Source organism: Robertmurraya dakarensis, from assembly GCF_900156875.1.
In the GTDB taxonomy this organism is placed as follows: Bacteria; Bacillota; Bacilli; order Bacillales; family Cytobacillaceae; genus Robertmurraya; species Robertmurraya dakarensis.
In genome coordinates, this window is sequence record NZ_LT707409.1 from 1,466,046 (window position 1) to 1,523,716 (window position 57,671).

Sequence of the window (57,671 nt, forward strand, 5' to 3'; positions counted from 1 at the left end):
ACCTTTCCTCTGCTGGATCCAATGCAAAGCGGTCTTCATCCCCGCTATGAGAACCTTTCCTCTGCTGGAACCAATGCTAAACGGTCTTCATCCTTGCTATGAGAACCTTTCCTCAACTGCATCCACTGCACAGCGGTCTTCATCAATCAATTATTATTCTTTCTTTATACTTCTTAAGGAGCTCTTTATACTGATTTAATACCTCTTCATATGGATGACCATCAGACTGATGCTTTTCTAACCAAATTTGAGTGAACTTTTCTGTTGCTGTTTTCCATTGCTGCTGTTCCTCTTCAGTTAATTCTACAAGTACCTCCTTTACCTTTCTGAATATTCTAATGTTGAAAAGATACTAATATCGTTCTCCTAAGTAAAATAAAAACTGCCGAGTTCCCCCGGCAGTCAAACAACCATTTGTTTTTCTTATACCCTATAAAAATACATTACTTGTACTCTGCTAACTTCTCTTTATACGCATCTAGTACTTCGTTGTATTGATACGAACCTGATGCATTTTCCTCTAGCCATTTTGCAGTAAACTCTTCTGTTACGTTTCTCCACTCCTGCAATTCTTCTTCCGTTAATTCGGCAATCGTACCGCCATTTGCGACAAACTCTTCATTAAATTTTTGTGTCTCTTCTTCATAAACTTGGCCAATTCGTTCAATAACTTCATTGCCAGCTTGGATCATTGCTTGCTGAATATTTTCAGGAAGCTTCTGCCAAACATTTTCATTGATGTTTATTCCTTGAACAACAGCCCCAATATGAGGAAACACGGCATATCTAAGCAGTTCGTCAGTTCCGGAGTTTTTAACAGCCATGCTATAATAGCTCGCAACATCAATCACTCCGCGATCTAATGCTTCATACACTTCAGCATGTGAAATCGTAACTGGAACAGCTCCAAAATACTCATACATTTTATTAGCAATCCCACCTGGAGTCTTAATTTTTAGCCCCTTCAAATCTGATGGCACACGTAGTTCCTTGCCTGTTGTCCACAGTTCATAATTCGGCGATACCTGCGCAACGAGCGGTCTTACGCCATTCTTTAAATAATCTGTTTCTACTAAAGTTGTATTTTCCTTTAGCAAATCATTAAATGCCTTTGTTCCTTGATCAGTATTTTCACTGAGGTTCGGAAGGCTTGCGATCATTTGGCTATATGGCATCGTGTCAGGATAATAATTTGCTGGGTAAATACTTAAATCCGTAACACCATCACCTGTTAACGTCATTAAATCACCAGCTTTTCCTAACTGTTCTGAAGGATAGTAGTCAAATTCTACTTGTCCATCTGTTAATTCAGTCACTCTATTCATCCATGGCTCAGTAAAATCCGTATAAATCGGAGATGTTCCAGGGAAATATGTAGCGAATTTCAGCTTGATTTTTTCAGCACTATCCGTGCCTCCGCCAGCATTACTATCACTAGTGCCGCTTGAAGAGCTAGAACCACATCCTGCGAGGACAAGTGTCAATATCGCAAAGAACATTGTAAATAAATAAAACTTATTCTTTTTCACAGAAATACCCCTTTCATATGTCGCAAAGAGTATGATTCATGTTGCTTAAATGCATGCTATTACTATGAACATTCTCTTGCCGCAACGATTAGATCCTATTGACTTAAAATTTCCTCTAAACGATACAACCAAAGCTTTATCGTATGCTTTTTTATAAAACGATCTATCACCCGCTTCCATTCTTAACCGTTTAACATGAAGATTCATAGAAATAATATAAAGCGCTTTCAAATAATAGAATTAAGAGATAGTTTTTGCATCCCGTGCAACAACAGAAAGAGTGTTCTCTATCCTTTAATTAATAAAGGTTCCACTTGAACCCTCATTTCTGCTGGTTTAGATCTATTTCTTCTCGATAAACGGTATGTTGTACCACTAATTGAATTGTATAGTTCTTTCAATGTATAGTCAATTCATAATTGTTTAAAAAGTTCCTAAATTAACTATTTTCGATTATTTAACTGCTCTTTTTAAAAAATTCAAATCTTCAGTTATACACTGCGCAATCTCTTTAATAGCTACAATAAAGTTGTTAATAATCTCATCGTTCACTCTTACTAACGGGGCGGAAACTGATACACCTGCCACGACTTCATTCCGTGCATTAAAGATAGGTGCACTGACAGAACAAACTCCAGGAACACGTTCACTATAACTAATTGAATAACCTCTGTATCTAATGTCCTGCAGCTCTTTCCGAAGTTTCACCTTATCTAAAATCGTTTGATCTGTTACTGCTTCAAGCTCATTTTCACGAAGATAATCCTCGATCTGATTTTGATCAAGATAAGCTAAAAGCAGTTTTGCAGAAGCACCCGCATGAAGAGGGGAAGTGTGACCAATATGCGAAATCGCTAACAATACCTGTTCCGCTTGTTCTAATGCAATACATTTTCTTTGATTGTTTTCAATCACATTTAAATAGACATTCTCACCCAAACGGTCACGCAACTTTCTCAAGTAAGGCTTCGCCGTGGATATCAAGTGAGAATGCTCTTCTACCAAATTCCCCAAATAGTAAAGTTCCATCCCTAGTTTATAAGTTTTTCTTTTATTATCTTTTTCTAGGAATCCATGACTAACTAGTGTACTTAAAATTCTTTGTAGGCTCGATTTAGACAGACCGAGCTTATGGTGAAGCTCAGCAAGAGATAATTCTTTTTCATCATTGGAAAAGGACTTCAACACTCGAATGGCACGACTGATCGTCTGCATTGAATAATCTTCACTCATATCCCATGAACACTCCCCATTTTTTTGACCACTTCAGTACTGAATAGACTTCGTAACTCTTTTAAACAGAAAACTTATCAATTTATGGATCTTTCTGCATTTTGCCAAAATGGTTTCCTTAACGTCTTTTTATCAAGCTTGCCATACGGGGTAAGCGGGAATTCCTGTACAAACTTAATTTCTTTTGGACATTTATATTTTGCAAGATTTTGCTTGCAGTACTGAAGAATTGCCTCTTCTGATGGTAGATTAGAAGAATCTGCGATAACAAACGCAATAACTTGCTCTCCCCAATCGGAGTGAGGGATTCCAATTACAGCAACCTGGCGAACGCCCGGAACTTGCTGAATTACATTCTCCACTTCCGTACTATAAACGTTCATACCACCTGAAATAATCATATCGTTCTTACGATCCATGATATAGACATACCCTTCTTCATCCACTTTCCCCATATCACCAGTATGCAGCCAGCCATTTATGATCGTTTCAGCTGTTTTTTCAGGCAGCTGATGATATCGCTCCATCACAAATGGAGATTTAACAGTTATTTCACCTTGCTCACCGGTATTTACCTCTTCGCCGTCTTCATTTACAATTCTGACCTCAGACATAATAGATGGCTTACCGCAGCTTCTCAATCTATGAACCTTACAAACATCAAGGCTATGGTCCTCTTTCTTTAATCGCGTAATAAAATTAGGGCATTCGGTCTGTCCGTAAAACTGAAAGAACACAGGACCGAAAACTTCCAATCCTTGTTTGAGCCTATCCTCCATAATTGGTGCAGCGGCGTAACTCATCATTTTTAAACTATGGGATGAAACATCTATCTGCTTCTCCTCAATCGTATCGAGAAGGCGATAAATCATCGTTGGGACCATAAACGTTATTGTAATTTGTTTCTCCAAGATGGCATTGATTGCCTGGATGGGGTCAAATTTATCGTAGATGAAGTGGGTTGCTCCTTTTAAAATACCTGTTTGGATAAACCTCCCACCACTATGAGGCAGTGGTGTCATCACAAGAATTTTGTCATCGCTGACAATCTCAAGTTCAATAAGATGACAATATAAAGACATCACCAATTTTTTCTGTGTTTGGACAATCCCTTTCGAAAGTCCTGTTGTACCTCCAGAATACGTAATCGTCGCAGTATTAGATGGTTTTACATCTACAATTGGTGTGGTATCACTTTTGCCTGTTAAAAATTCCTTCCAGCTTATAAACCCATCTGGCACATCTTCCGTTAGACCGACAACAATTTGTAAAGAAGGTATCTGTTCTCGGATCTTTTCAACAATGGAATAAAATTCAGGACCTACAATCGCTGCTTTCGATTGCGAATTTTCCAGCATATATTTGATTTCAGTTTCACCTAACATATTGTTGAGAGGTACCTTCACTGCCCCGCTTTTCATAATTGCGATGTCAGTCACGACATATTCCATACAATTTGACATAATCATCGCCACTGGATCCTCAACACTAATTCCCTTCGCAAGAAAACCATGCGCGAGCTGGTTTGCCAGCTTATTAAGCTCTTCATACGTCAATTCTTCATTTTTAAATGAAATCGCTATTTTATCATGATTATCAGCTAATGCCTTATTAAATAAATCTTTTAGGACAAGCTCAGACATTTTCATCCCCCTCTATTATTTTCACCTCAAATAATCAACTAGACTTAATGATCCCCGCTAGTAGAATACTCAATTCGTTTTTCGAGTGAAGACCGATAAGGTTCCTCCCATTCCATCACCTGAAGAAGAATATTAAAAAAGCTTTTCGGATGAACAAATACTTCAGTCTTTACCCCTTCTGTCACTTCCGGTCCAATCAACTTAAGCCCTTTTTTTCGAAGCTCCTCCGCGGTCTCTTTTAAATTTGTAACGGACAAAGCGACGTGATGAATTCCTTCCCCACGTTTTTCAAGATATCTCTTCATATCCCCATCGCCAACAGGAGTTTCCAAACCTACTAATGTCTCTCCAAGCAGATAGTAAGCAGCTTTAACAGCTAACCCTTCCATTACTACCTCCTTTATATACTTCGCATCAAACATAGCTTCAAACTTCTTTTTTGCATCTTCCAGATCATGAACAGCAATTGCCACATGATCATAGTCTTTAAAATTAAACATAATGATTCTCTCCTTCTATTCTATTTTTGTTTTTGATATCCGCCACTTACAGCGCTTCTCCTTTTCCGCCATCAATGTTAATCGATGTTCCTGTTATATAAGACGCGGCGTCTGATACTAAGAAACCAATCGTATTCGCAGCTTCCTCCGCATTTCCAATTCTGCCTAGTGGGATTTTATGTGCCGGCATTTGCGAGAACTCCTCCCATGTTAAATGGCTAAAGTCTTTTTTCCATTTCCGTTCGATTTGTTCACTTTTAATCAGACCAATACACACCGTATTCACACGAATATTGTATTTTCCTAAATCCTTGCTCATGGCATTTGTTAGGGTCATACCTGCCATTCTGCTGACTGATGTAGGCAGTGACGATGCTGGTGCAGTTTTAGCAATGGTTGCCGTAACATTAACTATGACGCCGCTGTGTTTATTTTTCATATAAGGAAGAACAGCATTAGAACAATTAATTGCAGCAAACAGTTTTAAATCTAGATCTTTTCTCCACATTTCTTCATTAATAGAATCAAATGGCTGTGCAGCAGATTGTCCAGCATTATTAATTAAAATATCCACCCCGCCAAAATGAGCAGCAGCTTCCTTCACAAAATTCTCGCAATCTTGTTTTAACGTTACATCCTTTGATGAATAGAAAATGTCCTGCCCTGTTTCCTCTTTAATTAGCGCTGCGGCATCTTTTAACTTATGGACGTCTCGCCCGCATATAGCAACTTTTGCTCCCTCTTTCGTTAATAAAAGTGCCGTAGCGAGCCCAATTCCTTTACTTCCCCCCGTAATAAGAGCTACTTTTCCATTTAAATTTAATTCCATCTCAATTTCCTCCTTCAAGATTTATTGAACAGCCTTTTCAACTTCCATTTTTAACTTTTTAAAATAAAAGACATAAACGATGGATGCAAAAATCATTAAAGCGAATATGACCAAGTAAATATTTCTGTACATGACTGCAGCCGGAAAACCATCCTGGGCAGTGATTAAAATACCAGATATCGTAACTCCGATTGCTCCCCCAACAAACTGGATCAACTGAAGGATCCCCATTCCGGCACCGATTTTATCCCTATGTAAGATCCGTGTTACTTCATTAGAGATACTTGTATTTAATGCTGCAAAACCGATACTTGCGAACATATATGTAGTGAGAATATAGTATGGAGAAATCGTTGATAGATAGGCAAATAAGCACGCAGCAATGATCAGAAAAAATTGCCCAAAGAAGGTAACTGGCGGTGTTCCATATCGGTCTATTAATCTGCCAATAACCTGGCCAGCCAGCATAGCTAAAATCGCTCCTGGGAAGATGATCATCCCGACTTCAACAGGCTCTTTATTAAATACATGTGAAAGGATAATCGGCATTAAAAATAAGTTTGAAAAATTTAAAAAGAAAGCTAAAAATCCAATTAATAGCAGCTTCAAGTATTGGCCATGTTTAAACAGGTCAGGCTGAATAAACGGTACATCCTTCTTATTAAGATATATCCACCACACCACAGACAGGATGATTGTTATGAAAAGAATGCTGTATGAAAAAGTAGATAAATAGAGGAGTATACCTGTCACACTGACAGCTGTAAGCACTGCCCCAACTAAATCAAATTGTCCTTTCTTAACTTCTTCTTTTGGCATGAGAACATTAAAAAAAGGAATAAGCAAAACGACAAGCAGCGTAACAGCAAAAAGAAAATTCCAGCCTAAGTACTGCGTGACGATTCCACCTATAACAGGTCCAAGTCCAAACCCTAATGAAGCACCAGAAGCAATAATTGCCATTGCTTTTCCACGTCTAGCCAAGGGAATAAAACGTCCTGCAACAATCATCCCTAAGCCCGGTACAGCACCAGCCCCGATGGCCTGAAGAATCCGGCTGCTTAACAGTACAATAAAATTTGTCGAGAAAAATCCTAATAAGGAAGCTAAACCAAGCACTGTCAAACCACCTAACAATAACCGCGAAATCGGTAAATAGTCGGAAAGTCTGCTAAATGTCAATGTTGAAATAGCAAATGCGATTGAGTATCCCGATACAATCCATGCTGCCGTCGAAGAACTTAATGATAAATCTGTTAAAATTGAGGGTAACGCTACATTAAACATCGTTGTATTCATAACAACAAACCAGGTTGTAAGCCCCCACAAGTAGACGATCTTATTCTCTTGAATTGGTACCCTGCTATCATTATTAGCAGTAGGTAAAAAAGTAGATGGCATTTTAACCACACCTAATCTTTCATTTTTTGTATGTAAAAAATAATTTTGCATCTGAAATTATTTTTTATATTTAAAATATTCTAATAATTTAATTCAAAAAATTACTTTGAGATAAAGTGTCTCTTCTAAAAGAACTCATCCATCTCAAAGATAAAATAGATTTTCTATATCATTTTTAAAACATAAATTTTTTTCTCTAAAATATTATTGATACTTCTTTAAGTTTTCTTTATAAGCGTTCAACACTTCTTCATATGGATGGCCATCTGATTTATGATCTTCTAACCATTTTTTTGTAAATTCATCATAAGCTTTAATCCACTGTGCATCTTCTTCTTCTGTTAATTCTACAATTGTACCTTGTTTAGCAAATTCCTCATTAAATGCTTTTGTATCAGCATCATATTTTTCTCCAGAAGATTTAACCATTTCTTGGCCAGCTTCCATCATCGCCTTTTGAATATCTTCAGGTAAACCTTGCCATACATTTTCATTAATAACGATACCATGAATTGCCGTACCTAAATGCGGGAACATTGCATAATCTAAAAGTTCAATCGTTCCTGAAGCTTCTACTGCAACACTTGAATAGCTTGCTGCTTCAATTACTCCCTTTTCTAATGCTTCATATGTCTCCGGGTGCGCTACTGAAACTGGAGTAGCTCCTAATTCTTGATACACTTCATTAGCAATGCCGCCTGGAGTCCGAATTTTCAGACCCTTAACATCTTCTGGTACCCTTATTTCCTTGGAAGAAGTCCAAATTTCATAAGCAGGTGATACGTTTGTCATGATAGGACGGATCCCATTTTTTAAATAATCGGTTTCTAGTAGAGCCTCATTTTCCTGTATAAGGTCATTATATGCTAGAGTTCCCTGAACAGAAGTACTACTTAAGTTCGGAAAGCCTGCAAGCACATTGCTTAACGGCATATTATCAGGAAAGTAGTTAGCTGGAAACACGCCAATATCTGTTACTTTATAATTTTAAGTACCATCACCTCCCCCAATGTTCAAGATTTTTACTATTCTAGTACCTTGAATTACATATTATTTGGAAGATATAATGCGATTTCTGGGAAAATAACCAAAATTAAGATGGTTAACAAGAGTATTCCAACGAAAGGCAAGGAGCCAAGGAACACTTTATGAACCGGAATACCAGAATATTTACTTGTAATGAATAGATTAATCCCTACAGGCGGCGTTACTAGACCAATTTCAAGTAAAAGTACTACGACAACACCAAACCAGATTTCATCAAAACCTAAACCAGTAACGATTGGGAAAATTAATGGCAAGGTTAAGATTAATGAACCAATCAAATCCATAAATAAACCAAGTATTAGGTAGAATACAATAATTAACGCAAGGATCGCCCATTTTGATAATCCGCTTTCAGAGATAGCCAGCATAATACTTTGACCTGTCCCTGTTAAGGTAAAGAAATAAGCAAAGATATAACCACCGATAACAATGGTAAAGATCATCGCAGTTTGATGAGTTGTGTCGACAAGAGACTTGATAACATCCTTGAAGCTTAGTCTCTTCATCGCTAAACCGATCACAAGAGCACCTAAGGCACCAAAGGCAGCCGCTTCTGTAGAAGTACCAATCCCTTGGTAGATTACAATCATGACAATTACAACTAAAATTACCATCGGCCAAATCGTCTTTAATGAAGCGAATCTTTCCAACCATGTGGATTTATCAATTTTGCTATCCAATTTGATCGAAGAAATAATGATGAACGCAGATAACAAAAGAGCTAATAGAATACCAGGAAAAACTCCGGCAATTAGTAACTTTCCAATTGATGTTTCCGTTTGAACTGCGTAAAGGATTAATGGAACACTTGGTGGAATCATAACCGCTAATGTTCCCGTTGAAGATGCAACTAGACCAGCAGCAAAAGAATCCTTATATCGAGCTCGAATCATTTCTGGAACACAAATTTTCGACATGATCGATGTAGCCGCAATACTTGATCCGGATAGTGCACCAAAACCAGCACTTGCGAAAACGGTCGAAATCCCAACACCGCCTGGCACATGCCCAATCCACTTTAATACCGCGTCATATAAATCTTTAGCAATATTACTTTTTGAAATAAAGTTAGCCATCAAGATAAACAAAGGGATCGTTGTTAATGTAAAACTATTTACACTTCTGTAGGCTGTTGAGGATAGTATCCCTGTAAATGTATCAGGTCCACCAACCAAATAGATTCCGATTGAACCAACAGCAATGAGGGTAAACCCAATTGGCATTCCTATAAATAAAAGTACTAATAATAAAACGACAATTCCTAATGCTAACATAACTTCCCTCCTATGAATCTACTACTGTTTATTTTATACAGGCATGTTGATATCTTCGTCATCTACAGGCTTCATGATTGTGCTTGGAGCAATAAGCTTCGGAAATAGGATGGCAACACATTCTATTATAAGTCTTAATCCAATCATCAAGAGTCCTACAGAGATAATAAATAATGCGGGAGCTAAGGGATAATCCAACACACCAACTGATTTAATATTTTGCTCAAGATATTCAAGGCCTTCTTGTAAATTTAAGTAAGCAATGAATAAAAAGAATGGAGCTGCAAGAATGTTTGTAATGAATTTCGTTACCTTTTTCATTTTCTCAGAGAATTTTTCTTCTAAAAATGTAACTCTTACATGCTCATCATGCTTTTGTGTCTGGCTAATCGCTAAATAAACAAGCAGGACCATTAAATACTCACCTGTTAACTCAATTGTCCCTTGTATCGGACTATTGAAGAAGTACCGCAGTGTAACGTCCAGAAAGATCCACACCATCATTACAAACAAAGTAAACGATGCAATTATAGACATCACCTTGTCAATGCCATCAAAAAGACCAACTATTTTTTTCATTTCAATTTTCACCTCTTCGCTAAATTTTCAATTGCATTTTTTGAGTCATTTTGTTTTCTGCAACTAGATTGAAAGCGCTTTTATAAATTTGTTTTAAATAAGCTAGAATCTAGTATCAGATAAACTTTTTTAACTCATTGTTTTTATATTTGTAAATTTTGAAAATTACACTTATACCGATAGCCGGTTTTATGTACCACTTTTTATTCATATTAGAAGATTAGCATGTTTTATATATTATTGTCAAACAATTTTTAAAAATTTATATATTTGAAATTATCTATTATTGATATAATATTAAAAAATCGAATCATGGTTTTAATTTTATCAAAAACATCATAAAATCAACACTTTCAAAGAAGAAAACTTTAATAGAAAGATAATGATTCCTATACTAATATAGAGAAATGAAAAAGACAGTAACAATTATCTTTATCGTTACTGTCAAAAAATGAAGTAAACCAAATTTTTTATTTAGTTTAATAGTCTTATTTAAATTTAGGTTTTCTTTTTTCGATTACAGCATTAACGCCTTCTTGATAGTCTTCCAGCTCTGTTGCAATTCCCATAGCGGACGAGATCATATCATAATGTGTACGCAAATCTAGGTTCAACCCTTGATATACTGCTCTCTTCGTAAAACGCATTGCTACCTGAGGTCCAGCAGCTAATTTCTCTACATACTGATCCACAAACTCCTGTAATTGATCATCCGCAACGACATGTGTCACCAGCCCCATATCTTTTGCTTCTTGGGCAGTTAGGACAGTACGATTCCACAATAATTCCAACGCTCTATCAGTGCCTACGAATCTTGGTAAAAACCATGCAGCCCCGTCACCAGGAACAATTCCTACATTGAGATAGCTTTCAGAAATTTTCGTATTTTCAGCTGCAATACGAATGTCACATGCCAAAGTCATATCAAACCCAGCTCCAAAGGCAATACCATGCAGTGATGCCACTACAGGAATATCAATTTCCTGAAGCAATAAAGGAATTCTTTGAACTTTTTTCCATAGAGAATTTTTTCTAGCTAACGCCGTAGAGGATAAATCTTTCTCTCCATCACTCTGAAGGAATCCTTCTCCTTTCGCCATTGCCTTAATGTCACCGCCAGAGCAAAAGCCGCGTCCATTCCCTGAAACTACAAGGACACGAATATCGTCTGAATCACGGACTGTTTCTAATGCATCAATCCATAAATCAATCATTTCTAAACTGAATGCGTTTATGCTGTCAGGACGATTAAGCACAATTCGTGCAATCTGATTTTCAACTGTAAAAATTAAATCACTCATTTCACTTCCACCTCTTTTGAATAATTTTCTACACCTGTTATCAACGACCAAAGTCCGTCTTTATCTAAATTCAATAATTCATCTGTTACGACTTCTTCCCATTCCGATTCCGTACCAAATTCATCCCGCCAAGACCAAAGTCTGCGAGTGCTATGATGTAATGTATGCTCGTACGTAAATCCGATTGCCGCTAAAACTTGGTGGGCAATTGGGTTCCCTTTCCCAGCCGCTTCATTAACACGGATTTTTGCAAGTGCAATTTCCTTTGAGAATGGATCCTTTTCAAATGAATCAACAGCATAGCTTGCTGCTAGCCCTGCAGAAGCAGACTCCCCAGCTAAATGTGCAATATGATGCTGAATGGCTTGAAAACGGTGCAGCGGTCGGCCAAATTGATTTCTCTCATTCGTATGGTTAATCGTCACTTCTAAGATTTTCTCCAAGGCACCTGCCATTAGGACACTTTTTGTTAGAGCACCACTATAAAGAACCGTTTTTTCAAAATCATCTCTTCCAATAAATCTATTAACAGGATCATTAACAAAGACATGATCGAATATTACTTCATCTCTTGCTTCCCCAGCCATATTTTTACCTTGATTAATTTGTGCATCCTTTAGGTCAAGCAGAGAGAAGATCGTTCCATCTGATGTTTCTCCCAAAACGATCAGCTTGTCCGCATATCTTGCCCAAGGAACATTTTTGGCTTTACCAGTAACGACAAAACCCTCTCCATCTTTATTGAACTGAAACGGCTGCATATTTTTTTCGTATGCAACTGTTAAAATATCATTTCCTACAGGAATATCAAATTTAGCTAATAACCAATTCGCCATATACGTTTCTGCAAGGGGAATCGGTGCAGAGTATTTCCCTGCTAAGCGAAGGATGCTTAATGCGTCATCATAATCCCCGCCGCTTCCTCCTAATTCTTCAGGGACAGCAACAGTCAACATGCCATTTTCAGCCAGGCTATTCCATAAATCACCTGCCCAGACGCCTTTTTCCGATTCATTTACTGCTTCTTTTGTTGAATATTTTTCAAACATTTTTGAAGCTGACTCGATGATCATTTCTTTCATTTCACTCATTGTTGGATAACCCCCTTCGCAATGATTCCACGCAGGATTTCATTAGTGCCGCCGCGCAAAGTAAAGCCTGGCGACTGCAGAATGGATTGTGCTAAATATTTTTCAATAAGAGATTCAGAGTCCGTAGACGGAACAACTGAAACTAATAGTCTCGTAATCTCAGCAATCTCTTGTTCAAATTTCGTTCCCATATCCTTTACTAATGAAGCGATGATATTAGAAGGAACACCTTCTTCTAGCAGTTGGGCTATTCCCAAAGACATATTACGTAATGTCCACATTCTAGAAACTAATCGACTTACTTGCTTTAATCCATTTCGATCCTTATTTTCGACCAAAATGTTCGTCAATTCGTTTAAAAGAGGATATGTACTTAAGATTCGTTCAGGGCCACTTCTCTCATATGCTAATTCTGCCATCCCCTGTGCCCAGCCATTTCCGACTTCTCCTACTACCATTTCATCTGGAATGAAGACATCTTCAAAGAAAACTTCATTAAAATGATGTTCTCCCGTCATTAAATGAATCGGTCTAATCGTGACGCCCGGTGCCTTTAAATCAACAATTAACTGACTCATGCCTGCATGACGATTATTAGGATCTTGAGGTGATGTACGACATAGGACAATAGAATAGTGAGCAACATGTGCTCCACTCGTCCAAATTTTACTTCCATTTAAAACCCAGCCATTATCCACTTTAACTGCTCTTGTCTGGATATTTGCCAAATCTGAACCTGCATTCGGTTCACTCAACCCAATCGCAAAAAAACATTCACCTTTTGCAATTTTAGGCAAGAAAAATTGCTTTTGATCTTCTGTTCCAAACTTTAGGAATAGGGGACCTGATTGACGGTCTGCGATCCAATGCCCTGACACAGGTGCACCTGCTGCAAGCATTTCTTCCGTTACTACGTATCTCTCAACAGAGGAACGTTCTCCTCCTCCATATTTCTTCGGCCATGTCATCCCAATCCAGCCGCGTTCACCCATCTTTTTTGAAAATTCCGCTGAAAATCCACTTAACCAGCAATCACATTTTGGAACGATTGAACCATTTTCGATCTCTTCTTTTAAAAACTGCCTAATTTCTCTTCTTAATTCATCAGTTTCTTTAGGAAGTTCTACTACAGGTATTTGTAGCGCTTTCATTCCATGTCACCTCTTTACAATAAGTTAGCAAAACAAAAACTTTTACCGTTAAACGGTATATGATTCCTATAGTTAAAATAGTATCTTATTTAAACTATATAGTCAATTCGAAATTATCTGATAAATAAATAAAGCATAACACTATAACGACAATCTTGTTTCCTATTGTGTGCTAATACGACAACAGTCTTTTAATGTGCACAAAAAAGACAGCAGCACTCCTGCATACTGTCTTCTGTCTAACATCTTATTCTAAACAATAATCCTGGATGTTTTTACGAATTTCTTTCGTAATGCCAAACTCCTTCTGTATATATGTGTCAAAGTCTCCATATGTCGTATTAATGGCATCAAAAGCGGAGTGAAGATAATCTTCACGTAAAGGAAAGGAGTTTTTAAATGCATCTAATTCTTCTTTCGTAAAAAATGCTGAAGTTTTATCGAAGATTCTATTATGATAATCTTCTAATGCAATATTCGAAAGTAAGTAATCTTCTAGTGCCGTCTCATAGGGGACACCCAAAGTCATTAATATAATCATGGCTCCTACGCCCGTTCGATCCCTGCCACCAGTACAATGATGGACTAGCGGCAAGTTTTCTTCAGGATTTTTCAACCTTTCCATTAACCTTTTATATGATTGGTTTTGGATAGGCATTTCTCCATAAATTCTTAAAAATCTTTCCGCAGTAAATTGACTATAATACTCTTTGTCTCCATCTTCCTTAAAGATGTATGTAGTAATATTATCTTCTTCCATTACAGAGACCCTTTCATTAACCGCTTTTCCAATGACGGGATCCGGCTTTCGTTCCGCTTCCCCTCGTCTGCGGTAATCAAAGACGCATTTGAAATCGATGGATTCCAAGTATTTTTTATCTTCTTCCGTTAGACCTGTTAGTTCAGCTGCACGAAACAAAATTCCTCTTTTCACTTTGCGGCCGTCACTTGTCTTTAAACCGCCCATATCCCGAAAATTATGAACACCATTTAATGGCAATAAACATTCTTTTACTCGTTCTGTTGTCATTTCATCACTTCCTATTCTTTTAAATAATATAAATACGTGGTATTTCTATCTAGTATCTATAGGTATGCAAATTTTGTACAGTTATCTCTAAAATGGCATAGTCTCTTTTATTTAACGAGTCTATATAATGAAACTGGACATGGAATCTCCATGTCCAGGAAATGAACTATTCGGCGTCAGGAAGCGTAATTTCGCCTGTTTCAGGATCGAAGGAAATCTAGTCTGTTACTTGTACTAATTTTCCATCCTCTGCTTTTGTCATGAACATTTTTGTAATACCATAGTGGTTATTTTCGGAGAATGAGATACTCGTGTACATGGAATCTTCCCAGTTATCAAATGTATAAATCGCTTCATTAAATTTGTCCCAAGTCAGGTCTTCACCTGTTCTATCAAGAGCCTCCACTACCACTTGCGCAACGGCCCAGCCGCTTTGAGCAAAACCAGTAATCGGGTCACTTCCGTATTCCTTTTTGAAACGTTCTTTAAACAATTTAATTTTTTCATTACTATCATCATCAATACTTGCCATAACACCGCCGCTATATGTTCCATCCCAAACGCCTTCACCAGCTAATTCAAAAGCATTTGTGTCACCCCCAGCAACTGAACATACGATATAATTCAGATCGTCTCTGCCAATTTTATAAAGAGCCTTTTTTAAGTTAACCGCAGGAGCCATAACACCAAAATTAAATAGTGTATCTGGATTTGCTTGGTCAATCTTTTGAGCTTGTGAGCTGAATTCCGTATCTTGTGGCAGATAGGTAACTTCAGCAACTAATTCGACATCAGGATACTTTTTCAAAGCCTCTTTAAGAGCATTTAATGGTGTTTTCCCGAAATCATCATTTTGATAAGCAACGGCAATTTTCTTAGCGCCTAAATTATTAATTGCGTAATCCAGCATGATTTGTGCTTCAACTTCATAATTGATCATAGAAGATCCATACCAACCTTTCACAGGCGGCTTAATGAAATCTGAAATCCCAGAACCTGACATCAGCATCGGAACACCATTATCAATAAAGATGTCTCTCGTCGCTTGAAGTGCTGCCGTTCCCATATTCCCAGCTACTAAGAAAACTTTGTCATCCTCTGCAAGTCTTCTAGCAAATGGTACCGCCTTAGCAGGCTGATACTGATCGTCATAAGCAATTAATTTTAACTCCCGGCCATGCACCCCGCCATTTTCATTTACATATTTAAAATAAGAATCCATCCCTTTTCGGAATGCATCGTAGACGGCTAATGGTCCAGTCTGCGGAGCGGAAAGACCAACCTTAATTTCATCGTCAGTAACCCCTTGCTGAGCACCATTTTCACTTTGCGCTTTGCTTCCTCCTTCAGTTGATTGATTTGAACTAGAACTTGAGCTTGATTGATCGCTGTTGCAGGCAGCTAATAAAAATACCATCAGCAATCCAGCAATCCATTTAAAATACTTGTTTTTAAAGCTCATAATGATCCTCCTCTAATGTCTAAACTAGTAAAACTATTAATATCATCTATGATTATTTTATATTTATATATTATTTCTGTCAATTCTATATTTTCTGTATTTTCAAAATATGAATTTACATTCAAATTCTGAATAAATGAGAAGAAGAGAAGGATAATCCTCCTCTTCTTCTCATTGTCTAGCGAAAGCCATGCCCCGCTGGTTTATTCATTCTTCGGAAACCTTTACTAGCTGTTTTCCAATGTTTTCACCAGTAAATAATCCCATAAAAGCTTTAGGCGCATTTTCTAACCCGTCTACAATATTTTCATGATATTTGATTTCCCCTGATTGAACCCATTTCCCAAGCTGATTATATCCTTCTTCATTTCTTTCTTTAAAATCACCCACAATAAAACCTTGCATCATAGAGCTTCTTTGAATTAACTGGACCTGTATGCGAGGCCCTAAGCTAGGTTTCACATCATTGTATTGTGCAATTTGTCCGCAAAGAACTGTTCTAGATTGGAAATTGATCAAAGTCATGACACTATCAGAAATCTCGCCGCCGACATTATCAAAGTAAACATCTACACCATTTGGACATGCCTTCTTTAAAGAGTCTAAAACATTCTCCGTTTTGTAATTGACCGCAACATCGAAACCTAATTCATTTACTAAGTATTGACATTTTTCTTCTGTACCAGCAATTCCAACAACTCGGCACCCTTTAATCTTAGCAATCTGTCCAACGATCGTTCCAACCGCTCCTGCTGCCCCTGAAACAACCACTGTCTCTCCTTCTTTAGGCTTACCGATATACAGCAGCCCAAAATAGGCAGTCAATCCTGGCATACCTACTGCTCCAATTGCTGTTGAGATCGGTGCAATGGATGGGTCAACTTTTCTGATATTACTGCCATCCGATGTTGAATAATCAGCCCAATTTAACCGACCCTCAACAATTTCTCCAACTTTAAAGTTAGGATGGTTGGATTCTATAACTTTCCCAACAACGCCTCCCGTTAATGGTTTTCCTAGTTCAAACGGATCCACATAAGTCCTTACTCCTCTCATTCTGCCGCGCATATAGGGATCCACAGATAAGTAAAGCGTCTTAATTAATACTTCTCCACCTGAAATGTTCGGAACGGAATTCTCAACTAAACTGAAATTTTCCTCTGTCGGCATCCCAACAGGTCTGCTTGCTAATAGTATTTCACGATTTGTTAATGCCATTTTTACATCCTCCTATACATCTAGTCTATGGGACTAATTCTTTTTCTCTGCTAGTTTTTCCTTTTCCATTTCTATTAATTTTGTCCGCAGTATTTTCCCAACTGCTGTTTTAGGCAGCTCATCCCAGAATTCAATCTGTCTAGGGACCTTATAACGGGCCAAATTCTGATTGCACCAATCTTCTACTTCCTGTTCCGTTAAAACCGCATTGTCTTTTAATAAAATCGCCGCTTTTACCGTTTCACCGCGATATGGATCAGGAACACCATAAACACATACTTCCTTTACTTGAGGCATTTTATATAAAACTTCTTCAATTTCAATTGGATAGATATTGTAGCCGCTGGCAATGATCATATCTTTCTTTCTTCCGACTATAAAAATATAGCCATCTTCATCCATTACAGCCAAATCCCCTGTATATAGCCAGCCATCCCTTAGTGCCTTAGCAGTTTCTTCTTCGTTTTTCCAGTAACCTTTCATGACTTGCGGTCCCTTTATAATCAATTCGCCCGTCTGTCCAGTTTCGACATCTTCTAAGCCAGTTTCAACATCAACAATCCGGCAATCTGTACTTGAAACAGGAATTCCGACACTTCCTGGCTTCCTGACACCAACACTCGGATTTTTAGTGACCATTGTGGTCGCTTCAGAAAGTCCATATCCTTCACTTATTGAGTTTTTGGAAATTTCTTCAAACCTTGTCATTACTTCGACCGATAATGGTGCCGAACCACTTGAGTACGTTTTGATAGATTGTAAGTCTTCTGAAGTGATTCTTGGGTGATTTAGTAATGCGATATACATGGTAGGTGAACCGCTAAAACTGGTTGGCCTATATTTTTTTATACATTCGACTACTTCATCCAAAACGAAACGCTTGATCGGAATGAACGTCCCACCAGCAAAAATCGTTAAGCTCATCCCTGTCAATCCCATCGCATGAAACATCGGAGCTATCCCTAAGCCGCGCGGAGTAATATTTTCATTTTCATCCGCTGTCGCAGCACCTTGTGCCATGATTTGATAAAGATTACTAATCACATTATGATGTGTAACCATAACGCCCTTTGATCTTCCTGTAGTCCCGCCCGTATACTGCAAAATGGCAACATCATTTTCAGCATCAACATCCGCTGCTGGAGGTGGATTTTTCCCTCTTTTTATCATGGAGTACAAATGATTTTTCTCCGTCGTTGCTCCGTCAGCAATAATCAAATTTAATTCATTTAAATAACCAATCTTTTCCAATTTTTCTACTTGCTCCTGGTAGGTTACAAACCAGCTGGCACCTGAATCTTCAAGGATATGCTCTAACTCTCTTGGCTGATACATCGGATTTACCTGTACGACAATTCCTCCAAGACGTTGTACAGCAAAAAAAGCAATGATGTATTCTATGCAATTCGGAAGCATAATCGCAAGTAAATCACCTTTTTTAAACCCACCTTCCGCTAAAGATGATGCCAAACAATCGACGTATCTCTTTAGATCAGTATAGGTAGTCTCGATATCATCTTGGATCACCGCCACATTATTTGGAACTAGCTCTGTTGAATCACTTAAAATATGATATATGGAAATGGACGGAGCCGTAATCTCATGAGGAATAGCTTCAGGATAAAACGCAAGCCACGGTCTTTTCATAAATAAATCCCCACCTTTTCATAAAATATATTTCTGAATATTCAGTTAAATGAAGTTATATTACAGTTACTAAAGACAAACTCATTCCTAAAACCCGAAATTAATTGTCTAGGAATTAGCCTTCATTATCTGTAATAGATTTCATTTACCTAAAACCGTTTTTTATAAATTGTTTGCTAGTTTCTTTAAGTGTAAGTCTCTTGTTCCAAAAGAAAGTTCAGTTGCCTTTGCGCGGTTTGACCAAAGATAAAGATCTGATTCTGTTACATAACCCATACCTCCCCAAAGCTGATGAGCCATAACAGTAACAGATTTGTAAGCTTCACCAGCATATGCCTTTGCCATAGCTACCTCATCTTCTGCTGCCAGTCCTTCAGAAAGCAAAGAAACTGCCTGATAAGCTAAGAGACGTGAACCATCAACCGCTGTAGCCATATTGGCTAAATGATGCTGAACTGCCTGAAAACTGCCTATCGGAACTCCGAATTGATGGCGTTCAGACACATATTTAACTGTCATATCGATCACCTTGCGGGCACCACCAACCATTTCAAGACATTGCAGAGCGGTTGCCTGATTCATCGCCACTGCAAGACCTTCTTCTGCTTCTTCCGTTCTATTTCCTAAAACATGCGTAATATCCAATTCTACATCAGTAAATTTCACTACACTTTGACGATCTTTTCCAAACGTCTTTTGTTCTTTCATGGATACACCTTCAGCTTGATTTGGAACAAGAAAAGCAGTCAACCCTTCTTTCCCATCATCATTTTCAGATCTGGCAATCACAATTAGCTCATCTGCCAGATGGGCATTTTGCACGAACATTTTTTCACCTGTCAGGATCCACTTATCTTTGACTTTGCGAGCAACCGTCTTAAAACAATCAGGATTATGAAGCGCTTCCTTTTCTGCGTATGCAACTCCACTAATCATTTTTCCAGCAGCTATTCTACTAAGATAGGTCTTTTTTTGTTCATGTGTTCCGAGAGCATCAATTAGCAAGGATGCGTATATGGTACTGTACAAGGTAGTCGGCACCAATACCCTTCCTGCTTCTTCAAAAAGAATTCCCAGATCGACTAGAGTCCCTCCTGCTCCATTGTACTTCTCAGGGATATGTACCCCGAGCCAGCCAATGTTTGCCATCTTTTCCCATAGACTGCTAGAATGACCACTATGCTCAGGTTCTTGCAGCTCCTTTACCAACTGCGGTGATACTTCACGTTCAAAAAATTTTCTGGACGTTTCTTGCATCATGAGCTGATCATCACTATACTCCATATTCATCATTTCTACCTCCTAACAAATTATCTGCGTGGTAATCCTAAGCCTCGCTGTGCCACGATATTTCTCTGCACCTCATTCGTTCCCCCTCCAAAGCGATGGAATGGTGCCAGCCGGTATTGCTGTTCAAGCTCACCTTGAAGTGGTGCAAGGTCATCGTCTTTATTTAATTGCCCATATAAATCTAAGATCTGCATGCCATAATCGGAAACCTTTGTTCTTAGTTCCGTGGCAAACACTTTCATCATAGATGCTTCCGAGGAGATATCCTTTCCTAAATCAATCATGGATGCGGCTCGATACCCGAACAAACGCGCTACTTCTAATTCGACTTTTAGTTCAGCGAGTTTCATTCGTATTTCCGGCTTGTTAATCAATAATTCTCCATCAATCACCGTATGCTTGCAGAATTTCACCAAATCTTCGAAGTTTCGCTGCGTTCTTCCGCTGCTCCCCATAACAACTCTTTCATGATCAAGTGCTGTTGTTAAAATGAGCCAGCCTCTATTTACCTCACCGATAAGATTTGCCTTTGGAACACGGACATTATCAAAAAATATCTCATTGGTCCTATGTCCTCCCCAAGTCTTTTGTTCCACAATCGTCACACCTGGTGCATCCATTGGTACAATCATCATTGAAATTCCTCTATGCTTAGGCGCAGACGGATCTGTTCTTACAGCCAGCCATTGATGTGTAGAACGATGCCCAAAAGAATTCCACACCTTCTGGCCATTAATAACCCACTCATCACCATCTAAAACCGCACTCGTTTGCAAGCTTGCCAAATCGGTGCCCGAATTAGGTTCCGAATAACCTAAGGCAAAATCAAACTCGTTATTCTTAATCGGTGGAAGCCACTTTCTTTTATTTTCCTCCGAACCAAACTTAAAAAGAGACGGTGCTACTATCGAAGGCCCTATATTCGATATAAACGGAGCACCCATATAAGCGACTTCTTCATTAAAAATCAAATAATCCATTGCACTCATTTCTAGCCCGCCATATTCCTTTGGCCAGTGCATGGAATACCAGCCTTTTTCAGAAATTTGTTTTCGATAGTTTCTTTCCAATGGGCCGTCTTTACCTCGTTTATTCCTTTCTACTTCTGCAAGAAGCTCGGGAGTAATCACTTCTTTTAAAAAATTTCTTACCTCTTGCTTCCAAGCTAATTGTTCTTTTGTTAAATGAAATTCCAAATGTAAAACTCCTTTCATTTGTAATCTATGGAACTCTCACAGCACTTAACTATTAATCAACTTTATGTAATTAATGCATCAAGCGCTTACAAAACATCCACTTAAATATATCAGAAAATTCAAATAACTCAAAATAAATAACTGCTATGTTGAAAGGTGTCAGTCCTGCTCCTTTATTTTCTACTTCTTCATTAGTCAACGAATAATCTATTATATGTCTATTCCAAATGTAGATATGTTAAATTCATTAGTAATATTCCTTTAATAAAATACTAGTATGGTCATTAAAACCATACCAGTATTTAAACTCAAGATACAATTGTACTTTTAAAACTATCGATTAACTGGTCGAAACATCGGTAATGGATCCTCTAGATCATAACTATGATTAAATGTTATTTCTACCTCTAGATTAGTTCTAACTTCCTCAGGAGCAATATCCAATATATGCGTCATCATGGTTGGGCCCTCTTCCAATTGAACAACAGCCATAACAAAAGGTGTATGCGCCGCATAAGCAGGATGGGCTGTTTTTTCAACGATGGTATGCGCGAGAACCTTCGCACGGCCGGAAACCTCTGTATATTCCAATTTCCCAAAGTCATGCGGACAAAACTCCCGCGGATAAAAAACATATCTCTCACAGGATTGACATTGTTGAATCCGCAGTTTGGATTCCTTTAGTCCTTCCCAGTATTCTCTTGCTTCTACTCTTGGTTCATATCCAGCTTTCTTCACCATTAATTCCCCCTCCTTAGTACAAGCGTACATTCTGTTGAGAAATAACCGCCATTAGAATTTGTAACCCCGATCTCGCAGTTCTTAACTTGTCTTCCTTCTGCTCTGCCCATTAATTGCTTCACTACTTCCACGATATTAACCATTGCACCTGCATCACCCGGCTGACCAACTGACAGCTGTCCTCCACTTGTATTTACCGGGAAATCGCCTTTAAAAGTAAGGTCGTGCTCCTGAACAAACCTTCCACCTTCTCCTTTGCGGCAGAAGCCCATATCTTCAATGGTTAAAATAACAGCGATTGTATAACAATCATATAAACCTAATACATCTACATTATCTGTTGTAATTCCTGCCATCTCAAAAGCGATTTCAGCAGCTTTTTTAATTGGCGTCGTTACACCATTTGTAAAGATCTCTGACTGGGAAATAGTTAAGTGGCCATTATAAAAGCCTGCGCCATCAATAAAGACAGGAGTGTTTGTAATCTTACGCGCATCTTCTCCAAGGCTTACAATGAACGCAATAGCCCCATCACATGGAGAGACAATTTCAAACAAGTGGAAGGGTGAACTGATGATTGGAGAATTCCTGACATCTTCGATCGACATCGTCTTCTTACCAAATAAAGCCCCATCATAATGGTTTGCATTATATCTTTGGTCGACTGCAACTTTTGCTCTTTGTTCAAAGGTTGTTCCATATAACTCACTATGTAAGTTAGCGGCCATTGCATAAGCATTATTCGGTGTTAAGGCGTAAGGAGTCTCATAATCTTGTAAGAATGGTCTTATTTCATTAGAACGTTCTTTTAAAATATTGATATCAGATCCTACTACAAGAACATTCTTGGCTGCACCAACAGCAATCGCTTCAGCAGCTTTCTTCAATGCGTAACCGGCAGACGCCCCTAGGACCGAGACTTCATCAACTAGTGTAGCCTTAATCCCTAAAAATTCTGCAAAAGGCAGATTTAATCTAGCATCAATCGATAGTGGCCCTAACGTAATGATTCCATCTATATCGGACTTTTCTAAATTTGCATCTTTTATTGCATGAACAGATGCTTCCGCAGCTAATTGAAAGATATTTTTACCACTGTTTTTCTCAAATGCCGTTTCACCATAACCAGTGATGGCGGCTTTACCTCGAAGACTCATTTATTCTACCTCCAATGTATTAATAATTTCTTTAAATATTCTGTTATTAATAGTCATAAAAATGAGGTAATATTCCAAGGATATACCACTTATTTTAGGTATATCCTTAAACTGGAAAATTACCATTTTTCCATCTATTACTCTTAATTTCTCATAACGTCAGGCAACCAAGTCACCAAGCTTGGGAAGACCATTACACAAACCATAGCAAGAAGTAAAAGCAAGACAAATGGCCAAACGGCTGAGTAAATCGTCTTAATGCTTACATCTGTTGCTACACCTTTCATAATGAACAAGCTGACCCCAAATGGCGGTGATAAGTTCCCAATACAGCAAGCAATAACAAAGATAATACCAAACCATACTAAATCAAACTGCATGGCATGAAGTGCCGGAATGAAGAATGGAGCTGTAATTAATAAGGCCGCAACCGTGTCGATAAACATCCCGATGATTAAGAAGAAAACAATCATAAGAATTAAAATCCACCAGCGATTTAAGTCGATACCAGTAATAGACTCTGCAAACGCTTGACCTACACCTGTAACAGAAACAATACGAGCATAAGCGACAGCACCTATCAAAATCCAGAAAATCAAACCTAGTAATTCTGCTGTCATTAAAAACATATTTTTCAAATTAGGAAGAGTTAATTTTTTTCTAACACCTGCCGCAACCAATGAACCTGCTGCCCCAACAGCCCCCGCTTCGGTAGGAGTAGCAATTCCTAAATAAATACTTCCAAGTACAACCACAATTACTGCTAATGGAATTATAACACTTTTCAGTGATACAAATTTTTCTTTCCAAGTAAATCTCTCTTCTTTCGGAATAGCAGGCCCCTTTTCGGGAGAGATTAAACAAACAATATAGGCATAGATCATAAAAAAGATTGCAGCCAAGATTCCCGGAATAACTCCGCCCATGAACAGCGCTCCAGCAGAAACTTCCGCCTCTGAAGCGAATACAATCATAACAATACTAGGTGGAATAAGGATTCCTAAAGTACCGCCAGCCATAATAACACCAAGTGTTAATTTATCATCATATCCCCGCTTTAACATCGACGGTCTCGCTACCATCCCCAGTGTAGCTGTGGAAACCGATACAACACCGACCATTGCTGCGAAAACAGCAGAAATGAACGTTGTTCCTGCCGCTAAGCCGCCGCGCAGCCCTCCGAACCATCGATAGACGACTTCATATAAATCATCAGCTAAATCACTGTACATTAAAATCGCAGCCATAAAAATGTATAATGGCAATGCGGTAAGAACTGCTTCAGTGGTTTTTGTGTAAGAACCTAGAACAAACCCATCAATACTCGGCAATCCGTCCCAGAAAATAAATCCTAATATTAATGAGATTCCCCCCATCGTAAATCCAACAGGGATGCCTAATGCCATAAATAAAACCAGTGATCCAAACAATATAATCCCGACTAAGGTGATGTCCATTCTATAGTGCCCCCTTGCTATCTAGGACTTCGTCTTCTGTTACAACAATTTCACTATCATAAAGCTTCTTACCCGTTGCAATAATATAGATATCTTCTACGAACTTGCTAATTCCTTGGAGACCGATTAGAATTCCACCAACCGGAATAATTAACCACTGTATCCATAGCGGCATTTGTGTACCACCAGTTGATACCGCACCAATGTTATAATAATGAGTTACGTAGTCGAAACCTAACCAAACAAAGGAGACAACGATAAGATATAGGAATAAAGTACTGATCATGTCAACCATACTTTGAACCCGCAAAGAAAATTTCTCAAAAAAGAAGTCTACTCGAACATGCTTACCGATTGACATGACATATCCGCCTAAAACTAAACCTACTAATCCGGTACCCCATGTTGCTAAATCAAATGCCCATCCAGTTGGAGAGTTAAAAAAGTATCTTAAAAGTACGTCAATCGTTAATAAAATACTCATACATAGAACAAAGATTCCGGTCAACCAAACCATGGTTCTATTGATTTTAGTAACGACATTATTGAAAGTAATAAAAATTTGTTTCATCTATTCAATCCTCCTATCATTATGTTATAAAACAGAAAACCTATGATAGTGGCAAGTCAAGTGCCACTCATCTTAAGATTTATTGGTCTTACTATTAGCCAAACCACCAATTCTTCCTAACACTTCATCGCATTCCTTCACCATATCTTCTAAAATTTCTGCGGCAGGACGTTCCTCCGTAAACAAGCCTACATTTTGGCTGACAAAGTAGTTGATTAATTCCTTGCCGCCTTTTCTGCCTTGATTTGCATCTTCCTTGATCCTTCTCTGTGCATTATCAATGAGCATGCTATGCAGTGGCATTGGAAGTGGATTCGGGTTATCTGGGTTCTCCCAAGCATCTGTCCAAGCAGAACGCAATTGTCGTGCATGCTTCCCAGTCGTGGATCGGGAACGCAATGTTTGGCTCGCATCCGCCTCCTTAAATTTCTCCTTCACAACTGGATGTGTCTCAGCTTCCTTCGACATTAACCAGACAGATCCAGTCCAAGCGCCTTGTGCTCCAAGGGCCAAAGCTGCAGCTAACTGTCGTCCATCTGCAACGCCTCCAGCAGCAAGAACTGGGATTGGTGCTACCGCATCAACCACTTGCGGCACAAGCGCCATAGTGGCAATGTCCCCAGTATGCCCGCCAGCCTCATAACCTTGGGCGATAATTACGTCGACTCCCGCTTCCTTTTGGCGGATGGCATGCTTTACCTGCCCAACTAGCGCACCTGTCTTAATCCCCAAACTATGAGCTTTTTCCCGAAATTCAGCAGGAAATGTTCCTAAGGCATTTACCAATAGTTTGATAGGGTAAGATAAAGCTATTTCCGCTAGAGTTCTAGCTCCTTTGTAAGTAACTGACTGCCCAAAGGTAGAAGTAAAAGCATTGGCCTGGTCAGCGTCTATCTCTGCAACATCATATTGCTTAAGCAAGTCTTCAAGAAAACTCTTATGTCCTTCTGGAATTTGTGTTTTCAGTGAGTTGATATCCAAGCCGCCTTGCTCTTTTCCTACATAATTATTAGGTAAGATTAAGTCAACACCGAATGACTTACCTGGACAAGCTTCCGTAATCTTTTGCAAAGCTTGATCTAACTTCTCAGGTCCCATCCCTGCAGCTCCTAATACCCCCATACCACCTGCGTTACTAACTGCAATAACAACGTCTGGACTATGTGTAAAAGCAAATACCGGAACATCAATACCTAACTGTTCACAAATATAATTTTTCATTATATTCCTCCTTTTAATAATATTCAGAATAATATAGACGGAATTCAACTTCATAGTTCTTTCTGCTTTTTATTCTATCGATAAGACTTTTCATTTTATTTTAGCTCTATAAATCATTTTTATTAAACTGTTTTGATAGGAAATTGTTCACCTCAACTTCGAAAACGTTTACATAATAATTAAATAAAATAGATTTATAGAAACGTGTTAATCACCCCTTCCAAGGCTAAGAGCAGGAATACTGCACTCATAACTTCTATGTATAATTCATATAGATTCAAAGTGAATCAATTATTGTAATAAATTACTTTTATACTTTTTTCCATTTAAGAACTGTTATATCATCATTTACATGTTCAAATTGAGCCTTCATTTTCATACCGCATTCTATATTCTCGACATCCTCTTCAAAATAATTCCCTATCATTCTTACTCCATTTTCAAGCTCAACAATTACAATCCCATAGGGTACTTTACTGTTAAACCATGGATGTGGTGCACGATACACAATAGAATAAGTATATACCTCTCCCTCCTGCTGTACTTCGATCCAATCAAACTCACTTTTATTACAGCTAGGACAAAATTCTCTCGGCGGCCATTGCAGATCAGCACAATGCAAACACTTTTGAACTAAAAGCAATTGTTTCTTTAATCCTTGAATGTATGGCAGATATAATCTATTGTCAGTGTCAGGAAGTGGACGTGGATAAGTATGCACCTTACTCCTCCTTTCTTCTTCACCTTACTATCAGTTTAAGTAATTGTGATTAATTATGAAGAATGGCAATTGATCCATCCCCAAAGTCCCCATAGCCAGTTACTACACCTATACGAGCATCTTCAACCTGAGCTTTACCTGCATCTCCACGCAGTTGATGTACAGCCTCTACAACATGGTTCATCCCTGTTATATGTGCTTGAGATAATAGCCCTCCATGGGTATTTATAGGTAATTGACCTCCCAATTCGATACGGCCATCCTTAACAAACTCAGGAGATTCTCCTAGTGCACAAAAACCCATTTCCTCTAACTGTCTAAGGACAATAAAAGTAAAACAATCATATATCTGAGCAAAGTCAACTTCATCCTTCGTAATTCCCGCTATTTCAAAAGCGCGTGGCGCTGCTTTTGTTATCCCCATACTCAAAATACTATCTCGATTAGACAGATCATCAGGTGAATCTGGATGACCTTCAGCTCCGCCTGCAATGAATACTGGAGAGTGTTTTCGAAGCCGTTTTGCTTCTTTAGAATTCATGACCAATACTGCTGCAGCTCCATCTGTTTCTAAACAGATATCTAACAGACGGAACGGCTTTACTAAGAACGGAGAACTGGTATAATCGGCCGATGTAAGAGTTTTATTTCTAAAATAAGCTTTCTTATTCAGATGCGCATGTTTCCGCGTTGTTAAAGAAACGATCTCCATTCCTTTAGGATCAGCCTTCGTCTCATAGAACCAACGGTTAGCATGGAGACTGTACCATTGCATCGGAACAACCATTCCATATGGGTACTCCAAATTAGTTCGTATATCTTTTCCAGGCCAAGCTATCGATTTTGAAAGAGATGGGTCCCCTGATCCTAACCTGAGACCGCTATATGAGTTTCCGCCTGCTGTTACTAATACTTTACTGGCCATACCTGAAGCAACGATATGCGCTGCAACGATAAGACCTGCTACAGAACTGGCACCGCCAATTTTAATATGAGAGTGGAACTTTAAATCTCGTATTCCTAATGCAGCAATAAAGTCCTCATTTGTTATCATATTCCCTGCCGCCATGATGACTCCATCAACAGATTCGGGTTCTACACCTGCATCAACACAGGCCGCAAGAGCTGATTCAAGTATTAATTGCCTTCCAGTTTTTTCTGTTCCACGTACATACTCTGTTTCACCAACTCCCACAATTGCTGCTGCATCAGTTTTATACGACACGTTCTGTTACCTCCCTAACCTTTCAAAATAATACATACATTAAAATGAGAGTTTTTCATGTAACATTAATCTTTAATTTAGTAATGGCCATTTCTCGAAGTTGTTTTTTATCATATTTTCCTGTAGGATTCACTGGCCACTCATGGCTTTCTAACTCCACTAAAAATTTTGGTATTTTGAAGCTTGCTACATTCCCCTTAAAATAGTTCTTTATTTCTTCTATAGATAATTCTTTTCCATCTTGAAGTTCAACAATCGCAGTGACTGCTTCACCCCAATTTTCATCAGGTACACCAACTACTTGAACAGATTTTATAGATGGGTGCCCTTCTAAAAGCATTTCTACCTCTCTTTCTGAAACGTTCTCCCCTCCTGTTTTTATCATTTGCTTATAGCGTCCACGATAATATAAATACCCTTGTTCATCTAGCCATCCATAATCGCCTGTGTGAAAGAATCCCTCATCATCAAGGCTATTGGAAGTTTCTTTTGGCATCTTATAGTAGCCTTGAAAAAGGGGCCATCCTTTAAGACAAATCTCACCTGGTTCATTTGGAGATAACTTACTGCCAGTCACTGGATCAACAATCTTTAAATGAACACCAGGAAAAGGTTTTCCATTACTATACTTTCGAATTTGTTCATTTGTTTCTAAAGCAGGCATTACCACTCCAGTACCCTCAGTGAATCCGTAATGGTGAGAAAGTAAATCAGGTTGAAAACCTAGTTCTCTTATTCTGTCATACCATTCTGGTCCACATGCCAGCGTAATTTTTTTTATCGAACTGATATCTGTCTCTTTAAATCGCGGATGACTTGACAACATTTTCAAATGAGTATCGAATCCGCCCATACTTGTTACTTTCTCTGTTTCTATTAATCTTAGAGCTCCCTCTGGTTCAAAATACTCCATTAATGCAATACGTGAACCAACAGTTATACTGCCTAAAGTTAAATAAACACAGCCGCCGACATGATAAAAGGTTGCAGCTCCTAATATCGTATCCTCTGTAGTTATTCCGTAATTGTTCTTATATAAAAAATAAGCAATCCCCATATTACTACCATGTGATCTTAAAACTGGTTTTGGAAAAGCAGTGCTTCCTGAGGTAAATAAAATATGTGAGGTGTCTTCTGGTGTAACACTATTAATATATTGATCAATTTCTCTCTTTGAGTAATTAATGCCAGATTTCATAATATCTTTTAGGTTATAACACCCAGGATATTCATTTCCTTTAGGACTAAACGAAATGATCGTACTTAGATCAGGACAGTTTTCAGCATTTATGTATCCTGGTTCGGAATTTTCAATTTCAGGAATCACTTCTTTAATCAACTCCATATAGTTGACCCCACGGAAGTGATCCATCGTTATTAATGCTTTTACATTTGCATGACGTAAAACATAAATCAATTCCCGGTACTTAAAAGTAACATTTATTGGGACAATGACGGCTCCAATCATGTTAATGGCATGAGAAATATAGAACCATTCGGGATAACCACCCATCAGCGTAGCAATATGATCACCTTTTTTTATACCAAGATTACGTAACCCTTTCGCTAAACAGCAAATTTTATGATATTGTTCACGATAGGTAATTTCTTGGTCTTTATATTTAATAGCTACCCGGTCCGGCCAATTTTCGAAAGCTTCTTTAAGCACTTGGGGGATCGTCTTTAAATCAAACCGTATTTCTTCACTCATATAAACTCCTCACTTTTTTAAAAATTCCAGGAAGTTTGCAGCAATTTGAAGAAAAATTAATATAAATAATGGTTTTGAATAAAATATTTTAATTATTCTGATAATATGTTAAAAACTTATTTATACAACATTTGATTATCTCATTTACAAGAATTAAACGTTTACAACATTTTTTTGAACATATATTTAGTAAAAACTATATTAAGTAAAATAAGACAATAAAATCTTAATATTTATAATATTACCAATACCACATTTAGTTTTCAATATCTATTTTATACTATTTAAAAAATTCAGAAAAATATTGCCCCATCCATATCTGTGGGGCATGTTTATTTACTATATAGAGAATTTTTTTAAGAAAGCAATAATTTCAGGTTTTCTCTTCATTAAAAATTAAACTTTTTACTCTCTATCAATTCATTTGCATAAAGCAGCACATCTTGTGCCCTTTGATCATAGGTTGCAAACCTATCGTTGCTTGCCTGCCCCATTTTATATCTTGTAAAGATTTGCTGAAAAACTCCTGCTAACTTAAAGAAAGCAAAGATAATATAGTAATGAACATCATCAACGTCACGCCCGGTTTTTTGTGCATATGCATGAATAAATTCTCTTCTATTATAAAAGCCTGGGAGATGCGTCACAGATAAAAGTGAATTTTTGATATAGTCCGGATCGTCCTCTTCAATCCAATATCCTAGTGTAATTCCTAAATCAAAAAGTGGATCAGCAACCGTTGCCATTTCCCAGTCAAACACAGCATTAACTTTCTTTAAATCGGAAGAAAGAAGAGTGTTATTCAATTTATAGTCGTTGTGAATGATGCTTACGTATTTAGATTTCGGCATTTCATCGGCCATCCATTTTGCTACTTTTTCAAAAACAGGTGATTCTTGTGTTTTTGTGCGCAAGTAGCGTTTGATCCAGCTATTTACCTGCCTTTCAAGAAAACCTTCTGGATATCCGAAGCTCTCTAGTCCTGCTTTTTTATAATCAACATCATGTAGTTTAACAAGTGTATCAATAAATGCCTCGGAAATATCTTTTCCCGTTTCATCTGTTGGTGTGATTCCTTCAGGAAAAGAACGATCCAATATAATGCCTGTTTTCCTTTCCATAACATAGAAAGGGGCACCCATAATCGATTCATCCTCACAGAAAATGTACGGTTTCGGTACTATATTAAATTCTGGATACAATTTTGTTAATAGAGAAGATTCTCTTTTCATATCATGTGCTTTCGGCGGCAAAGGACCATATGGCGGCCTCCTTAACACAGCTTCCCAATCACCCATAGTAATTAAATAGGTAAGGTTTGAAGATCCAGTATTATACTGCTGAACCTCCATTGGTGCGTTGGGAACGTCTAAATGCTCCAGCAAATAGGCTTTTACCTTATCCTGATCAAATTTATCCCGAACAGGAATTAATGGTTCACTTCCAATTTTGGACATAATCAAAACCCCTTTTCGTGAAAAATAACTAAAGAAATAGTTAGAAACGTACTATTATTTAATAAAATAGGAAAGGGTGTCCCCTTCCCCTTTTTTTACTTTATTTTCTGTATCCGCCATCTAATGGAAGGATCGTTCCTGTTGTAAAACTAGAAGCATCTGATGCAAAATAAAGGGCAGCACCAACAATTTCGTCTGGTTCTCCAGCACGGCCAAGCGCTGCCGCTTTTTCAAACCTCTTCTTACTTTCTTCCATATCCCAAGCTTTTGAGATATCCGTTAAGAATGGTCCTGGCATAATACAATTCACCCGCACCTTTGGCCCGTAAGTATCAGCAAATGCGATAGTCAGCGCATTCAAACCAGCCTTTGCAGCTCCATAAGGAACTTCATTTGATGTAGGTCTAACTGCAGCAATACTGCTTATATTAATGATGGATCCGCCGTCGCCTTTTACCATCTTATCTGCAACAAGAGCAGAAAGTCTGAATGGCCCTTTAAGGTTTAGATTGATAACGCTATCCCATAACTTTTCACTTACATCCACGAGTGAATCATAAAGTGGAGAGGCTCCAGCATTATTCACTAAAATATCCACCTTGCCAAAGCGTTCGTATACGGCTTCAACCAGTCCCTCTACTTGATCCCAGCGTCCTACATGGCAAGCATAAGCCATCGACCTTCTGCCAAGTTTTTCGATTTCCTTAGCTACTTCTTCACAGTTCTCGAGTTTACGGCTTGTCACGATCACATCTGCTCCTGCTTTTGCAAATGCTAATGCCATCTCTTTTCCAAGCCCGCGGCTTCCTCCTGTAATTAACGCTACTTTCCCTTTAAGAGAAAAAATTTCTTCTACTGATTTCATGATAATTCCCCCTTCGTTTTAATAAATTACTATTCTTCATTCTTAGGAAATTGTCTTGCGATTTTATCAATGACCGGTATACTTTTTCTTGATAAAAGATCAAACATAACAAAGGTCTTGTTGAATTCTGTAATATGTACATTATCTTGATTATAGATATCCTGCTTTAAAACAAAACTCTTCGTACCTAAACGGAGAGGCGTTGTAACAACCTTTAGAAAATCTCCTAATCTAGCTTCTCTTAAATAGGAAATATCAAACTTAATCACTACTGTACCGATATTGTTTTCTATTAAATCATTATGTGATACGCCTGCTTTTATATACCAATCCCGAATAGCACTTTCAGAATAGTGAATATACTCTAAGTAGTTTACGTGCCCTAAATGGTCGATATCCTTTTCATTCACCACAATTTCAAAAGTAGTCTCCATCTCGCACCCCCCCTATTTTAAATAATATTCTGAATTTTTATAATATAAAGTATATATACTTTTTGGATGCTAGTCAATTTTTGAATAGATTGTTAACTTCATTTTACATCCGATGTATCTCTTTCCTCCCTGCTATTCTCCTAAAAAACTCAAAGTAACTCTTATCAAATCACAAAAGAGCTACTTTGAATGATAATTGCATTTCTTCACCACAATGATTTATTCAGTCATCCACATTAACCGCCAAGATATAAACGACGAACTTCATCGTTATCTTTCAATTCTTGTGAATTGCCTTCTAAAGCTATATGTCCATTCTCTAAAACATATGAATAATCAGAAATGCTGAGTGCCATATGGGCGTTCTGTTCAACAAGTAAAACAGATGTACCATCCTTATTAATTTGTTTAACAATCTCGAAGATTTCTTTTACTAGAATAGGGGCAATCCCTAATGAAGGCTCATCAAGCAGAAGCACTTTTGGTTTTCCCATTAAGGACCTGCCGATCGCAAGCATTTGCTGTTCACCGCCGCTTAATGTTCCTGCTTTTTGTTTAATACGTTCTTTTAATCTTGGAAAATAAGTAAAGACTTTTTGCAAATCTTCCTTAATATGTTTATCTCTCCGATTATAAGCACCTATCATTAAATTTTCTTCAACCGTTAATAATGGAAACACTCTGCGATTCTCAGGACAATGAATAATCCCTTTTTTCACAACTTGGCTCGGGCTGTCTTTCATTAGCGATTTTCCATCAATTTCATAGTTTCCTTTTTTCGGTTGAACTAATCTTGAAATCATTTTTAGCGTTGTCGACTTTCCTGCCCCATTCCCCCCAAGCAAAGAAACAATCTTTCCATCTTCGACCGTTAAATTTACTCCTTTTAGGGCGTGGACATGACCATAAAATACATGAACATCAGATAATTTCAGCACCGTCTTCCACCTCCCCTAAATATGCTTCAATAACAACCGGATTCTTTTGGATATCCTTTGGCAAGCCTTCAGCAATTTTTTCACCAAAGCTCATAACTGTAACATAATCAGACACTTTCATAACAAGTGACATATCATGCTCAATTAATAGTACTGTATAGTTCATTTCTTGTTTTAATCGCAGGATTAACTGGCTGATTTTTTCTGTTTCAACAGGATTCATTCCAGCTACAGGCTCATCTAATAAAATTAATTTCGGCTCTGCAATAATCGCTCTGCCGATATCCACCATCTTCTGATAACCAAATGGAAGATTGCTGACTTTCTCGTGTGCTAAATCTGTAATCGACAGTAAATCCATGACTTCATATGCTTTTTTTATGGATTCCTTTTCAGTCCTTTTCACCGAAGGTAAATTTAAAGCAATTGAAAATATATTTTTCTTCAGATTTGGATGTAATCCCGTTAATAAGTTATCCAACACCGTCATATTTGCAAATAATTCTACGTTCTGGAAACTTCTCGCAATCCCTTCCCGTATGACTTGATGGGATTTAAGCTTTAAGAGATCTGTTCCGTTCATCTCGATAGACCCAGAAGCAGGTGTATAGAATCGGCTGATACAATTAAACACCGTTGTTTTCCCAGCACCATTCGGTCCAATTATCGAAAAGATTTTCCCTTCCGGCACATCAAATGATAGGTTCTTAACTGCTGTTACTCCGGCAAATTTCACTGTAACGTCCTTAAATGTTAACATCCTTCACTGTCCCCCCTTGCTCTTGTTCTGAGATTAATAGATCCTGATCGTTTCCTGCTTTTCTCTTGGATTTAGCTTTAAACGCATCGAATAGAGAAATAAGTCCATGCGGGCGGAACAATATAATAAGCACGACGGCTAATCCGATAATAATATTGGTAACACCCACGAATGACCTTGTTAACTCAGGGAGAACCGTAAAGATAATCGCACCAATTACTGCTCCTGGAATGGATGCTAATCCACCAACGACGATCATCCCTAGTAATAAGAAGGAGGTGACTACCGTAAAGTCGTTCGGGCTGACAAACCCAATCCAATAACCATAAAGTCCACCTGCAAGGCCCGTGAAAAAGGAACTGATGACAAACATTACGGTTTTATAAAAAGGAACATTAATTCCTGTCGCCTGTGCTGCGACTTCACTTTCACGGATTGCCAGAAAGGCTCTTCCCATTCTGCTTTTCAAAATATTATGAAGCAGCCATGTGATTAACACGGTCATGACAACAATTACATAGAAAAATTGTAAGTCACTTGACAAAAAGCTAGGACGCATCAAGGATAGACCCGAATAACCACCTGTTAGTGAATCCCAGTTCAATGCAATTTGAGGGATGGATAAGCCAAAACCAAGCGTAACAACTGCTAAAAAGTGTCCGCTGAGTCTTACTGCTGGAAGACCGATGAACAATCCAATGATCCCTGTAACGACACCTGCTAATGGAAGCGTCAGTAAAAATGGCAGGCCTAACTTAGACGTTAGAATAGCAACGGTATAGCCGCCAATGGACAAAAATCCTGCGTGTCCAATCGATATTTGTCCGCCGTATCCAATTAATAAATCCAAGGACATGGCACTAATTGCATAAATACAGATCATTACGAAAATCGAAACCATATACCCTGAATGTCCAACTATAAATGGGTATACAAGCATAAAAAGTACAAGTAGAATTAACCATGGTTTATGATTATTTATTAGCTGCTTCAACTTTCATCACACCTTTTTAATAATTTTTGCACCGCCAAATATCCCTTGAGGCCGGATATACAACACGATTAGGATTAGTAAGAAGACAAATACGATTTTCAATTCAGGAGCAATATAATAACTGATTAAGTTCTCAATTACCCCAATTATTAAACCTCCAAATACTGCACCTGGTAAGCTAATGAATCCACCAAGTACAGCACCAGCAAATGCTAGAATCAAGACTTCGGACATCATGTTTGGACTCAAGAATGTAACAGGTGCCGTCATCATTCCACCGATACCGCCGAGAGCTGTTCCTATTGCCCAAGCTCCCATAAATACTCCAGACACTTTAATTCCCATTAATTCTGATGCCATCGTATCCTGTGATGCCGCGCGCATCGCTAAACCTAACCTAGTGAAACGGAATAATAGGAAGAAACCTAGCATTAAAATAAGTGTCAAAATGACAACAAAGATTTCATTTAACGAGATGAAAACTCCACCTATTTCATATGGATCCCCATGGAATGCTTCTGGAAACGACGATGGTTGATATCCCCATATGATTCCGGCCACACCGTTAAATACCATAAAGAGACCGAGTGTGAGTACAACCTGATTAAGATGCGGAGCAGATTGAACCCGTTTCATAAACACGAAATACACGAATAAACCAAAGATAGTTGCAAATAGCAGGGCTAATACTAATGAGACCAGATAAGGAAACCCATAACTTGTTAAAAACACATAACTTACAAAGGTAGTTAACATCGCCATTTCACCATGAGCAAAATTGGCAACTTCTGTCGTTTTAAAAATTAAGACAAGGCCTAATGCAGCTAAAGCATAGATACAACCAAAAATTAATCCACTTACAATAATTTGCATAAGAATTTCACCATCCTTTTATAATTAATTGAATAGGGCAGGGTCAAGTCATCCTACCCTATTTCTAAAATCTATTCTTGAAACTTTATTTCTCTTGTTGCAGGGTCAAATGTTATTGGGTCAGAGATCGGCAATATTTCTCCATCTTTCGCTTGGGTAACCGTCATACTTGTCAATCCATAATGGTTGCCTTCACCAAATGTAACGCTTGAATGAATAGAGTCCTGCCAATTATCAAAAGTGTAGAAAGATTTAAGGAAATTATCCCAAGTTAAATCATCACCAGTCCGTTTAATGGCTTCGACCAACACTTCAGCTGCACCCCAGCCTGTCATAGGTGAACCAACTAAAGGATCATTTGGATAATCCTGACTGAATCGTTCAACAAATACCTGCATTTGTGGATCATCTTTCGCATAATCTGGCAGCGGAATTGTCATACCAGTATAAGAACCTTCCCATACCTCTTTACCAGCTAATTCGAAAATATTACTGTCACCGCCAGCTACTGAGGCGACAACAAAATTTGCGTCATTGAAACCAATTCGATAAAGTGCTTTTTTCAAGTTTGCAGCAGGTCCCGGAGTTGAAAAATGCATAATTGTATCAGGATTAGCCTTCTCTAACTTTTGGGCCTGTGAGCTAAATTCTGTATCTGTTGCAATAAATGATACCTCTTCTACAATTTCAACTCCTGGATACTTTTCAAGCGCTTCCTTGATAGTAGCAAGGTTCTCTTTACCATAGTCATCATTTTGATAGGAAATAGCTATCTTCTTCGCACCCAGCTCTTCAATTGCATAATGAAGTAAAATTTGTCCCTCGATAGAGTAGTTTATGATGTTTGATCCCATGTAATTTGGAAGCGGCGGATTCGTTAATGCATTAACCCCCGTTCCCGTCATAACCATTGGGAAACCCTTTTCAACTAAATAATCTTTCACTGCCAAGTTTGGAGCTGTTCCCACATTCCCGACCATAGCGAAGACTTTATCATCTTCTACTAATCTCTTAGCTAATTGAACCGTTTTCGCCGGCTGGTATTGATCATCATAGGCAATTAGCTTTAATTGACGGCCGTTTACACCGCCATTTTCATTCACATACTTAAAATATGAATCAATTCCTTTACGAACCAAATCATAAATGGCAATAGGACCGGTTTGCGGACCTAAGAAACCAATTAAGATTTCATCATCTGTTACTCCCTGGGCAAGTTCGCTGCTTCCTTCATTACTATTTGTGTCTGGACCAGATGAAGAAGAAGACTCTGTCGTACTTGAAGTTCCCCCGGAACAAGCAGATAACATAAACACCATGAATAAGCTAATAATAATAGACAACTGCTTCTTACTAATCGCCATGGTTTCTCCACCTCGACATGTTTATTTTGACCTTCCAAAGCTATCTTTCTTGGCAGCTTCTGAATACATTTTTGAAACTTGTAAGTATTCAGTAAATTTCAAAGAAAATTATCCTTTTTTCATGGTGTGTATCTTTAAAAGGAATAACAGACATTAATTGGTTGTTTGCATGTTTGCTTGTTTTAAAATAAATCTTTGGATTTTCCCGCTTGGTGTTTTTGGAAGCTCCTCAACAAACTCTACTTCTCTGGGATACTGATGCTTTGATAATTTATTTTTAACAAAAGCACTTAATTCAGCTCCCAGGGTATCAGTGCCCTCAAAACCAGGTTTTAGGACAACATACGCTTTCACAATTTCTCCTTTTGTAGGATCAGGCTTTCCTATCACTGCAGCCTCTGCAACAGCAGGATGTTCAATCAAACTGCTTTCCACTTCAAAAGGTCCAATTCGATAGCCAGCGCTTGAAATAATATCATCTGCCCGGCCTTGGAACCAGAAATAACCGTCATCGTCCTTACTTGCTAAATCACCTGAATAAAACCACTTTCCTTTAATCTTTTCTGCTGTTTTCTCAGAGTCCTGCCAGTATCCAAGGAAAAAGTATGGAAATGCTGTTGTATCAACAACAATTTGACCTGCGTCACCATCTTTAACTGGATTTCCATCTTCATCTAATAGGGCAATAGTAAATCCTGGTGAGGGCAAGCCCATCGATCCTGGTTTTACAGCCATGTCCGTAACATTGTAGTTATTTACGATCATGCCTGTTTCTGTCGATCCATAGTGATCATAAATTTCTCTGCCAAAATGGTCTTTAAAGAATCGAACCACCTCTGCATTTAACGGTTCTCCTGCACTCGTCAATTTTTTAATGTGGAAGTTGTGTTGTTTTACTAGATCAGAACCCGATGCCATCATCATTCTGTATGCTGTAGGTGCATAAGCAAAATTCGTTACTTTATATTTTTCTAGAAGATGATAGTATTTCTCGACATTGAATGGTCCTTTATAAACCAAAATGGAAATACCAAAGTTCAGTGGACATAAAGTACAATTCATCAACCCGAAAGCCCATCCTAAATCAGCGCCGCCGAAAAACATGTCGTCATCTGAAATCCCAATCGCATATCTTAAATATGGGTACGAGCTTATTAAAATTTTATGAGACCATACAGCACCCTTCGGCAAGCCTGTTGAGCCTGAAGTATATTGAATAACACTTGGATCATTAATAGATGTTGGTTCTGTTTCATGTTCGTTTGAAAATAACCCAACAAATTCCCAGAATGTTAATCCTTCTTTTGTAACTCCATCTATCAATAGAAGTTCACTATTTATCTCTTCATTTTCAATCTTCTTCGCTTGCTCTTGATTGGTAACTAAAATCTTGCAGCCTGAATCTTGCAATCGATATTTAAGCGCTTCTGGGCCGAAAGCAGTGAACATCGGGACATAAATGGCGCCTATTTTCCAGGTTGCAAGCACTGTTAGTATCAGCTCCATGTCCTTACCTGAGAGTCCCCCGACACGATCTCCTTTTCTTATTCCAAGCGCTGTAAATGCATTTGCCAGCCTATTTGATTCTTCTTTCAGCCTTTTGTACGTCCATACATCAGTACTGCCTGCTTCATCTTCCCAATAGAAGGCGACACGCTTGGGATCATCAGCCCATTTATCACAGCATTCATGAGCCATATTAAATCTCTCTTCTACATTCCAATCGAAGCTTTTCACAACCTTATCCCACGAAAAATTGCTCATTAACTCTTCATATTTCATTGATTTTCTCACCCCTTAATGATCTAAATTATAAGGAAACGCTTACATATATAAAAATCAAAAACCTATATTTTGGGACCGAAGCTTCTTAAATGTTATAGGGCGATTTTTCCTCCACTTAACAATTCTTTTGCTTCGCTTGAAATTCGTCTAACTACATCTTCAGCACTTTCTAGTTCATCGATCAAACTTGCCACCTGTCCGCAGCTCGCAAAGCCATCGGCAATTTGCCCGTCTTTCATAGCAAGCTTATTATAGGTCCCTCTTACCATTGGAAGTACATGTTCAAGTGTTCCATATTTCTTTTCAACTTCATGAACCTTATCGCAGTATTCATTTTTCAAAACTCTTAAAGGACCTTTTAACATTCGTGTTAAGATAACGGTAGATACATCCTCTGCTTCTAAAATAGCATTTTTAAAATTGTCATGTGCTTCACACTCTTTTGTCGCAACGAATTTAGTTCCTAATTGAACTCCATCTGCTCCTAATATCATTGCTGCAGCCATACTTTTTCCATCCACAATTCCACCAGCAGCAACAACAGGAATGGAAACAGCCCTTTTTACTTGCGGCACTAACGTGAAAGTAGTTAATTCAGATGGTCCATTGCTTCCACCCGCTTCATATCCTTCACAAACAATAATATCTGCCCCAAGGCTTTCTGCTTTAGCAGAATGAAAAGCTGTTGAGGTCAAGACCAAAGCCTTTAGACCTGCGTCTTTTATAAAAGGAATAAGGTCTTTTGGATTCCCTGCACCTAAGCTAACACCTTTAATCAAGTCTTTATGCTTTTTGATAATGTCTAAATAGGGACTGAAATCAGTATGCTGACTTATCGGAATATTGACACCAAACGGTTTATTAGTTGCTTCTCTAGCTAATAATACTTCATGTTCAAAATTTTCCGGTGTACGTCCGGCTGATCCCACCTGACCAAATCCCCCGCCTTCAGAAACAGCTGCTGCAAGCAAACCATTACCAATATAAGCAAGACCACCTTCAATCACAGGTACCTCTATTTCCAATAACTCACAAATCCTATTCAATATAAATCCACCTCTAGAAATAAATTATTTTAGTACTGATAGCTAACCCTACCAGGCTGCCTCTACCAGTCTTGTAATATCATTCTCAATATCCTCTGTACCCAATACAAATTGGTTTCCTTCGCCGCTAATATCAGTGAGAATGTTTTTTACAACCAGCGGAATCGTGTCCTTTGATACTTGAAAATCTCTTAATCTATGTGGAATCTCTAACTCTTGGATGAGCCCTTTAATGATGGCTGGTGCCTTCTTTGCACTTTCAAACACCGACTCTTTATCAGCATTGATCTTCCCTAGTATTTTTGGAATTTCTGCTTGAGCTTCATATGTTCTTGGCAGCAGATAATCCATCACATGCGGCAGCATAATGGCGGAAGTCATTCCGTGTGGGATATCATAGAGTGCACCTAGTTGATGCCCAATACTATGCGAAAGACCTAGCTTAATATTGACTACAGAAAACAGTGACAACCATGCACCCACTTGACATTCTAATCTAAATTGTAAATTATCTTTATTTTTCCTGCTAAGCGGCAAATTGTAATAAAGTTTCTGCAGCGCTTGCAGAGCCAACCCTGTATTTATAGGATTAGGAGTAGGAGAATACAACGTTTCTACTGCATGATCAACAGCCCTCATACCCGTTGATATAAAAAGCCAATCAGGCGTTTCTAATGTAAAGATAGGATCCAGGAACACAAAAGTTGGAGTCAGTTTCAAATGTGAAAATTTGTATTTTATAGAATCTACACTATTTGTAGCCCCGGCGATACTGGTAAATTCCGAAGCGGAAAGTGTTGTGGGTATTGCAATATGTGGAATACATTCATTTAAAGTTAATGGTTTTTCTTTCTTATTCTCGGAATATGGATATAAGTCTTCTTCTCTTTGAATTCCCGCCGCTAAAACAAAGGATAGTATCTTCGCTGCGTCAATAGGACTCCCGCCTCCACAGCTGATGATTAAATCAGGGTTAAACTTCTGGATTTTGTCTATATCCTTCATGATTATATTGCCAGGAACATGCTGTCTGGAACATATTTGGAAGAGTTCAAGTCCATTCTTTTGTAACGATTCTACTAAGTCCTTGTAAGCTTTTGTTCCTAGCATACTGTTCGTTGTAACCAGCAATATTTTGCTTTTGTTTAATGCCGTAATTTCGGATAACAGTCCATCTCTTACTACATGAAAGCCGTAATGAATACGTTCCACAGGAAGATACTGATAGATCACGGTTTCATCCTCCTTATGTATAGGAAATCTAGCACGCTCTTTTTTATCCCTATCAAAGGGTAACAGAGAGGAAAAGTATATCCTCCGCTACCCTTCTTTTATCTATTGATTGCTAGATTACTTAGTCCCTGAATTAGCTATGGTTTCTCAATTCTAGTTTAGCAACTGCTTCAGCATGAACTTCATCTGGTCCATCTGCTAATCTTAAAGTACGAGCATGCGCCCAAATGCTAGCTAATGGGAATACATCACTTACTCCCCCGCCTCCATGTACTTGAATAGCGCGATCAATAACCTTCAACGCCATGTTTGGAACAATTACCTTAATCATTGCGATTTCTTTTCTAGCAACTTTATTTCCGACTGTATCCATCATATGTGCCGCATTTAACGTTAACAATCTTGCCTGGTCGATCGCAATTCTGGACTCAGCAATATAATTACGGATCACACCTTGCTCAGAAACTTTCTTACCAAATGCTACACGTTCTTGAGCACGCTTACACATTAACTCTAGAGAACGTTCCGCCATTCCAATTAAACGCATACAGTGATGAATACGGCCAGGTCCAAGTCTTCCTTGCGCGATTTCAAATCCTCTGCCTTCACCAAGAATCATATTAGAAGCAGGTACGCGAACATCCTTAAATTCAACAATCGCATGACCATGTGGAGCATCATCATAGCCGAATACTGGCAAATATCTTTCAATTGTTACACCCGGTGTTCCCATTGGAACAATAATCATTGATTGCTGCTTGTGTCTATCTGCATCAGGATTGCTTTTTCCCATAACAATTAACAGCTTACAACGCGGGTCCATAATACCAGAAATCCACCATTTCCGGCCGTTGATTACATATTCATCTCCGTCTCTCTCAATTCTAGTTGAGATATTCGTGGCGTCAGATGATGCCACATCAGGTTCTGTCATGACATATGCTGAACGAATTTCACCCTTTAATAGAGGAACAAGCCATTGTTCTTTTTGCTCAGGTGAGCCATATTGCTCCAACAATTCCATATTCCCTGTATCTGGTGCTGCACAGTTAAATACTTCTGGAGCAATAGAAGAACGACCCATAATTTCTTTTAATGGTGCGTATTCAAGATTTGTTAACCCAGGCCCATGCTCTTTACTTTGAATAAATAAATTCCATAGTCCGGCTTCTTTAGCTTTTGCCTTCATTTCCTCCATAATTGGCGGGCTTTCCCATCTAGTGCTTCCTTGATTAAGTTGCTCTTTGTAAACAGACTCATTTGGGTAGACAACTTCATCCATGAAAGCGATTAACTTTTCTTTCAACTCTTTAGTTCTGTCAGACATTTCAAATACCATTACTAAATCCCTCCATTTTTTGATTTGTTTTATTTGAATAAATAGAACACGCAAAACAGATAGATACCTTGGATGCTAACAATCTAACAAACAATTGTTTTATTTCTATGTATATAACAGATTAGAAATGGATTAAAATTATGAATTTTTTTCGTCCTGCAACAAACTTATTCAAAAAATTCAGATATCTCATAATAAACAACCTTACCCATTACTGTTAATCTGTCTAAATTATATAATACGATTGTTTATTTGTATACACTTTTCTCAATATTTTAAATTTTAGTAAAACTATTCCGATAAAATGTATCCTAATCTTCTAGCATACAATATAAATTTCATGCATTTTATTAAGAAAGGAGCACGATAAATCATAGATATGTGCTCCTTATTGGGTATATTCTTATTGTTTTTAATGATTGTCCTGTTTAATAAGTCGAAGTTCTCTTTTTAAAATTTTCCCAGATGGATTGCGAGGCAAAGTAGAAAGGAACTCTACCTCTTTAATTCGTTGGAATTTCGCTAATTTTTGGTTACAATATTCCATCAGCTCTTCTTTTTCGACCTTCTGTCCTTGTTTCAGAACCACGAAGGCCTTAACATTTTCTCCCCACTTTTCATCAGGCGATCCAATCACAGCCGTTTCTAAGACAGCTTGGTGAGTATAGATGACCTCTTCTATATCTTTTGGGTAAATATTGACACCGCCCGAGATAATCATATCTTTCTTTCGATCCAATAGATAATAGAAACCTTCTTCATCCATTTTTCCAATATCGCCTAGCAAGAACCAGCCATCTTCCATATGTGACTTTTTCGTTTCTTCAGGAAGATTATAATAACCAGAAAAGAGACCTCCCCAGCGAACAGCAAATTCTCCTTCCTCACCGATTGCTACATCCTTACCTTCATTGTCAACGAGACGTATTTCTGCATACTCCGCCTGTAGACCAACTGATTTTGCTTTTCTAATCACATCTTTTGGCCTGAGCACAACGACGGCTCCTGTTTCTGTACTTCCAAAAAACTCACTGAATTCACAGCTGAATTTTTCCATGATTAATTTTTTCGTATCCGCAATAATAGGAGCTCCACCCGAAATTAAGAGTCTTACAGATGACAAGTCATATTGATCAATCGTAGGCACCTGCAGCATCATCGTATACTGAGTAGGGACAAAAATAGAACATGTCACCTTCTCATCCTGCATCAACTTTATCGTCTTTTCAGGATCAAATTCTCTCGTTACGACCAGCTTGCAGCCTAGTACACTTAAAGTGAGCATTAATGCATGACCAATACTGTGATATAGCGGTACAGTAATAAGAACCGTATCTTTATAGGAGAGACCCCATTCAATCGCAAAGCGAAGAACACGCGTTAATAATGCCCCATGTGTCAGCATAATCCCTTTAGGAAGAGAGGTGGTACCGGAGGAATAAATAAAAGCAGATAAATCCTGTGAACCTACTGGCACCTGAATTTCCTTCTGATTGCCAGAAGTTAAGAATGTATGATAAACAAGAAAATTCTCATTTAATCCATTTGGAAGATCACCAACCAGCACTGTATTGCTTTCGTTGATTCTTGTAAACTTTGCTAATCCTTCTGTAAAGTCAGGATATTTTTCAATTTCAACAAAAGCAAACACAGAATCAGAGCTGTTTACAAGCTGGATAAGGTCTTGACCGCGAACCATATAGTTAATCGGTACCGCAACCGCACCAATTGCCGAGATCGCATAAAAGATTTCGATCATTTCCAATCGGTTTCTCATATATAAAATCACATGGTCTCCCTTTTTAATACCTTGTGACAGCATAGAATGTCCAAGGGAATTTACCCGATGATTAAATTCTGAAAAAGTAAGTGAACTCCCTTCATATACTAATGCAGTGTCGTTGCCCCTATTTTTTGTATGTAGACTTAAACCTAAATGCAAATTATCATGGTTCATCCTATTCCCTCCCGATATTAAATAATGTCCTGATAATTCCGAATTATCAGGACATAAATACAGTACCTTAACCTCTCTTAGCAGCTCCCTTTTAAGGAAATGTTACTAAGACACGGATTGGATTTTCAATTTTTTTATGAAGATACTCAAGAGCTTTGTTGGCCTCTTCAAGTGTAAAAGTATGAGTAATGGAACTCTCCAGCTCTAGCTGTCCCTCTGCTGCAAGCTTGGCTAATTCACGAATCGTATCGATTCTAAAGCCAAACGAACCTCGAAGATCTAATTGCCTCTGGATAAGCTTTAACGGCTTGACAGAAACTGGTTCAGGACCGATTCCGACAAAGACCGCTCTGCCGCCCCATCTTATTGAACTGATCGCTTGGTCATATGTGACTTTATTTCCGATAAACTCAGCAGAAATATCAGCACCTTGACCATTTGTCTCTTCTTTAATTCTTTTCACCGGGTTTTCTACTTCAGCATTAATGGTAATATCTGCACCGGCTTTTTTTGCTCGTTCAAGCTGTTCCTCACGAACATCCACTGCAATTATTTTTCCGGCTCCTAGGAATTTTGCTATTTGAATCGCATGCATTCCAAGGCCGCCTGCACCATAAATAGCTATGGACTCCCCTTTTTCTAGTCCCCCGCGATACTTTAATGCATGGTATGGCGTCGCAACCGCATCAGTAATAATTGCACCAATTGTAAACGGCAAATTATCAGGAAGTTTCACTAAGCTTTTAGCGGGCCATGCGATGTACTCCGCCAATGCTCCATCACGATTAACTCCCATAGTTTGGGCGTTCGTACAGCGATGTTCGTTTCCAGAAAGACAGTTAAAGCAGGAACGACATTTCACTCCTGGGAAAAGAGATACTCGGTCACCAGGCTTCCAGTCTTCTACTTGACTGCCAACTTCTACAACAACTCCTGCAGCTTCATGCCCCAATGTAATCGGATTTTGCGTAGGAATAATGTATCCGCCAATGGCTATTGATACATCTGATCCACATAAACCAACCGCTTTAACCTGGACTAGCACTTCATCGTCTTTTATCGTTGGAACTGGAATAGATTCGATTTTTAAGGGTTCTTTTAATTCATAAAAACGCGCTGCCTTCATCGTTTTTTGATCAAATGTCATTGACATAACTCCTTAATTAAATTTCGAACAAGACATGTCTCGGTATTAAGAATAAGTGTAGAATCCTTTTCCCGTTTTTCTGCCATATTCACCTTTTAAGAATTTTTCCTCAATGACTTTAGCCGGCTTATCTTTTTCATCTCCTGATTCCTTATAACGCTGCATGCCAATATAGTAGCTGACATCAATACCTGTTAAATCCATTAATGCAAACGGTCCAATTGGATGGTTAAGTGCTTTTGTACAAGCTAAGTCAATTTCTTCAACTGTAGCGATTTCATTTTCTAATAAGAAAATCGCTTCCTGTGTTAATTTCCCAAGCATTCTGTTCGCAACAAAACCAGATATTTCTTTCTTAAGCAGAATTGGTACCCTATTAATCTTCTTCACTAAGTCAACTGCAATTTCAGCTGTTTCTTCCGAAGTATGCGGTCCTTTCACAACTTCAACCAATTCCATCACAAGAACCGGGTTAAAGAAATGCATATTACATACTTGAGAAGGACGGTTTGTAGCATCAGCAATTTGTGAGCTTACAATCGTCGAACTATTCGTAGCGATAATGGCATGTGCTGGGGCTAACTTATCAATCTGACTGAAAACCTCGCGTTTTGCATCTAATTTTTCAACGATGGCTTCAATCACAAAATCTGTAGACTCTACTGCCTCTTGCAGTGATGTAACAAACTGAAGTCTAGAAAATGCACTATCGACAACTTCTTGCGTAAGCTTACCTTTAGCAACCCGCTTATCTAATTGCATGTGCAGGAAGTCTTCCGCTTTCTTCAAGCTTTCTTCACTAATGTCTTGTAAATAGACTTGATATCCAGCCAGCGCTGAAACCATTGCGATTTGGGAACCCATTGCACCTGAACCCACTACTGTAATTTGTTTAATTGAATTTGCGTTTGCCATGATTTATTCCTCCATCTATTATTCTTTTTATATATTAAATTACTTATGTTTAAAAGAAGGTGAACGCTTTTCGATAAAGGCTTGAACCCCTTCACGCACATCCTCTGTTCCAAAAATATCAGCGAATAAATCTGCTTCTATTTCTAGTCCTTCATCAAAAGATTTATCGTTTCCTTCATTTACAGCCTTCTTAATTCTTGTTAAAGCTTGAAGAGAGTATCCCGCCATCTTTTTCGCCATAGCAAGTGCTGCTTCCATTCCTTCTCCCTTTGGAACTACTGCGTTGACCAGTCCAATTTGTAATGCTTGCTCTGCTGTTAATGGGTCACCTATGAACATTAATTCTTTTGCTTTTGCTTCCCCTACTAATCTTGGTAATCTTTGTGTGCCTCCCCCGCCAGGGAAAAGTCCTAGTTTCACTTCTGGCAGGCCAATTTGGGCATGATCTTCGGCAATGCGAATATCACAAGTAAGTGCTAGTTCACAGCCTCCGCCAAACGTTATCCCATTTAACATGGCAATCGTCGGCTTTGGAAGATTATCAATAAAGTTCAGAACTCTATGTGATTCCATGTTCATAGATTTAACTTCTTCTTTACTCATTTCAAGCCAATACGGGAATTCTTTAATATCAGCTCCGGCCATGAATGCGCGGCTTCCTTCGCCTCGTATTACCGCAACAATGATATTTGAGTCTTCTGCAATTTGCGTGAAAACTTCGCCTAACTCCTTTGTTACTTGTCCACTCAGAACATTCATTGGCGGGTTATTAATGGTAACAACCGCAATTCCATTACTTGCTTCAAGATGAACTAAATTTGCCATATAGCTCCACTCCATTTCTATTTGAATATAGATGCCGACAACTCCTTTTAAAGGGAAGGAGCTCTCCTTGATTTAGAGACTACAAGTATGTATTCGCCTATTCTGCTATGCTTATAGAAACCTTAATAAATAAATATAGACCCATTTTTCAAACATATGTTTTAAATGAGTCAGGATCATGCTGTTAGTGATAAAATCCAGCTTCAGATCATCAATCTAAAGCTGGACATACTTAGCAGAATTCTTATTTAGGCTGCATACGAATACCGCCATCTAGACGGATAGTTTCTCCATTTAAATAAGCATTTTCAATAATGGAAGCTGCAAAATGAGCATATTCAGACGCATAACCCAATCTTTGCGGGAATGGAACCATTGCACCTAATGCATTACGAACTTTTTCAGGGGCACCAGCAAATAATGGAGTATCCATTAGACCTGGAGCAATTGTATTTACACGAATTCCTTCTCTAGCAAGGTCGCGTGCGATTGGCAATGTCATACCAACGATTGCCCCTTTTGATGCACTGTATGCAGCCTGTCCCATTTGTCCATCAAACGCTGCTACAGAAGCTGTATTGATGATGACTCCTCTTTCACCGTCTGCATTTGGAGTGTTTTGGATCATCTTTTCTGCAGCAAGACGAAGCACATTGAATGTACCAATCAAGTTGATTTGAATAACTTTGTTAAATGTTGCAAGATCAAATGGACCATTTTTACCAACAGTTTTTTGAGCAGCACCGATTCCAGCACAGTTAACGTTAGCATGGATTGCTCCGAATTTTTCAACTGTTTGATTGATCGCACTTTGAGCTTCTTCTTCACTTGTAACATTTGTTTTTACAAATAAAACATTGTCAGAACCTAATTTTTCAACAAGGGCTGCACCTTTTTCTTCATTTAAATCAAGAATAGCTGCACGTCCTCCATTTTCAACAATACGTGTTACAGTCGCTTCACCTAAACCTGAAGCTCCTCCAGTTACAACTGCTACTAGACCCTTTAATTCCATATCTAAATCTCTCCTCTATTCCAAATATTTTGAAAAATCTTCATAAAAATACTATGTAGATTGGCTCATTTTATAGAAAACAAGCCAACCTCATATTTATTAACCTATTTCATTCACTAATTTATTGAATTAGCCGATTCTCTCAATAATCGTACCGTTAGCCATTCCGCCGCCTTCACAAATTGCTTGAAGTCCGTAACGGCCGCCAGTTCTTTCTAATTCGTGCATCATTGTAATCATTAAGCGAGCTCCAGAACATCCAAGTGGATGACCTAATGCAATCGCACCGCCATTTGGATTAAGCTTTTTAGGATCTGCTTTTAACTCATCCATCCATAACATTGGAACTGGTGCGAATGCTTCGTTTACTTCGTAAGTATCCATATCGTCAATTGTTAAGCCAACTTTAGCAAGTGCTTTTTTAGATGCTTCAGCAGGGCCAGTTAACATAAGAGTTGGATCAGAACCAACTACTGCACGAGATACAACGCGGAATCTTGGCTTAAGTCCAAGCTCTTCTGCTTTCTCTCTAGACATTAATAAAAGGGCAGCTGCACCATCACTCATTTGACTTGAGTTACCAGCATGAATCTTACCGCCCTTCATGAATGCAGGCTGTAAAGATCCTAATTTTTCAATAGTAGAACCAGCACGAGGACCTTCATCTTTTGTAACAACAGTTGTTGTTCCATCTTCCAGCGTTACTTCAATCGGCATAATTTCACGATCAAAATGGCCTTCAGCTTGTGCTTTAAGAGCTCTTTCATGACTTTCTAGTGAGAATTCATCTAACTGGCGACGGCTATAACCCCATTTGTCAGCAATACGTTCTGCAGATAAACCTTGGTGAATCATTTCATATTTTGAAGTTAATGTTTCGCTCCATGTAGATTTTTGACGAGAAGCACCCATTGGAATTCTTGACATGCTTTCTACTCCACCAGCAATGACAACATCCATGTCACCAGCTAAGATAGCTTGCGCTGCAAAATGAACAGCTTGTTGACCTGAACCACATTGTCTATCAAGTGTTGTTCCTGGAACATGTGTTGGGAAATCAGCCATTAATAATGCTGAACGGGCAATATTTAATCCTTGTTCTTCAACTTGCGCAACACAACCCATGATTACGTCTTCAACAAGCCCTGCTTCGATACCAGCACGTTTAACTAGCTCTTTTAATGTTTTTGCAGCTAAATCGTCAGGACGAACTGTGCTTAGCACTCCATTTCTTTTTCCAACTGGTGTACGAACTGCTTCTACAATAACTACTTCACGCATATTTATTTCCCCCTAAATTTTTTTCTAAAGTCCTTTATGTAGGTACTCTAGTAATATATTTGTCTATTATTCTGAGCAGAATTTCTTTCCACCCTGTAATAGTATGAACACGTTTTAATAAATAGAATGGATTAATCAGTTTTTTTCCTCACCCTTGCTTAAACATTTGATAGTGAAGAAAGACTTTTACGAATAAATTCTAGTGATTGATTTGCTTCATCTGTGATTTGCTTAAATAGTTCTTTAATAGGTAGAACTTCTTTAATCAAACCTACAGATTGACCACAAGACCAAATTCCTCCGTCTAGATCTCCTTCAAAATAAACATTCTTCGCTCTTTGTCCAGTGATTAATGGAAGCAGTTGCTCAATCGTTGCTCCTTCTTGCTCTAGACGATCTACTTCCTTACTTACTGCGTTCAAGGCAACGCGGGAAGGGCTTCCAATGTTTCTTTGAACAACGATGGTATTATTTTCATCAGCTTCTACCATCCACTGTTTTACATTATCGTGAATTGGCGCTTCATCAGTTGCCATGAATCTAGTTCCCATTACAACAGCCTCTGCTCCAAATGCTAGCGCACTCACTAAACCTCTTCCATCAGCATAACCACCACCAGCGATAACTGGAATGCTTACAGAATCTACTACACGAGGAAGCATAACAAGAGATCCAACATCACTCATACCAGGATGTCCTCCTGTTTCGTTTCCTACCACAATGACTGCGTCAACGCCTAATTTTTCAGCGGAAACAGCATATTTTGCTCCTGCCACCTTATGAAGAACTTTGAAACCGTTTGCTTTTAACAATGGCATAAGTTCCTTAGGACTTCTACCGCTTGTTTCAACAATTTTAACGTCTTCTTCAATTAATACTTTAATAAATTCCTCATTTGGAGTTGCTGTTTGACTTGGGAATAAATTAAGGTTTACTGCAAATGGTTTTTTCGTTAAAGCTTTAATTTTTTGAATTTCACTGCGAAGCCCCTCAGGTGTAACCTGTGTTTTCGATGTGATAACACCAAGTCCACCAGCTTCAGATACAGCAGCAGCTAATTCTGCTCTGCCAACCTGGAACATACCGCCACAAATAATTGGATACTCAATTCCTAGTAACTCTGTTATTCTAGTTTTCATGTTTATACCCCTCCCACTTAATTCTAAATTGCGTAAATTTAATAAATGTTTCGACAATTATATAATGCAAGTATCGTGCCAACTTTAAAAATACGGTAAATGGCTATATTCGTATTACTAAAAAAAGATTGTGTTTGAAAGTGCGACATTCATCATTTAAAGTTGTCGATAATCCTTACACACTTTGTTTGTAAAGAAAAAATGGGAGATCTAGTCAAATTCCATTGTTTTTCTCAACGTCATTCCGCAAAATTTCCCATTATAAGATATTTCTCGATTAATTCGCAAACTCATATTTCTTTAATTTGTCATAGAGGACAGACCTGCTGATCCCAAGAATTTGACAAGCTTTTGTTTTGTTGCCATTTGATTCTTGTAATGCTTTACGGATGGCCAGCTGTTCCACTTTTTCTAATAATGGCAGAGTCGAAGTTTCTTCATCTTCATCGATAAACACTTCATATCCAATTTTTTTTACGACATAATCTGGTAAATCTTCTATTTGTACTTTTCCATTTTCTGCAAAAACCATAGCCCTTTCCCAAACATTACGAAGTTCACGAATATTCCCAGGCCAATCATAGTCAATTAACGCTTGTTCTACCATCGGATCCCAGCTCGTTATACTTGTTCCATTTTGCTTGTTTAATTCACGAATAAATTTCTCGCTTAATAGAAGAATATCCTTTTTTCGATTCCGTAATGGCGGGAGGTCGAAGGAAATAACATTCAACCGGTAAAATAAATCCTCACGAAACGTCCCTTCGCTGACCATCTTTTCTAAAGGACGATTTGTCGCCGCAATGATTCTTACATCGACTTCCACTCTTTCGGTACCACCAACACGATAAAATCCTCTTTCTTGAAGAGCGCTTAATAGCTTAGCTTGCAGCTGTAAAGACATATCGCCAATCTCATCTAGAAAAAGAGTCCCCCCATTTGCCATATCGAACTTCCCAATTTTTCCTTTATTCTTAGCCCCAGTAAACGCACCTTCTTCATAACCAAAAAACTCAGATTCTAGTAAATGCTCTGGAATAGCTGCGCAATTGACTGTAATAAACGGTCCATGGGAAAAAGGACTGGAGCTATGAATCGCATGTGCAAACAATTCTTTCCCTGTTCCGCTTTCCCCGCGTATTAACACGGTTGTTTTCCCTTTTGCGGCCTTCATTCCGCTTCGCTTCAATTTTTCCATTTGAGGATCTTCGGACACAATTTCATCGAAGGTAAAACGCGATTTTTCTATTTTTTTCTCTGAAACTAGTGATTTCTTCTCACTGCTCTCAAAGTTCTTAAAACGTTCCCGTACCTCATGAAGCTGCCTGTAAACGATTTTTCCGATCGCCCCGATAATCCGGTCTTCTTGGTAAACAGGGATGCGATGTACCATATAGGTAATTCCTTTTACCTCCATAAAATCGCTAATATCTGCAACTCCCGTCTTTAAGGCTTGGCTTAATTGCAGATGCGGCAGTACATCCTCTACTAGTGTGTTTTCCAATGTCTTTTCGTGAAGATCAAACAGCTCCAAAAGAGATGGACTAATAAATATAATTTCCTGTTTTTCATTGACCATCACTAATCCGTCATAAGCATTGTGAAGAACGGATTGAAGAATACTTTTCCAATTTTTAACAGTCTCCAGTTCTTGTGCCATTTTCTCAAGCTCTGATACATTTTGCAATAATGTGATATACCCTTGTTTACCATTTGCCATATCATATTTAGAAAGCCGAACGATAAAATGTTCGGACTGCAGTTGTACTCTAAACTGAGTTCCTTCTTCAGCACTAATTTTCGGGAGGAGGTCATCAAGTCTTTGATTTAGTATATCCTTTTCATTTCTTCCTATCATTTCAACAAGCTTGGGGTTTGCAAATATGATTTTATTATTTTCATCCGTCATAACAGCACCTAAATTGGACGTATGTAAAACAGTTTCAAGCTGCCCTTTTAAAAGGATCGTTTCTTGCAGATAGTTCATGAGAGCATCTGTTTGTGTTAATAAGCCAATCGGTTCTTGGGCTTCATTAATAACAATTCCAGTCCCAACTTTACTATCCAATAAGATTTGATCCAACACTTCTACAGGAGTATCAGCTAAGATCGTTCCGACATCCTTGATGATATAATTTATAATCGGCGTATTTTTATGTAAATCAGCCAAAAGCATATTATATAAAGAGCTTCTCGTAAAAACACCCACAAGCTTTTTATTTGAATTTATGATGGGAACTGTATTCCATTTCGAATTTTTCATGAAAAGTAAAGCTTCAAATAATGTATTGCCAGGGGTCAAACATTGATCAATCTTCGTCATGATTTCTTCTACTGTTTTCATTTCGAACCTCCTTTTGCTCGACACATCTATCGTAAAGAAATGGAATATTCATTACTGTCTGATAGTTTCATTATAACATGTATGATTGCCAAATTTCTGCAAAACTGACAAGTTCCACTTCCCTCCTTTTTTAATGAGCATGAAAAAAAGGCGCCATTCTAGATGGTGCCTCCAGAGTTTTAATCTCTAATTAGCTTGTTCTTCCATTTCTTCTGAATTTAACAGCATTCTCTTACTCTTCACTTGTGTAAGATCTGCTCTTTTTAATAAGTACTGCAAATGTTGAATCGGCATTGCTCCTTGACCTTTTCCATCACCTAACGTAAATTGGATGGTCATTCCATAATTACGAACAACAGTTAAAGTTTCTGCTGAGTTATAAAAACCTTTAATTCCTTTAGAAATCTGATATTTCGTCCCTACCTCAATCATCGTTAATGTACTCCTTTTGTATATATTCCTTTTTATTATTCCTAAAAAAAAGATATACATACAAAATTTTTCCAACTGCTAGGGACTGAAACGAGACGGCGCAGGATTTTCTTATTTAAACCAACCTTTTTCCTTGTACTGTGTGATAGCTTCAATCCGATTTGTTACACCTAACTTATCTAAGATAGTAGAAATATAATTCCTGACTGTTCCAGCTTTAAGAGAGAGCTCATCGGCAATTTCCTTCGTATTCTTTCCATCAGCAACAAGCCCCAATACTTCTAATTCCCTGTCAGTAAGGGGATTTTCTTCGCTGTATACATCATCCATTAACTCTGGTGCGTAAATTCTTCTTCCTTCTATAACTAAGCGAATCGATCTGGCTAGTTCTTCGCTAGGGCTATCCTTCAATAGATACCCCTTAACTCCAGCCTTCAACGCTCTTTGAAAATACCCAGAACGTGCAAAGGTTGTTAGAATTATTACTTTACAATCGCAGCCTTTAAGCTCTTCAGCTGCCTCGAGACCTGTTTTTTCAGGCATCTCAATATCCATGATACAAATATCAGGTTGGAGTTTTTTTACAAGTGAGATCGCTTCAAGTCCATTCGATGCTTGCCCCACAACTTCCATATCATCTTCCAAGCTGAGCAGTGAACCTAGCGCTCCCAGTAACATTCGTTGATCTTCAGCAATTACTATTCTAATCATTGAATTTCCTCCCCGGTCTGCTTTAACACATTCGGCACTTTCATCACAATTGTAGTACCGGCCGCAGGAATGATCTCTAGAGTACCGTTTACAAATTCTAATCGTTCTTTTATCCCCAGCAACCCGCTCCCCTTACCGAGATCTGTATCTTCATTTATTCCGATTCCATCGTCTTTTATGGTAATACTGACGTCGTTAGAAGATTGTTCTATCTTTATTTGACAAAAGCTTGCCTTACTGTGTTTCACTACATTCGTAATAGCTTCCTTCATACACATGCTCAAAATATTTTCGATAAAAAGCGAAACGTTGGTTAACGTAAATTTTTCATCACAAATGAATTCGATTTCTGCTGCTTTCAGAATTTGTTTAGCACGTACTAATTCCTCTTTTAAACGTATTCCGCGCATCTGCGATACCATTTTCCGAACCTCATTTAATGCTGTTCTGGCCGTTTGCTGGACATCCTTTAGCTCATTGCGCGCTTTTTCAGGATCTTTATAAATTATTTTTCTTGCAAGATCCGCTTTCAGACCAATCAATGAAAGCTTTTGACCTAATGTATCATGAAGGTCACGGGCAATCCGTTGTCGTTCCTCCTGCTTTACTAGTTCTGCAATCCTTTTATTCGCATCCTCCAGCTCCGCTTCAAGCAATCCTTGCTTCTTCTTATTGTATAAGTTAAACGGAAGAAGAATAACACTGATATAAATGATAATAATGAACGGAAGCTGTTCAATAAAAAGCGGTTTTTGCATGACTACATTATAATTAATTGATATCGTGGTAAAGACCAGGTGAATGACATAAAGCACAATGAACGCAATTCTATTCTTGATATTTCCATTATAATAAGCAATATAAAAAGCAAAATAGACAAACTGAAATAAAATCGTCATCGTGATTGAAATACTAATTAAGATGATCGTCCATAAATATACTGGCCAGCTCTTCGATATAAAAGCCAAGCGGTAGGCAATAAAGAAAGCAATGGTTAAAATTAGACCTGTGATAATTTCAATGGTTGAGGATGATTGAAAAATAAAGTAAAACGGTAAAATACTGATTACCGTCCAAATATATGGGGAAATCCCCGAGAATTTACGGAATATTGTAAGCTTTTGCGACATCATGAAAAACCTCTTAGGCTATGTATTTTAGTGCTATTTTATCATAATTTAGGATAAATCATGAAAAACAGTCGTCCAATTTCTAGGAACGACTGTTTTTCATAACAAACTTACTTAGGTTCTACTTGTGGAGTTAGATTATTTTTGCTTTGACTTGTCTTCAAGCTTTTTAATTCCTTAAAGCCGATGAAGCTTTTACTTTCCTCATCCCATAAGCGGAACTTTAGAGACTGTAGGCTTGTAGAGAGTGTAATAGTCGGTACATTCCTTAAAGGTTCAGTACGCTCATGTGCTTCTTCCAGTTTATAATTTGGGATTCTAGGGCTTAGGTGATGCACATGATGATAGCCGATATTACCCGTTAACCACTGCAAGAGTGGCGGAAGTTTATAAAAAGAACTCCCCTCAACAGCCGCTTTAACATACTCCCAATGTTCATCTTCTTCAAAATAAGAATCTTCAAATGTATGCTGTACGTAAAATAACCATATTCCTGCAGATCCAGCAACCATAAAGATGGTACCTTGAATAAATAAGAATGAGCCCCACCCCAGCCATGATCCAAGAAGACTTATCAATGCAACAATGGCAATATTGATAAAATAGGTATTCAATTTCTCATTTTTTCTAGCACCTTTACGGTTAAATCGATTTTTCAACAAAAACGTGTAAATCGGACCAAGGCCAAACATGACGATTGGATTTCGATAAAGTCTATATTGTATGCGTGTCCAAAATGAGGCAGATAAATATTCATCAACAGTCAAAAGCCAAATATCCCCCGTACCACGCTTATCTAAATTAGAGCTTGTTGCGTGATGTACGGCATGATCATGCTGCCACTGACGATACGGAAAAAGTGTCAAAATCCCTGTGATATTACCAAGAACATCGTTGGCACGACGGCTTTTAAAGAAAGAGTAGTGGCAGCAATCATGAAAGATGATAAACATTCTGACTAAAAATCCTGCAGCAACAATACAAATTAAAAATGAAAGAACGTTGGAAAGTGATAGGCTTTGGTACGCTAAAATCCATAGTACAAAAAATGGAATAAGTGTATTGAATAGTTGCAACACACTATTCTTTGTAATTGATTTTTCATATGGAGCCATCTGTTTTCGCAAGTTTCTTTGCTTTTGTTGTGTCATTGCATTGCTTCCCTTCGTCACAATTTTTTCTTCATCATATCCGAAGGAGTTTACTCTGCAAAGACATAATTGTCATGTCGATAATATGACAAATGTCATATTGTCCTAAAACTTTCTTATTATATAAGGAATTGAATTAATTTTTTGTTTAATTTATGTTCTAAAAAATTGATTAATGACTAAGTTTCATATTATAATAATTATCATTCATAATTATTAATATCTTGTTCTATATTTTAAATTTCTGGAGGGTGAAAACATGGCTAAAAACCCTGAAAAAAATAATATTTCTGTAGATTCTACTGTATCAT

Annotated in this window: 51 protein-coding genes (1 of these 51 only partly in view); 1 reads left to right on the forward strand and 50 read right to left on the reverse strand. The window is 38.1% G+C overall.

The window, feature by feature from the left end; all coding sequences use genetic code 11:
- Window positions 1-443: 443 nt before the first annotated feature.
- From dctP (CZ487_RS15910) to desA, 50 genes are all read right to left on the reverse strand, one after another.
- Window positions 444-1,529 carry a TRAP transporter substrate-binding protein DctP gene (gene dctP, locus CZ487_RS15910; RefSeq protein ID WP_077213265.1) on the reverse strand — a complete coding sequence of 362 codons (1,086 nt, stop codon included), beginning with the start codon at window positions 1,527-1,529 and terminating at the stop codon, window positions 444-446.
- A 453-nt stretch (window positions 1,530-1,982) separates the two neighbouring features.
- Window positions 1,983-2,762: an IclR family transcriptional regulator gene (locus CZ487_RS15915; RefSeq protein ID WP_077213266.1), complete on the reverse strand. Its 780-nt coding sequence runs from the start codon at window positions 2,760-2,762 to the stop codon at window positions 1,983-1,985.
- Between the two features lie 77 nt (window positions 2,763-2,839).
- Window positions 2,840-4,405, reverse strand: coding sequence for an AMP-binding protein (locus CZ487_RS15920; protein WP_161949656.1), 1,566 nt, complete (start codon window positions 4,403-4,405; stop codon window positions 2,840-2,842).
- A 44-nt stretch (window positions 4,406-4,449) separates the two neighbouring features.
- Window positions 4,450-4,905 carry a VOC family protein gene (locus tag CZ487_RS15925; protein WP_077213268.1) on the reverse strand — a complete coding sequence of 152 codons (456 nt, stop codon included), beginning with the start codon at window positions 4,903-4,905 and terminating at the stop codon, window positions 4,450-4,452.
- A gap of 46 nt (window positions 4,906-4,951) precedes the next feature.
- The gene (locus tag CZ487_RS15930) at window positions 4,952-5,734 is read right to left on the reverse strand and encodes an SDR family NAD(P)-dependent oxidoreductase (RefSeq protein ID WP_077213269.1); all 783 of its coding nucleotides are present in this window, start codon (window positions 5,732-5,734) and stop codon (window positions 4,952-4,954) included.
- Window positions 5,735-5,755: 21 nt separating this feature from the next.
- Window positions 5,756-7,135 carry an MFS transporter gene (locus CZ487_RS15935; RefSeq protein WP_077213270.1) on the reverse strand — a complete coding sequence of 460 codons (1,380 nt, stop codon included), beginning with the start codon at window positions 7,133-7,135 and terminating at the stop codon, window positions 5,756-5,758.
- 204 nt (window positions 7,136-7,339) lie between these two features.
- Window positions 7,340-8,098, reverse strand: coding sequence for a TRAP transporter substrate-binding protein DctP (gene dctP / locus CZ487_RS15940; protein ID WP_077213271.1), 759 nt, complete (start codon window positions 8,096-8,098; stop codon window positions 7,340-7,342).
- Window positions 8,099-8,178: 80 nt separating this feature from the next.
- On the reverse strand, window positions 8,179-9,456 hold the full coding sequence (locus tag CZ487_RS15945) for a TRAP transporter large permease (RefSeq protein ID WP_077213272.1): 1,278 nt from the start codon (window positions 9,454-9,456) through the stop codon (window positions 8,179-8,181).
- Between the two features lie 33 nt (window positions 9,457-9,489).
- Entirely contained in the window at window positions 9,490-10,035 is a 546-nt protein-coding gene (locus CZ487_RS15950) for a TRAP transporter small permease (protein ID WP_077213273.1), read from the reverse strand.
- A 488-nt stretch (window positions 10,036-10,523) separates the two neighbouring features.
- On the reverse strand, window positions 10,524-11,336 hold the full coding sequence (locus tag CZ487_RS15955; RefSeq protein ID WP_077213274.1) for an enoyl-CoA hydratase/isomerase family protein: 813 nt from the start codon (window positions 11,334-11,336) through the stop codon (window positions 10,524-10,526).
- Entirely contained in the window at window positions 11,333-12,427 is a 1,095-nt protein-coding gene (locus tag CZ487_RS15960) for an acyl-CoA dehydrogenase family protein (protein ID WP_077213275.1), read from the reverse strand. The genes CZ487_RS15955 and CZ487_RS15960 overlap by 4 nt, the downstream gene beginning before the upstream one ends.
- Window positions 12,424-13,578 (reverse strand): acyl-CoA dehydrogenase family protein, encoded by a 1,155-nt coding sequence (locus CZ487_RS15965; protein WP_077213276.1) that lies wholly within the window; start codon window positions 13,576-13,578, stop codon window positions 12,424-12,426. The genes CZ487_RS15960 and CZ487_RS15965 overlap by 4 nt, the downstream gene beginning before the upstream one ends.
- A 247-nt stretch (window positions 13,579-13,825) precedes the next feature.
- Window positions 13,826-14,608 (reverse strand): tyrosine-protein phosphatase, encoded by a 783-nt coding sequence (locus CZ487_RS15970; protein WP_077213277.1) that lies wholly within the window; start codon window positions 14,606-14,608, stop codon window positions 13,826-13,828.
- A gap of 217 nt (window positions 14,609-14,825) precedes the next feature.
- Window positions 14,826-16,070 (reverse strand): ABC transporter substrate-binding protein, encoded by a 1,245-nt coding sequence (locus tag CZ487_RS15975; RefSeq protein WP_077213278.1) that lies wholly within the window; start codon window positions 16,068-16,070, stop codon window positions 14,826-14,828.
- 207 nt (window positions 16,071-16,277) lie between these two features.
- On the reverse strand, window positions 16,278-17,288 hold the full coding sequence (locus CZ487_RS15980) for an NADP-dependent oxidoreductase (RefSeq protein WP_077213279.1): 1,011 nt from the start codon (window positions 17,286-17,288) through the stop codon (window positions 16,278-16,280).
- A gap of 33 nt (window positions 17,289-17,321) precedes the next feature.
- Complete coding sequence (locus tag CZ487_RS15985; RefSeq protein ID WP_077213280.1) at window positions 17,322-18,935, reverse strand: long-chain-fatty-acid--CoA ligase; 1,614 nt, start codon at window positions 18,933-18,935, stop codon at window positions 17,322-17,324.
- Between the two features lie 162 nt (window positions 18,936-19,097).
- A complete protein-coding gene (locus CZ487_RS15990; protein ID WP_084783305.1) occupies window positions 19,098-20,228 on the reverse strand; it encodes an acyl-CoA dehydrogenase family protein in 1,131 nt (376 codons plus the stop codon).
- Window positions 20,229-20,245: 17 nt separating this feature from the next.
- Window positions 20,246-21,421, reverse strand: coding sequence for an acyl-CoA dehydrogenase family protein (locus CZ487_RS15995; RefSeq protein ID WP_077213282.1), 1,176 nt, complete (start codon window positions 21,419-21,421; stop codon window positions 20,246-20,248).
- 333 nt (window positions 21,422-21,754) lie between these two features.
- The gene (locus tag CZ487_RS16000) at window positions 21,755-22,162 is read right to left on the reverse strand and encodes a Zn-ribbon domain-containing OB-fold protein (protein WP_077213283.1); all 408 of its coding nucleotides are present in this window, start codon (window positions 22,160-22,162) and stop codon (window positions 21,755-21,757) included.
- On the reverse strand, window positions 22,162-23,319 hold the full coding sequence (locus CZ487_RS16005) for a thiolase family protein (protein ID WP_077213284.1): 1,158 nt from the start codon (window positions 23,317-23,319) through the stop codon (window positions 22,162-22,164). The genes CZ487_RS16000 and CZ487_RS16005 overlap by 1 nt, the downstream gene beginning before the upstream one ends.
- 143 nt (window positions 23,320-23,462) lie before the next feature.
- Entirely contained in the window at window positions 23,463-24,776 is a 1,314-nt protein-coding gene (locus CZ487_RS16010) for a TRAP transporter large permease (RefSeq protein WP_077213285.1), read from the reverse strand.
- Window position 24,777: 1 nt separating this feature from the next.
- A complete protein-coding gene (locus tag CZ487_RS16015) occupies window positions 24,778-25,347 on the reverse strand; it encodes a TRAP transporter small permease subunit (RefSeq protein WP_077213286.1) in 570 nt (189 codons plus the stop codon).
- A gap of 72 nt (window positions 25,348-25,419) precedes the next feature.
- Window positions 25,420-26,568: an NAD(P)H-dependent flavin oxidoreductase gene (locus CZ487_RS16020; RefSeq protein WP_077213287.1), complete on the reverse strand. Its 1,149-nt coding sequence runs from the start codon at window positions 26,566-26,568 to the stop codon at window positions 25,420-25,422.
- Between the two features lie 310 nt (window positions 26,569-26,878).
- Window positions 26,879-27,289, reverse strand: a complete 411-nt coding sequence (locus CZ487_RS16025; protein ID WP_077213288.1) for a Zn-ribbon domain-containing OB-fold protein — start codon at window positions 27,287-27,289, stop codon at window positions 26,879-26,881.
- A gap of 49 nt (window positions 27,290-27,338) precedes the next feature.
- A complete protein-coding gene (locus CZ487_RS16030) occupies window positions 27,339-28,514 on the reverse strand; it encodes a thiolase C-terminal domain-containing protein (protein ID WP_077213289.1) in 1,176 nt (391 codons plus the stop codon).
- Window positions 28,515-28,569: 55 nt separating this feature from the next.
- The gene (locus tag CZ487_RS16035) at window positions 28,570-30,225 is read right to left on the reverse strand and encodes a class I adenylate-forming enzyme family protein (protein ID WP_077213290.1); all 1,656 of its coding nucleotides are present in this window, start codon (window positions 30,223-30,225) and stop codon (window positions 28,570-28,572) included.
- 389 nt (window positions 30,226-30,614) lie between these two features.
- The gene (locus CZ487_RS16040; RefSeq protein ID WP_077213291.1) at window positions 30,615-31,682 is read right to left on the reverse strand and encodes a phosphotransferase family protein; all 1,068 of its coding nucleotides are present in this window, start codon (window positions 31,680-31,682) and stop codon (window positions 30,615-30,617) included.
- A gap of 100 nt (window positions 31,683-31,782) precedes the next feature.
- The gene (locus CZ487_RS16045) at window positions 31,783-32,547 is read right to left on the reverse strand and encodes an SDR family NAD(P)-dependent oxidoreductase (protein WP_077213292.1); all 765 of its coding nucleotides are present in this window, start codon (window positions 32,545-32,547) and stop codon (window positions 31,783-31,785) included.
- A 29-nt stretch (window positions 32,548-32,576) separates the two neighbouring features.
- Window positions 32,577-32,981, reverse strand: coding sequence for an acyl-CoA thioesterase (locus CZ487_RS16050; protein ID WP_077213293.1), 405 nt, complete (start codon window positions 32,979-32,981; stop codon window positions 32,577-32,579).
- Between the two features lie 236 nt (window positions 32,982-33,217).
- Complete coding sequence (locus CZ487_RS16055) at window positions 33,218-33,919, reverse strand: ABC transporter ATP-binding protein (protein WP_077213294.1); 702 nt, start codon at window positions 33,917-33,919, stop codon at window positions 33,218-33,220.
- On the reverse strand, window positions 33,903-34,679 hold the full coding sequence (locus CZ487_RS16060; protein WP_077213295.1) for an ABC transporter ATP-binding protein: 777 nt from the start codon (window positions 34,677-34,679) through the stop codon (window positions 33,903-33,905). The genes CZ487_RS16055 and CZ487_RS16060 overlap by 17 nt, the downstream gene beginning before the upstream one ends.
- The gene (locus tag CZ487_RS16065; RefSeq protein ID WP_077213296.1) at window positions 34,666-35,673 is read right to left on the reverse strand and encodes a branched-chain amino acid ABC transporter permease; all 1,008 of its coding nucleotides are present in this window, start codon (window positions 35,671-35,673) and stop codon (window positions 34,666-34,668) included. The genes CZ487_RS16060 and CZ487_RS16065 overlap by 14 nt, the downstream gene beginning before the upstream one ends.
- A 6-nt stretch (window positions 35,674-35,679) precedes the next feature.
- Entirely contained in the window at window positions 35,680-36,546 is an 867-nt protein-coding gene (locus CZ487_RS16070; protein WP_084783308.1) for a branched-chain amino acid ABC transporter permease, read from the reverse strand.
- Window positions 36,547-36,617: 71 nt separating this feature from the next.
- Complete coding sequence (locus CZ487_RS16075; protein WP_077213298.1) at window positions 36,618-37,910, reverse strand: ABC transporter substrate-binding protein; 1,293 nt, start codon at window positions 37,908-37,910, stop codon at window positions 36,618-36,620.
- Window positions 37,911-38,063: 153 nt separating this feature from the next.
- Window positions 38,064-39,692: an acetate--CoA ligase gene (locus CZ487_RS16080; protein WP_077213299.1), complete on the reverse strand. Its 1,629-nt coding sequence runs from the start codon at window positions 39,690-39,692 to the stop codon at window positions 38,064-38,066.
- Between the two features lie 95 nt (window positions 39,693-39,787).
- A complete protein-coding gene (locus tag CZ487_RS16085; RefSeq protein ID WP_077213300.1) occupies window positions 39,788-40,741 on the reverse strand; it encodes an NAD(P)H-dependent flavin oxidoreductase in 954 nt (317 codons plus the stop codon).
- A 48-nt stretch (window positions 40,742-40,789) separates the two neighbouring features.
- Window positions 40,790-41,974 (reverse strand): iron-containing alcohol dehydrogenase, encoded by a 1,185-nt coding sequence (locus CZ487_RS16090; protein WP_077213301.1) that lies wholly within the window; start codon window positions 41,972-41,974, stop codon window positions 40,790-40,792.
- A gap of 133 nt (window positions 41,975-42,107) precedes the next feature.
- Window positions 42,108-43,313 carry an acyl-CoA dehydrogenase family protein gene (locus CZ487_RS16095; protein ID WP_077213302.1) on the reverse strand — a complete coding sequence of 402 codons (1,206 nt, stop codon included), beginning with the start codon at window positions 43,311-43,313 and terminating at the stop codon, window positions 42,108-42,110.
- Window positions 43,314-43,725: 412 nt separating this feature from the next.
- Entirely contained in the window at window positions 43,726-45,270 is a 1,545-nt protein-coding gene (locus CZ487_RS16100; protein WP_077213303.1) for a class I adenylate-forming enzyme family protein, read from the reverse strand.
- A gap of 91 nt (window positions 45,271-45,361) precedes the next feature.
- Window positions 45,362-46,417, reverse strand: coding sequence for an alcohol dehydrogenase catalytic domain-containing protein (locus tag CZ487_RS16105; RefSeq protein WP_161949658.1), 1,056 nt, complete (start codon window positions 46,415-46,417; stop codon window positions 45,362-45,364).
- A 45-nt stretch (window positions 46,418-46,462) separates the two neighbouring features.
- A complete protein-coding gene (locus tag CZ487_RS16110) occupies window positions 46,463-47,332 on the reverse strand; it encodes a 3-hydroxyacyl-CoA dehydrogenase family protein (protein ID WP_077213304.1) in 870 nt (289 codons plus the stop codon).
- A gap of 39 nt (window positions 47,333-47,371) precedes the next feature.
- On the reverse strand, window positions 47,372-48,157 hold the full coding sequence (locus tag CZ487_RS16115) for an enoyl-CoA hydratase (RefSeq protein WP_077213305.1): 786 nt from the start codon (window positions 48,155-48,157) through the stop codon (window positions 47,372-47,374).
- Window positions 48,158-48,401: 244 nt separating this feature from the next.
- Window positions 48,402-49,172, reverse strand: a complete 771-nt coding sequence (locus CZ487_RS16120; protein ID WP_077213306.1) for a 3-hydroxyacyl-CoA dehydrogenase — start codon at window positions 49,170-49,172, stop codon at window positions 48,402-48,404.
- A gap of 129 nt (window positions 49,173-49,301) precedes the next feature.
- On the reverse strand, window positions 49,302-50,453 hold the full coding sequence (locus tag CZ487_RS16125; protein WP_077213307.1) for a thiolase family protein: 1,152 nt from the start codon (window positions 50,451-50,453) through the stop codon (window positions 49,302-49,304).
- Between the two features lie 158 nt (window positions 50,454-50,611).
- A complete protein-coding gene (locus tag CZ487_RS16130) occupies window positions 50,612-51,649 on the reverse strand; it encodes an NAD(P)H-dependent flavin oxidoreductase (protein ID WP_272914206.1) in 1,038 nt (345 codons plus the stop codon).
- Between the two features lie 220 nt (window positions 51,650-51,869).
- Window positions 51,870-53,936: a sigma-54-dependent Fis family transcriptional regulator gene (locus CZ487_RS16135; RefSeq protein ID WP_077213309.1), complete on the reverse strand. Its 2,067-nt coding sequence runs from the start codon at window positions 53,934-53,936 to the stop codon at window positions 51,870-51,872.
- 186 nt (window positions 53,937-54,122) lie between these two features.
- The gene (locus CZ487_RS16140; protein ID WP_077213310.1) at window positions 54,123-54,368 is read right to left on the reverse strand and encodes a hypothetical protein; all 246 of its coding nucleotides are present in this window, start codon (window positions 54,366-54,368) and stop codon (window positions 54,123-54,125) included.
- Window positions 54,369-54,479: 111 nt separating this feature from the next.
- The gene (locus CZ487_RS16145) at window positions 54,480-55,079 is read right to left on the reverse strand and encodes a response regulator transcription factor (RefSeq protein ID WP_077213311.1); all 600 of its coding nucleotides are present in this window, start codon (window positions 55,077-55,079) and stop codon (window positions 54,480-54,482) included.
- A complete protein-coding gene (locus CZ487_RS16150; protein ID WP_077215348.1) occupies window positions 55,076-56,209 on the reverse strand; it encodes a sensor histidine kinase in 1,134 nt (377 codons plus the stop codon). Before CZ487_RS16150 ends, CZ487_RS16145 begins: the two co-directional genes overlap by 4 nt.
- A gap of 110 nt (window positions 56,210-56,319) precedes the next feature.
- The gene (gene desA, locus CZ487_RS16155) at window positions 56,320-57,360 is read right to left on the reverse strand and encodes a Delta(5) desaturase DesA (RefSeq protein ID WP_077213312.1); all 1,041 of its coding nucleotides are present in this window, start codon (window positions 57,358-57,360) and stop codon (window positions 56,320-56,322) included.
- Between the two features lie 259 nt (window positions 57,361-57,619).
- Here desA and CZ487_RS16160 point away from each other — a divergent pair, with 259 nt between their 5' ends.
- A protein-coding gene (locus CZ487_RS16160; RefSeq protein ID WP_077213313.1) for a hypothetical protein crosses the window boundary here: on the forward strand, window positions 57,620-57,671 show its beginning. The gene runs 128 nt beyond the window's last position; 52 of the gene's 180 nt are visible here — the first part of the coding sequence; the start codon lies at window positions 57,620-57,622; the stop codon falls past the right edge of the window.

Coding starts and splice junctions, on each gene's coding strand:
- CZ487_RS16115 (WP_077213305.1), bottom strand. CDS start 48,157: ATGGCAAATTTAGTTCATCTTGAAGCAAGTAATGGAATTGCGGTTGTT.
- CZ487_RS16125 (WP_077213307.1), bottom strand. CDS start 50,453: ATGCGTGAAGTAGTTATTGTAGAAGCAGTTCGTACACCAGTTGGAAAA.
- CZ487_RS16040 (WP_077213291.1), bottom strand. CDS start 31,682: ATGTCCAAAATTGGAAGTGAACCATTAATTCCTGTTCGGGATAAATTT.
- CZ487_RS16150 (WP_077215348.1), bottom strand. CDS start 56,209: ATGTCGCAAAAGCTTACAATATTCCGTAAATTCTCGGGGATTTCCCCA.
- CZ487_RS15935 (WP_077213270.1), bottom strand. CDS start 7,135: ATGCCATCTACTTTTTTACCTACTGCTAATAATGATAGCAGGGTACCA.
- CZ487_RS16070 (WP_084783308.1), bottom strand. CDS start 36,546: ATGCAAATTATTGTAAGTGGATTAATTTTTGGTTGTATCTATGCTTTA.
- CZ487_RS15980 (WP_077213279.1), bottom strand. CDS start 17,288: ATGGCATTAACAAATCGTGAAATACTATTAGCAAGCAGACCTGTTGGG.
- CZ487_RS16135 (WP_077213309.1), bottom strand. CDS start 53,936: ATGAAAACAGTAGAAGAAATCATGACGAAGATTGATCAATGTTTGACC.
- CZ487_RS16095 (WP_077213302.1), bottom strand. CDS start 43,313: ATGGTATTTGAAATGTCTGACAGAACTAAAGAGTTGAAAGAAAAGTTA.
- CZ487_RS16045 (WP_077213292.1), bottom strand. CDS start 32,547: ATGAAATCAGTAGAAGAAATTTTTTCTCTTAAAGGGAAAGTAGCGTTA.
- CZ487_RS16020 (WP_077213287.1), bottom strand. CDS start 26,568: ATGAAAAATTATATTTGTGAACAGTTAGGTATTGATGTTCCGGTATTT.
- CZ487_RS15965 (WP_077213276.1), bottom strand. CDS start 13,578: ATGAAAGCGCTACAAATACCTGTAGTAGAACTTCCTAAAGAAACTGAT.
- CZ487_RS15985 (WP_077213280.1), bottom strand. CDS start 18,935: ATGAAAAGACCGTGGCTTGCGTTTTATCCTGAAGCTATTCCTCATGAG.
- CZ487_RS16035 (WP_077213290.1), bottom strand. CDS start 30,225: ATGAGTGAAGAAATACGGTTTGATTTAAAGACGATCCCCCAAGTGCTT.
- CZ487_RS15955 (WP_077213274.1), bottom strand. CDS start 11,336: ATGAGTGATTTAATTTTTACAGTTGAAAATCAGATTGCACGAATTGTG.
- CZ487_RS15930 (WP_077213269.1), bottom strand. CDS start 5,734: ATGGAATTAAATTTAAATGGAAAAGTAGCTCTTATTACGGGGGGAAGT.
- CZ487_RS16080 (WP_077213299.1), bottom strand. CDS start 39,692: ATGAAATATGAAGAGTTAATGAGCAATTTTTCGTGGGATAAGGTTGTG.
- CZ487_RS16145 (WP_077213311.1), bottom strand. CDS start 55,079: ATGATTAGAATAGTAATTGCTGAAGATCAACGAATGTTACTGGGAGCG.
- CZ487_RS15960 (WP_077213275.1), bottom strand. CDS start 12,427: ATGAGTGAAATGAAAGAAATGATCATCGAGTCAGCTTCAAAAATGTTT.
- CZ487_RS15950 (WP_077213273.1), bottom strand. CDS start 10,035: ATGAAAAAAATAGTTGGTCTTTTTGATGGCATTGACAAGGTGATGTCT.
- CZ487_RS16110 (WP_077213304.1), bottom strand. CDS start 47,332: ATGGCAAACGCAAATTCAATTAAACAAATTACAGTAGTGGGTTCAGGT.
- CZ487_RS15945 (WP_077213272.1), bottom strand. CDS start 9,456: ATGTTAGCATTAGGAATTGTCGTTTTATTATTAGTACTTTTATTTATA.
- CZ487_RS16100 (WP_077213303.1), bottom strand. CDS start 45,270: ATGAACCATGATAATTTGCATTTAGGTTTAAGTCTACATACAAAAAAT.
- CZ487_RS16075 (WP_077213298.1), bottom strand. CDS start 37,910: ATGGCGATTAGTAAGAAGCAGTTGTCTATTATTATTAGCTTATTCATG.
- desA (WP_077213312.1), bottom strand. CDS start 57,360: ATGACACAACAAAAGCAAAGAAACTTGCGAAAACAGATGGCTCCATAT.
- CZ487_RS16015 (WP_077213286.1), bottom strand. CDS start 25,347: ATGAAACAAATTTTTATTACTTTCAATAATGTCGTTACTAAAATCAAT.
- CZ487_RS16140 (WP_077213310.1), bottom strand. CDS start 54,368: ATGATTGAGGTAGGGACGAAATATCAGATTTCTAAAGGAATTAAAGGT.
- CZ487_RS15975 (WP_077213278.1), bottom strand. CDS start 16,070: ATGAGCTTTAAAAACAAGTATTTTAAATGGATTGCTGGATTGCTGATG.
- CZ487_RS15925 (WP_077213268.1), bottom strand. CDS start 4,905: ATGTTTAATTTTAAAGACTATGATCATGTGGCAATTGCTGTTCATGAT.
- CZ487_RS16050 (WP_077213293.1), bottom strand. CDS start 32,981: ATGGAGACTACTTTTGAAATTGTGGTGAATGAAAAGGATATCGACCAT.
- CZ487_RS15970 (WP_077213277.1), bottom strand. CDS start 14,608: ATGACAACAGAACGAGTAAAAGAATGTTTATTGCCATTAAATGGTGTT.
- CZ487_RS16105 (WP_161949658.1), bottom strand. CDS start 46,417: ATGACATTTGATCAAAAAACGATGAAGGCAGCGCGTTTTTATGAATTA.
- CZ487_RS16010 (WP_077213285.1), bottom strand. CDS start 24,776: ATGGACATCACCTTAGTCGGGATTATATTGTTTGGATCACTGGTTTTA.
- CZ487_RS16120 (WP_077213306.1), bottom strand. CDS start 49,172: ATGGAATTAAAGGGTCTAGTAGCAGTTGTAACTGGAGGAGCTTCAGGT.
- CZ487_RS16005 (WP_077213284.1), bottom strand. CDS start 23,319: ATGAGTCTTCGAGGTAAAGCCGCCATCACTGGTTATGGTGAAACGGCA.
- CZ487_RS15990 (WP_084783305.1), bottom strand. CDS start 20,228: ATGATGAATATGGAGTATAGTGATGATCAGCTCATGATGCAAGAAACG.
- CZ487_RS15920 (WP_161949656.1), bottom strand. CDS start 4,405: ATGTCTGAGCTTGTCCTAAAAGATTTATTTAATAAGGCATTAGCTGAT.
- CZ487_RS16000 (WP_077213283.1), bottom strand. CDS start 22,162: ATGGTGAAGAAAGCTGGATATGAACCAAGAGTAGAAGCAAGAGAATAC.
- CZ487_RS16060 (WP_077213295.1), bottom strand. CDS start 34,679: ATGTTAACATTTAAGGACGTTACAGTGAAATTTGCCGGAGTAACAGCA.
- CZ487_RS15915 (WP_077213266.1), bottom strand. CDS start 2,762: ATGAGTGAAGATTATTCAATGCAGACGATCAGTCGTGCCATTCGAGTG.